Source organism: Tateyamaria algicola, from assembly GCF_047715485.1.
In the GTDB taxonomy this organism is placed as follows: Bacteria; Pseudomonadota; Alphaproteobacteria; order Rhodobacterales; family Rhodobacteraceae; genus Tateyamaria.
In genome coordinates this window covers 170724-228394 of record NZ_CP180420.1, presented here as the reverse complement: position 1 = coordinate 228394, position 57671 = coordinate 170724, and the positions used below count along the sequence as shown (strand labels likewise).

General features: G+C 52.7%; 48 protein-coding genes and 1 pseudogene (2 of these 49 cut by a window edge). 30 read left to right on the top strand and 19 right to left on the bottom strand.

The window, feature by feature from the left end:
* A protein-coding gene (locus ACMHLQ_RS01810; RefSeq protein ID WP_415400834.1) for a histidine kinase dimerization/phosphoacceptor domain -containing protein crosses the window boundary here: on the top strand, positions 1-1376 show its 3' portion. It extends 562 nt beyond the left edge of the window; the window shows 1376 of its 1938 coding nt (coding positions 563-1938); the start codon falls outside the window, past its left edge; its stop codon occupies positions 1374-1376.
* Between the two features lie 366 nt (positions 1377-1742).
* Positions 1743-2483: a helix-turn-helix domain-containing protein gene (locus tag ACMHLQ_RS01805; RefSeq protein WP_415400832.1), complete on the top strand. Its 741-nt coding sequence runs from the start codon at positions 1743-1745 to the stop codon at positions 2481-2483.
* Positions 2484-2576: 93 nt separating this feature from the next.
* On the opposite strand, the gene ACMHLQ_RS01800 is transcribed toward ACMHLQ_RS01805, so the two are convergent.
* Positions 2577-2999 (bottom strand): hypothetical protein, encoded by a 423-nt coding sequence (locus ACMHLQ_RS01800; RefSeq protein WP_415400831.1) that lies wholly within the window; start codon positions 2997-2999, stop codon positions 2577-2579.
* A 254-nt stretch (positions 3000-3253) separates the two neighbouring features.
* Between ACMHLQ_RS01800 and ACMHLQ_RS01795 the strand changes: the two genes are divergently transcribed.
* Positions 3254-4072, top strand: a complete 819-nt coding sequence (locus tag ACMHLQ_RS01795; RefSeq protein ID WP_415400829.1) for a winged helix-turn-helix domain-containing protein — start codon at positions 3254-3256, stop codon at positions 4070-4072.
* 252 nt (positions 4073-4324) lie between these two features.
* Here ACMHLQ_RS01795 and ACMHLQ_RS01790 read toward each other — a convergent pair whose 3' ends face one another.
* Positions 4325-5203: a LysR family transcriptional regulator gene (locus tag ACMHLQ_RS01790; RefSeq protein ID WP_415400827.1), complete on the bottom strand. Its 879-nt coding sequence runs from the start codon at positions 5201-5203 to the stop codon at positions 4325-4327.
* Positions 5204-5320: 117 nt separating this feature from the next.
* Between ACMHLQ_RS01790 and ACMHLQ_RS01785 the strand changes: the two genes are divergently transcribed.
* From ACMHLQ_RS01785 to ACMHLQ_RS01775, 3 genes are all read left to right on the top strand, one after another.
* Positions 5321-6106 (top strand): 2OG-Fe(II) oxygenase, encoded by a 786-nt coding sequence (locus tag ACMHLQ_RS01785; protein ID WP_415400825.1) that lies wholly within the window; start codon positions 5321-5323, stop codon positions 6104-6106.
* Positions 6103-7353, top strand: a complete 1251-nt coding sequence (locus ACMHLQ_RS01780; RefSeq protein WP_415400823.1) for a M24 family metallopeptidase — start codon at positions 6103-6105, stop codon at positions 7351-7353. Before ACMHLQ_RS01785 ends, ACMHLQ_RS01780 begins: the two co-directional genes overlap by 4 nt.
* Positions 7354-7652: 299 nt before the next feature.
* The gene (locus ACMHLQ_RS01775) at positions 7653-9929 is read left to right on the top strand and encodes a winged helix-turn-helix domain-containing protein (protein ID WP_415400821.1); all 2277 of its coding nucleotides are present in this window, start codon (positions 7653-7655) and stop codon (positions 9927-9929) included.
* A 1-nt stretch (position 9930) separates the two neighbouring features.
* Here ACMHLQ_RS01775 and ACMHLQ_RS01770 read toward each other — a convergent pair whose 3' ends face one another.
* Positions 9931-10788 carry a helix-turn-helix domain-containing protein gene (locus ACMHLQ_RS01770; RefSeq protein ID WP_415400819.1) on the bottom strand — a complete coding sequence of 286 codons (858 nt, stop codon included), beginning with the start codon at positions 10786-10788 and terminating at the stop codon, positions 9931-9933.
* Between the two features lie 403 nt (positions 10789-11191).
* On the opposite strand from ACMHLQ_RS01770, the gene ACMHLQ_RS01765 reads away from it, so the two are divergent.
* The 7 genes from ACMHLQ_RS01765 (at position 11192) to repC (ending at position 18002) form a co-directional block, all read left to right on the top strand.
* On the top strand, positions 11192-11725 hold the full coding sequence (locus ACMHLQ_RS01765; protein ID WP_415400817.1) for a TetR/AcrR family transcriptional regulator: 534 nt from the start codon (positions 11192-11194) through the stop codon (positions 11723-11725).
* A gap of 116 nt (positions 11726-11841) precedes the next feature.
* Entirely contained in the window at positions 11842-11985 is a 144-nt protein-coding gene (locus tag ACMHLQ_RS01760) for a hypothetical protein (RefSeq protein ID WP_415400816.1), read from the top strand.
* A gap of 372 nt (positions 11986-12357) precedes the next feature.
* Positions 12358-13242, top strand: a complete 885-nt coding sequence (locus ACMHLQ_RS01755) for a recombinase family protein (RefSeq protein WP_415400815.1) — start codon at positions 12358-12360, stop codon at positions 13240-13242.
* Positions 13243-13323: 81 nt separating this feature from the next.
* Positions 13324-13644 (top strand): DUF4143 domain-containing protein, encoded by a 321-nt coding sequence (locus ACMHLQ_RS01750; protein WP_415400813.1) that lies wholly within the window; start codon positions 13324-13326, stop codon positions 13642-13644.
* Between the two features lie 666 nt (positions 13645-14310).
* The gene (gene repA, locus ACMHLQ_RS01745) at positions 14311-15495 is read left to right on the top strand and encodes a plasmid partitioning protein RepA (protein ID WP_415400812.1); all 1185 of its coding nucleotides are present in this window, start codon (positions 14311-14313) and stop codon (positions 15493-15495) included.
* Positions 15495-16466, top strand: coding sequence for a plasmid partitioning protein RepB (repB, locus tag ACMHLQ_RS01740; RefSeq protein ID WP_415400811.1), 972 nt, complete (start codon positions 15495-15497; stop codon positions 16464-16466). The genes repA and repB overlap by 1 nt, the downstream gene beginning before the upstream one ends.
* A 240-nt stretch (positions 16467-16706) precedes the next feature.
* Positions 16707-18002, top strand: a complete 1296-nt coding sequence (gene repC / locus ACMHLQ_RS01735; protein WP_415400810.1) for a plasmid replication protein RepC — start codon at positions 16707-16709, stop codon at positions 18000-18002.
* 24 nt (positions 18003-18026) lie between these two features.
* Here the strand turns inward: repC and ACMHLQ_RS01730 are convergent.
* Positions 18027-19123: pseudogene (locus ACMHLQ_RS01730) on the bottom strand (tyrosine-type recombinase/integrase).
* A gap of 157 nt (positions 19124-19280) precedes the next feature.
* Here ACMHLQ_RS01730 and ACMHLQ_RS01725 point away from each other — a divergent pair.
* The 3 genes from ACMHLQ_RS01725 to ACMHLQ_RS01715 all read left to right on the top strand — a co-directional run bounded on the left by ACMHLQ_RS01725 (position 19281) and on the right by ACMHLQ_RS01715 (position 22163).
* Positions 19281-20243, top strand: a complete 963-nt coding sequence (locus ACMHLQ_RS01725; protein WP_415400809.1) for a DUF1403 family protein — start codon at positions 19281-19283, stop codon at positions 20241-20243.
* Positions 20240-20839, top strand: coding sequence for an SMC-Scp complex subunit ScpB (gene scpB, locus ACMHLQ_RS01720; protein WP_415400808.1), 600 nt, complete (start codon positions 20240-20242; stop codon positions 20837-20839). The genes ACMHLQ_RS01725 and scpB overlap by 4 nt, the downstream gene beginning before the upstream one ends.
* Positions 20840-21047: 208 nt before the next feature.
* A complete protein-coding gene (locus ACMHLQ_RS01715; RefSeq protein WP_415400807.1) occupies positions 21048-22163 on the top strand; it encodes a Fic family protein in 1116 nt (371 codons plus the stop codon).
* A 525-nt stretch (positions 22164-22688) separates the two neighbouring features.
* On the opposite strand, the gene ACMHLQ_RS01710 is transcribed toward ACMHLQ_RS01715, so the two are convergent.
* Positions 22689-23354 (bottom strand): phosphatase PAP2 family protein, encoded by a 666-nt coding sequence (locus ACMHLQ_RS01710; protein ID WP_415400806.1) that lies wholly within the window; start codon positions 23352-23354, stop codon positions 22689-22691.
* A 914-nt stretch (positions 23355-24268) separates the two neighbouring features.
* Positions 24269-25099 (bottom strand): LytTR family DNA-binding domain-containing protein, encoded by an 831-nt coding sequence (locus ACMHLQ_RS01705; RefSeq protein ID WP_415400804.1) that lies wholly within the window; start codon positions 25097-25099, stop codon positions 24269-24271.
* Between the two features lie 241 nt (positions 25100-25340).
* Between ACMHLQ_RS01705 and ACMHLQ_RS01700 the strand changes: the two genes are divergently transcribed.
* From ACMHLQ_RS01700 to ACMHLQ_RS01690, 3 genes are all read left to right on the top strand, one after another.
* Complete coding sequence (locus ACMHLQ_RS01700; protein WP_415400803.1) at positions 25341-26105, top strand: MipA/OmpV family protein; 765 nt, start codon at positions 25341-25343, stop codon at positions 26103-26105.
* A 223-nt stretch (positions 26106-26328) separates the two neighbouring features.
* On the top strand, positions 26329-26853 hold the full coding sequence (locus ACMHLQ_RS01695) for an acyloxyacyl hydrolase (RefSeq protein ID WP_415400802.1): 525 nt from the start codon (positions 26329-26331) through the stop codon (positions 26851-26853).
* A 279-nt stretch (positions 26854-27132) separates the two neighbouring features.
* The gene (locus ACMHLQ_RS01690) at positions 27133-28983 is read left to right on the top strand and encodes a CocE/NonD family hydrolase (protein ID WP_415400801.1); all 1851 of its coding nucleotides are present in this window, start codon (positions 27133-27135) and stop codon (positions 28981-28983) included.
* A gap of 1118 nt (positions 28984-30101) precedes the next feature.
* Here ACMHLQ_RS01690 and ACMHLQ_RS01685 read toward each other — a convergent pair.
* The 3 genes from ACMHLQ_RS01685 to ACMHLQ_RS01675 all read right to left on the bottom strand — a co-directional run bounded on the left by ACMHLQ_RS01685 (position 30102) and on the right by ACMHLQ_RS01675 (position 34000).
* Positions 30102-30770 (bottom strand): hypothetical protein, encoded by a 669-nt coding sequence (locus ACMHLQ_RS01685; protein ID WP_415400800.1) that lies wholly within the window; start codon positions 30768-30770, stop codon positions 30102-30104.
* Positions 30771-31505: 735 nt separating this feature from the next.
* Entirely contained in the window at positions 31506-32462 is a 957-nt protein-coding gene (locus ACMHLQ_RS01680) for an adenylate/guanylate cyclase domain-containing protein (RefSeq protein ID WP_415400799.1), read from the bottom strand.
* Between the two features lie 776 nt (positions 32463-33238).
* Positions 33239-34000 (bottom strand): tyrosine-type recombinase/integrase, encoded by a 762-nt coding sequence (locus tag ACMHLQ_RS01675; protein ID WP_415401012.1) that lies wholly within the window; start codon positions 33998-34000, stop codon positions 33239-33241.
* A 165-nt stretch (positions 34001-34165) separates the two neighbouring features.
* Here ACMHLQ_RS01675 and ACMHLQ_RS01670 point away from each other — a divergent pair, with 165 nt between their 5' ends.
* Positions 34166-34636, top strand: a complete 471-nt coding sequence (locus ACMHLQ_RS01670; RefSeq protein ID WP_415401013.1) for a hypothetical protein — start codon at positions 34166-34168, stop codon at positions 34634-34636.
* A 250-nt stretch (positions 34637-34886) separates the two neighbouring features.
* On the opposite strand, the gene ACMHLQ_RS01665 is transcribed toward ACMHLQ_RS01670, so the two are convergent.
* Both ACMHLQ_RS01665 and ACMHLQ_RS01660 read right to left on the bottom strand, forming a co-directional pair.
* Positions 34887-35615, bottom strand: a complete 729-nt coding sequence (locus ACMHLQ_RS01665; RefSeq protein WP_415400798.1) for a hypothetical protein — start codon at positions 35613-35615, stop codon at positions 34887-34889.
* Positions 35616-35650: 35 nt separating this feature from the next.
* A complete protein-coding gene (locus ACMHLQ_RS01660; protein WP_415401010.1) occupies positions 35651-36481 on the bottom strand; it encodes a LysR family transcriptional regulator in 831 nt (276 codons plus the stop codon).
* 380 nt (positions 36482-36861) lie between these two features.
* On the opposite strand from ACMHLQ_RS01660, the gene ACMHLQ_RS01655 reads away from it, so the two are divergent.
* Positions 36862-37482: a LysE family translocator gene (locus ACMHLQ_RS01655; RefSeq protein ID WP_415400797.1), complete on the top strand. Its 621-nt coding sequence runs from the start codon at positions 36862-36864 to the stop codon at positions 37480-37482.
* A 208-nt stretch (positions 37483-37690) separates the two neighbouring features.
* On the opposite strand, the gene ACMHLQ_RS01650 is transcribed toward ACMHLQ_RS01655, so the two are convergent.
* Positions 37691-38224: a hypothetical protein gene (locus ACMHLQ_RS01650; protein ID WP_415400795.1), complete on the bottom strand. Its 534-nt coding sequence runs from the start codon at positions 38222-38224 to the stop codon at positions 37691-37693.
* Between the two features lie 86 nt (positions 38225-38310).
* Between ACMHLQ_RS01650 and ACMHLQ_RS01645 the strand changes: the two genes are divergently transcribed.
* Positions 38311-38973: a TetR/AcrR family transcriptional regulator gene (locus ACMHLQ_RS01645; protein WP_415400794.1), complete on the top strand. Its 663-nt coding sequence runs from the start codon at positions 38311-38313 to the stop codon at positions 38971-38973.
* A 1106-nt stretch (positions 38974-40079) separates the two neighbouring features.
* Here ACMHLQ_RS01645 and ACMHLQ_RS01640 read toward each other — a convergent pair.
* Both ACMHLQ_RS01640 and ACMHLQ_RS01635 read right to left on the bottom strand, forming a co-directional pair.
* On the bottom strand, positions 40080-40499 hold the full coding sequence (locus ACMHLQ_RS01640; protein ID WP_415400793.1) for a hypothetical protein: 420 nt from the start codon (positions 40497-40499) through the stop codon (positions 40080-40082).
* A gap of 252 nt (positions 40500-40751) precedes the next feature.
* The gene (locus ACMHLQ_RS01635; protein ID WP_415400791.1) at positions 40752-41009 is read right to left on the bottom strand and encodes a hypothetical protein; all 258 of its coding nucleotides are present in this window, start codon (positions 41007-41009) and stop codon (positions 40752-40754) included.
* A 1250-nt stretch (positions 41010-42259) separates the two neighbouring features.
* On the opposite strand from ACMHLQ_RS01635, the gene ACMHLQ_RS01630 reads away from it, so the two are divergent.
* Positions 42260-42568: a hypothetical protein gene (locus tag ACMHLQ_RS01630; protein ID WP_415400790.1), complete on the top strand. Its 309-nt coding sequence runs from the start codon at positions 42260-42262 to the stop codon at positions 42566-42568.
* Between the two features lie 71 nt (positions 42569-42639).
* Here ACMHLQ_RS01630 and ACMHLQ_RS01625 read toward each other — a convergent pair whose 3' ends face one another.
* The 3 genes from ACMHLQ_RS01625 to ACMHLQ_RS01615 all read right to left on the bottom strand — a co-directional run bounded on the left by ACMHLQ_RS01625 (position 42640) and on the right by ACMHLQ_RS01615 (position 47347).
* On the bottom strand, positions 42640-42873 hold the full coding sequence (locus ACMHLQ_RS01625) for a hypothetical protein (protein WP_415400789.1): 234 nt from the start codon (positions 42871-42873) through the stop codon (positions 42640-42642).
* Between the two features lie 113 nt (positions 42874-42986).
* Entirely contained in the window at positions 42987-46004 is a 3018-nt protein-coding gene (locus ACMHLQ_RS01620) for a hypothetical protein (protein ID WP_415400788.1), read from the bottom strand.
* 1151 nt (positions 46005-47155) lie between these two features.
* Positions 47156-47347 carry a hypothetical protein gene (locus ACMHLQ_RS01615; RefSeq protein ID WP_415400787.1) on the bottom strand — a complete coding sequence of 64 codons (192 nt, stop codon included), beginning with the start codon at positions 47345-47347 and terminating at the stop codon, positions 47156-47158.
* A gap of 1634 nt (positions 47348-48981) precedes the next feature.
* Between ACMHLQ_RS01615 and ACMHLQ_RS01610 the strand changes: the two genes are divergently transcribed.
* From ACMHLQ_RS01610 to ACMHLQ_RS01585, 6 genes are all read left to right on the top strand, one after another.
* The gene (locus ACMHLQ_RS01610) at positions 48982-49239 is read left to right on the top strand and encodes a hypothetical protein (protein ID WP_415400786.1); all 258 of its coding nucleotides are present in this window, start codon (positions 48982-48984) and stop codon (positions 49237-49239) included.
* Entirely contained in the window at positions 49233-50351 is a 1119-nt protein-coding gene (locus ACMHLQ_RS01605) for a sensor histidine kinase (RefSeq protein ID WP_415401009.1), read from the top strand. Before ACMHLQ_RS01610 ends, ACMHLQ_RS01605 begins: the two co-directional genes overlap by 7 nt.
* Positions 50352-50368: 17 nt before the next feature.
* Positions 50369-51439 carry an isopenicillin N synthase family dioxygenase gene (locus ACMHLQ_RS01600; protein ID WP_415400785.1) on the top strand — a complete coding sequence of 357 codons (1071 nt, stop codon included), beginning with the start codon at positions 50369-50371 and terminating at the stop codon, positions 51437-51439.
* A gap of 3 nt (positions 51440-51442) precedes the next feature.
* Entirely contained in the window at positions 51443-52096 is a 654-nt protein-coding gene (locus ACMHLQ_RS01595) for a LysE family translocator (RefSeq protein WP_415400784.1), read from the top strand.
* Between the two features lie 164 nt (positions 52097-52260).
* Complete coding sequence (locus ACMHLQ_RS01590; RefSeq protein ID WP_415400783.1) at positions 52261-52500, top strand: hypothetical protein; 240 nt, start codon at positions 52261-52263, stop codon at positions 52498-52500.
* Between the two features lie 136 nt (positions 52501-52636).
* Positions 52637-52888 carry a hypothetical protein gene (locus ACMHLQ_RS01585; protein ID WP_415400782.1) on the top strand — a complete coding sequence of 84 codons (252 nt, stop codon included), beginning with the start codon at positions 52637-52639 and terminating at the stop codon, positions 52886-52888.
* Between the two features lie 689 nt (positions 52889-53577).
* On the opposite strand, the gene ACMHLQ_RS01580 is transcribed toward ACMHLQ_RS01585, so the two are convergent.
* The gene (locus tag ACMHLQ_RS01580) at positions 53578-53931 is read right to left on the bottom strand and encodes a hypothetical protein (RefSeq protein ID WP_415400781.1); all 354 of its coding nucleotides are present in this window, start codon (positions 53929-53931) and stop codon (positions 53578-53580) included.
* Between the two features lie 295 nt (positions 53932-54226).
* A complete protein-coding gene (locus ACMHLQ_RS01575) occupies positions 54227-55720 on the bottom strand; it encodes an ATP-binding protein (protein ID WP_415400780.1) in 1494 nt (497 codons plus the stop codon).
* A 717-nt stretch (positions 55721-56437) separates the two neighbouring features.
* Between ACMHLQ_RS01575 and ACMHLQ_RS01570 the strand changes: the two genes are divergently transcribed.
* Positions 56438-57671, top strand: partial view of a putative bifunctional diguanylate cyclase/phosphodiesterase gene (locus tag ACMHLQ_RS01570; RefSeq protein ID WP_415400779.1) — the 5' portion only. 536 nt of this gene lie beyond the right edge of the window; only the first 1234 of its 1770 coding nucleotides appear in the window; its start codon is at positions 56438-56440; the stop codon falls past the right edge of the window.

The window sequence follows — 57671 nt, the reverse complement described above, 5'->3', positions numbered from 1 at the left end:
AGGATCACTTGCGCTCTTCTATAGAAGTTGAGCAAAATCTGACCTTTCGAACCTATTCCCTTTTTGAGCTTGCCCGCGTACTGGCCCGGCAAGACAAATTTGATGAGGTTGACGGCCTAATCGAAAAGGGCCGCGACGAAATCTACGACGTCTCACCGGGGCAGTACAGCGAAGCAATCGAGCTCAGAAACACAAGCGAAATCGCCCTGGCACGCGGTCAGTTTGCTGAAGCTTTGTCCCTGTCTGTCGAAGCGCGCGAGCTCTTTGGTCAATTGAACACCCATGATCGGGAGGCGGAGGCCGCCTGCGTAGCCGCCCGTTCCGCATTGGAATTGCAGCAGTTTGAAGAGGCCATTGGTTATGGTGATGCCTGCCTCACGATATCTGAATCGGTCCAATATGAACGCCAGCGTGCGGATGGAGCGAATGTCCTGTCGCTTGCATATGAACGTCGTGGCGATCTCAAAGCAGCTTTGAGCTTCTCAAGAACAGCGTCTGAATCACGCTACCGTTTCCTTCAGGCACAAAGTCGCCAACAGACCGAAATCGCGATGGCGAGCGTGCAAGAGGTCTTTAACCAGCGGGCTGTTGAGTCTGCTCAGAAGAACGAAGCTGAGGCACGCGCTCTTGCCACTAGAACCCGTGCCTTTCTGGCTTTTGTCCTCGTAGGCACGTTAATTGCAGTCGGGCTTCTGGTTGCCTTGTTCCGCGTGTCCCGGCAGCGGCAGAAAATCAATGATCAGCTCACTGGTCTGGTCAAAGAGCGCGAAGTTCTGATGGCGGAATTGAACCATCGGGTCAAAAACAACCTTCAAGTTGTCGCAAGCCTGCTTGGTCTCGAACGCCGCCGTATTGATCCTGCCTCTGATACAGCGGCGAGCATGCAAGCCGTTCAAGCACGTGTTTTGAGCATGGCCTCGATACACGAAAACCTTCAAAACTCCGATTCAATGGAAGTAGTGCCGGTCAAGGAATACCTTGAGAAATTGGCAGAGCGCCTGACGGGCATCTACCAGACAGAATGTATTGTGAATGTGGAAGAAGGTAGTCAACAATCCATCAATATCGACGCGCTTGGACCGATAGGGCTCATCATTTGCGAGTTAGTTTCAAACGCATTTGAGCATGGCTATGAAGGGCAGGAACATGAGGAAATTGTGTTCTCTTTCAAGGCGGATGAGAGTGGCGGTTACCTTTTGAGTGTCATTGACAGCGGCGTTGGACTTCCTTCTGACTTTGATCTGGAGAAAACCAATTCACTTGGACTCGACCTCGTGAAAGATCTGGCCCAACAGATTGACGCTCATTTCGGTTTTTTGAAGCGAGCGCAGGGTACGGTCTGGGAGCTACGGATCCCACAGACCGCGTTCGTTTGATGTGGCATCGGCGTATTAACCTGCGGCGTTGGAGTGGCAAGGAAGGAAACAAACAAGGACGTCTGGACTGGAGGCTGTCAAAGATCGACAGGACTCCATTACCGCTTGGAGACGCCCGCTTAGCCCCGATGTGCCGAGATGGCTTTCGCTTTCTTTTGGTGTCTTGCGGATTCTTGTGGTGAACAGGTCATTGGTCTCCATGATTGGCAATTAAGGTCTTCCAGCATCAAAACGAACGTGTGTACACTAGCATTTGTTTTGGCGCTCTCCCGCTGAAATGCCTGGACGATCAGAAAGAGAAATGACGCAAGGTCTGGCTATTGGGCCATCATCTTGCGCGAAAGACCTAACGAGGTTTGAGTACCCATGCGCGCCCTTATCGTAGAAGACGAAGCCGTCACCGCCCGCGATCTGGGGGATATTCTTACGCATCTGGGGTACAAGGTCTGTGGTATTGCTGCAGACTATGATCGCGCGATCGCGATTGCCGATCAGGAAAATCCGGAAATTGCAATTCTGGATATCCGGCTGAAAGGCGAGTTGTCGGGCCTTGATGTGGCAGAGCGACTCCGCGAGACACATTCCCTGCCGATCGTGATCTTGTCATCCTCTTCCGATGCGAACACCGTCAAAGTGGCTCGAAACCTTCGGGTCAACGGTTATATTATCAAACCGTTCACGGAAGACATTATCTTTGCTGCCGTCGAAACGGCGTTCGGCAACTTCCTCGAAGAACAAACCCAACTGGATGATGCAGACATCCATTCAAAAGGAGGGTTGGCTGCGCATAAGACCAATTCTCTGCGGGACTTCATCGATGAAAACTATGCTGAACCCTTGACACTTGATGGACTTGCCGAACGAGCCGGCCTTAGCCGGTTTCACTTTGCCGCCATGTTCAAACAGTCATTTGGGGAACCGCCGCACAGGTACATCATTCTAAAGCGTGTGGATGCCGCGAAAGATCTGCTGGCCACAACGGACCACCCTATCACAGAGGTTGCTGCGGCTGTAGGTTACGAAAACCACGGACACTTCTCGACTATTTTCAAACGAGAAACCGGCAAGTCACCCTCGCGCTTTCGTTCTGAGTTAGCTGTACGCTAGGGCTCAGTCACCAAGAGACTTTCTCCAGGCCCAAGATTGCCTGTCAAAGGCGGCGATTTGCTAAATTTTTTCCTTTTCCGAACTGCAATCCACTCACCATACGAGATGGCACAACACCCCTGTTTTCTGCGCAAACTCAATGCGCGCCACACTGGTCACTTTGATATCGGCGCATCCTCCAAGACTGCCTGTTACGTAGCCGAACTGCTCCTTGATGGCTCCGACAGAGATTTCGAAACTTGCATCTCCCTTGTTGGATCGAAATTGGATGGTGGCGTGTTCGTTGGCTCCTATTGACCAAACGCGATCATAAACAGTGATGTCGACCACGTCTGTTCCTTGGTTTTGGACAGTTACAGTCTGCCAGGACAAGATATCGGGTGCGAACATCAATAGAAGACCCGCGCTTGCAATGGTCAGAACCAACCAAAGTGTGATGTGCGGTCTTTTCATCTCGAACGGATAAGCCGTCTTTTGACAGTTGATCAAGGCTTTACGTCTGTGAACATAGAGCAACAGCCATTTGTCATGTCGGACAAACACATTGTATCTTACGACACTGTCTACATGGAGGATCACGCGACAAGCTGAATTTCTTGCGGCTTAACCACAATATTTTTTTGGGAATTATGACCAAATTTTCGATTCTACGAGTCATTCCCACAAGAATCGAAAAACCTCCGAAATATCGTAAAAGCGCGACTGGGTGCCTCCATCTAACGTTCTGGGTAAGAAGACAAAGACTCAGGACCAAAAGGGGGTTTTGCACCATGGATGCACTAAGGTTCGATGACTTCGAATTTGACCGCACGTCGAACACACTGACCCAAGCTGGTCAAGTTGTTCCGATTGAGCCTCAAGTTGGTCAGGTACTCAACGCTCTTATGACAAACCACGGAAAGATAATTTCCCGAGAACAGCTCCTGTCGGACGTTTGGGGCGGACGGGCGGTTTCTCCGGCTGTTGTCGACAACCGCATCCGTGCCGCAAGGTTGGCACTGAATGATGACGGCCGCCACCAGAAATTCATCAAAACACATGTCAATAAGGGGTTCATGTTTGTAGAGGACGTTTTGACAACCAATGCATCCGAACACTCAGACACTGTCCGCTCCAAAACCGGTGCTGAAACCTCGTTTGGATGGCGTTTCATCAACTTGCTCACGCAATCGAAACGGATAACGCTCGCCCTGCCCTTCGTTGCTATGGTCGCCACTTCCTTTTCGGTTGCCGAAGTCTCATCTTCTGTGGCCTGGCATTCTATGTTTCAAAAGGCCCAAAACGCCCAAACGACGACCCCGTTGCTTGCGGCCAGTACAAAAATGGTCTCTCTACGACCCATCTCTGACTTAGATGAGACCGAAACCACCCTTGTTGGCACTTTCGATTTGGATGATTTGCCGCTGGATACCGACGGAAACCCGACTGAACTGCAAATTGCCTCAAGCCTGCCGTCCATTGAATGGATCCGTGATCTTGGCTCGAGGATGGACGGCAGACCGAGCGAGAACACCCGCTATCTCGTAACTGGCGAGGTCATCGCTGCGAACGGCAAAGCAAATCTTGTGATGAAGTTGCGGAAAGAATGAGTTCTCACGGCGCGATTGAACCTACTGGCCTTCAAATGTGGAGCGTTGCGCATCTCTGACGTAGTGTAGTGAAATTTTGGAATCCAATCATCGCTGCGCGTTACTCACCACCGACCCAAATGCCGGGCGTTTCCGGCCCAGACAGGATGTTCAAGCTAAACGGCATATCGTCCGCAGTAGCGGCAAAGCTGACTTCTGTCATCCGCTTAGGAACGCCAGCTTTAACATCCATTCGAACGTAAAGGCTCTCCCTCAATTCGATTGTCTTGGATAGTGTGATAAAGCATCCAGCACGCCAACTATGGTCGGATGGGAGTGCAGCCGCTTGGGAAATGCAATGCGGTAGCTTCGGGGCAATTGAATAGTTTCAGCATCCATTTGCACGATGCGCCGCTCGGAAAGGTCATCAGCCGCCATCTCGGTCGGAATTAAGGCCGCTCCAAACCCATTGCGAGCAAAGTTCAAGGCCGTACTGCTGTTATTGACCGACATGCCAAGATTACGATTGATGGTTTTGCCCACAGGCAGCACTGTTTCCCAGTTTGGCGATGAGGCAAACCCGCTGCCCCAATACGTGTGGATCAGGTAGCAATCCGACAAATCCTGCACACGGGAACCGAAACGGCGCGAAAAATCCGGACTGGCGACCGCGATCAAGCTATCAGTAAACAAATTTTCGGTCTGATAGTCGCCGTAAAGATCATGACCAAAGAAAATTCTCATGTCGATCTTGTCTCGCGCAAAATCGATAGGGTCGTCGTCAATGCGGACGTCAATCGGAGAATAGTCATAAGCGTGCATCAGCGGTCTAAGCTTCGCGGGCAGCCATGTTTCCACAACTGAGTGTGGCGCACTTAGCACCAGCCGAGTTTTCTTGATTTCGTCGCTCTGCATTCTGGCCGAGAGGTCGGCCAGAATGCTCATGGCCTGGGCCAGCTGCGGATAGGCGGTCTGGCCGGCATCTGTCAAAGACAGCCGATTGCCCTGACGAATAAAAAGAGCCTGCTGCCAAAAGGCCTCCAAGAGTTTCACTTGCTGGCTTACTGCGGGAGCACTGACGCCCAATTCGGCTGCGGCGGCCGTGAACGACCCGGTTCTGGCGGCCGCTTCAAAGGCTTTGAGAGCGTTCATAGGGGCATTGTAAATCACTGGCTCTCCAATAGATATTCTTATGCACCATAATTAGAAATGCTGTTTGTTAAAAGGGTGCACGGTTCTACCTTGCTCGCAAGTAGGAGGAGAGCTGACATGCGCGAGCTGATCAATCTGCACGATTATCCTTTAGATCGGCCCGGCAGTTCGGAATGGGTTGCCCTCGTCGATGATTGCAAGGCTAGACTTGCAAAGGATGGCCTATTCAACATTACAGGTTTCATAAACGCAAAGGCGCTACCCAAGGCCGTGGCAGAGCTGAAACCCGTTTTGGAGACCCAGTCTTTCACGCACGCTCGCAAGCATAACATCTACTTCCAGAAAGAGATCGATGGATTGCCTGCCGACCATCCCGCGCTAACCGAATTCGAAACCTCGAATCGCACGATCTGTGCGGATCAGATGGGTCAGGCTGCGGTGATCCAGCTTTATGAGTGGCCGCCTTTTGCACAGTTCCTCGCGGCGGTGATGGACAAATCAGAGCTGTTCACGATGAAAGACCCATTGGCGCGCGTCAATGTGATGAGCTATCACAAAGGACAGGCTTTGAACTGGCATTTTGACCGTTCCGAATTCACCACCACCCTCTTGTTGCAAGCGTCTGATGTTGGTGGCGAATTTGAGTATGATCAGAACCTGCGCAGTGCGGATGATCCGAACTACGCCGGCGTGGCTGACTTGCTGGAAGGACGCCGTAGCACTAGGCGCATTGTGTTGGAGCCGGGCACGCTCAACATCTTCCAGGGAAAGAACACGGCACATCGCGTGACCCCCGTGAAAGGCGATCAAGACAGGATCATTGCTGTCTTTTCCTATTTCGAGCATCCAGATGTAGAGTTTTCGGAACAGGAACGCATCGGTTTCTATGGACGTGCTGCATGAGCCTGGACACTGCCTTTAAGGACGGTCGCAAACTCACCTATCTAAACGCCAAAGGCGCTGACAAACCGCTCATAAGCTCGGTCAGCGATGATGTGTTGGCACGCGCACGTGCGTATCGGCTGGGCCGTTTGCGCGCGGCATTGGACCGCTCGGATTGCGCAGCACTATTGCTCTATGACCCCTGCAACATCCGCTATGCGTTTGATTGTTCAAACATGCAGGTCTGGACGCTGCACAACCCGATGCGCTACGCGCTCATTCTGGCGGATGGCCCGGCGCTCATGTTCGAATTCAAGGGCTGTTTACACCAATCTGAAGGTCTGCCGGGTATTGATGAAGTCCGGGTTGCCAAAACCTGGATGTTCATGGCCTCGGGCGACAAGGTCGGTGCCGCTATAGACGCTTGGGCTGATGAAATTGCCGAGCTGGTCCAGGATTTTGGTGGCGGTAACACGCGTATCGCCTGTGACAGTCTTGGTGGTAGCGGGATCCACGCGTTGGAGGCGCGCGGACTGAGCTATGTCGAGGGCACGCAAATGACCGAAATCGCGCGCTCAATTAAGTCGGCGGATGAAATTGAGTTGATGCGCTGGACAATCCGTGTTTGCGAGGCCGGGATGGCCAGGATTTTCGACCATTCCCAACCCGGCGTAACCGAACGCGAGCTATGGGCACATCTTCATTTCGAAAACGCCCGCTCGGGCGGTGACTGGCTGGAAACGAAGTTGCTGACATGTGGTCCACGGACTAACCCGTGGTATCAGGAATGTTCAGACCGAGTGTGCCAAGCGGGTGAGATGATTTCGTTCGATACCGACATGATTGGACCCTACGGCTATTGTGCCGATCTGTCGCGCTCCTGGACCTGTGGATACTCCAAAATGAACGATACGCAGCGCCGGCTTTACGACACTGCATTGGAGCAGATTCATCACAATCTGGACCTCGTCGGCCCGGGAATGAGCTTTGATGAATTCAATGACAAGAGCTGGCGCATCCCGGAGGCACATGTGCCTTTTCGCTATTCACTGGCAGTCCATGGTGTTGGCATGGCTGATGAATGGCCTGTGGTTCCGCTGCATGTGGACTGGGGCACAGGGGCCATGTCAGGGTGTTTTGAACCAGGTCAAGTTGTCTGCGTTGAAAGCCTGATTGCTGAGGAGGGCTCGGAAAGCATCAAGCTGGAAACCCAAGTCTTGGTGACCGAAACAGGGGCGGAACGGCTAGACAGCTTCCCATTTGAATAGCGCTGTTTCAAAGTAAGACTTCACGCGACCTCAACTCACAAGACCGGAAAATGGCTTGGTCTACTCCTTAGGTACTGCTCGTCAAGGGTTAGCTTGGTCGTCCTGATTGCGCCTCGGCCAGAGTATCAGCACCCGCGATCGCCGGCCTGTTCAACGCAGTGCAAGTTACAACGGTTGACGATCGCTAGTGCACTAGGTAGTTTACGCAGCGTAACGTCACCCATCTCGGCAGAAGCGTTTCCGCCGCTCAGCGGGGTCAACTCGTCAAGGATGCAAAGCAGACTTCAGGGGCTCAAATTATGAACAGTTTCGAATTTGAGAACTACAGGTTTGATGGGGACCGATGTGAGCTTTTTCGTGATGATGAGCTCGTACCGCTTGAGCCCCAAATCAGCCACGTCCTGCATATCCTTCTGAAGAATGCGGGAACAATCGTGACGAGAGATGCGCTCTTGGATGAAGTCTGGCGTGGCAAATCAGTCTCTTCGTCAGTGATCGACAATCGGATTAGGGCGGCCCGGCGCGCGGTGCGCGATGATGGCCGCACGCAACGGCTCATCAAAACGTTCATGAACGAGGGATACAAATTTGTCGGTGATGTGACGATGATCGCCGGCGAAGCGTTGCATCAGCCGAATGAAGTGACCCCTGCAATGGCTGAAGGAGCTAGGGCCAAGCGCTTTCCTTTTCTTAAGCCCGCACTCTACGGAATACTAGCACTGGTGGCGGCTGTACCGGCCTTTATGCTGCTATCGCCTTTTCAATTTGGCTCCCAGTCAGGGCTCAAAGGAGAGGAAATCCCCAATACCGCGCAGTTATTGGTGGATGAGGGCGAAACGGAGATGATTGTCGCTGTTCTCCCTTTCACGACGACCGATGGAAGTTTGCGTGCGATCGCCGCCGATCTGCATCTGGCACAGTCTCTCATAGACGTGTTGAGTACAATACCTGACATCAAGGTCGTATCCGCGCTGTCTTCCTTCAGATTCCAAAACACGGACGCGTCTCCAAATGAGATTTCCGAGGCTTTAGGCACCAATCATCTCGTATCAGGAAGTTTTTCGGAAGTTGGGGGTCAACTCAGTGTGACAATTCGGATGACAGAAGCGCAATCGGGTATCGTCAAATGGACCCATGCGCTGGAATTGCCCAGAGAGCTTGCGCAGGCAGAGCCGGAGCGTGCAAAGGCTATCCGAACAGCAGCTCTCAATTTTCTGAATTCATTGGGTGTGACGTCCAACTTGTCTTCTGAACAACTCGTCGCTCCAGAAGCACACAACGATTATGAGCAAGCAAGCCGGTTGTTGCAGTCTCGCGACGGACCTCTCATCATTGATGCTATCAACCGGCTGGAACGTGTCATTGCGACCGAGCCGGATTTTGTCCCGGCATATACGGCGATTATCTTGGCCTATCACCGTGCCAATACGTATTCAGGTTTGACAAATGTTGCCGTGGCACGAGCGATCGACAAGTACATTGATCCGGTTACCCGTATTGCGCCTGACAGCCCAGACGTGCTTGTCGCGCTTGGTCTGCAGGCCAGGTATCACGACAGGCTCCCCCTCGAATTGCAATACTACGACCGCGCACTCGCTTCCGATCCAAACAACGAACGCGCAATTGTACTTCGCGCAGATGTTCTCCGACGTTTGGGGAGGGTCCGTGCCTCCGAAGAGGCATTTGAGAAGGCGCTGTCCTTTGATCCGCTGTCACCGGAATTGTTGTCCCGCGTTGCAAGAGCTAAGTTTGAAAAACGGGCGATCAGAGAAGCTTTCATATTTGCCCGGCAGAACTTGCGATGGAACAGCCAGGACGTTGAGGCACTAACAGACTTAGCTTTGTTCTCACGAGAAACGGGCGAGTATGGGCAGGCTTTTCTCTTGCTGAGGGACGCGCTTTCGATCTCTCCTGAAAGCTACGATGCGCAGTTTCAGATGCTTCTGTTATTGCGCAGCATCGGCCAGATCCAACAGTTTGAGTGCTATATTGCGTCGCCCGCGCTAAGAGTGCTGGGGCATACGCTTGCCGGTGACGAGGCAAAGGCGCGCGCCAGTCTTCTGGAGGATCCGTTAGGGCAGTTCTCGGGATTTCTCTCCTATACGTTCGGTGATAGCACCCCACTATACGAGTTCTTGAACACGGCAGGGATATACAGCGAATTCAAGGGTCCTTCTGCGGAGATATCGACAACTTTCCTTTTTGACTCAGTTTTTTATGCTGATGTTAATCGAAAGAACGCTGATCCAGACACACAGATCATTTTTGAAAATATTCGTCGGTACTTCGAGACGCTCCCACTTGAGGGCCTGGTGCTCGAGGAGGAATACATAGCACTCGCTGGTCTTCACGCGCTGGAAGGCAACGACACAGCTCTCCTGGCAACGGTCAGAGCGGCCGTTGACAATGGCTTTGTGTTTATCGGGACCCTGGAACGGTCACCTGTGTTCGAAAACATCAGGCGGAATGCAGAACTCCAGCCGCTAATCGAAGAAATGCGTGTCAAAGCTGGCAAGGAATGGGGGTCGATATCTTCCCAAATGGACCGTGAAGAAGAACTCGATTCCGCGGAGTAAACTACGCAGCTACTAGCTGTGACATCCGTGTCTCTTCGGCACAGCGTACTTCGTTAGGTGTCATACCGATAAGTTGTTTGAACGTCGATGTCATGTGTGACTGAGATGAAAACCCGGTGCCATATGCCACGTCGCTGATCGTATCTTCGCTTTCCCGAAGTTGGGAGCAAGCGATGTCGACGCGTCTTTCCAGCACATACTTGTGTGGCGTGCGGCCGGTGCGCGCCTTGAACAGCCGAGAAAAATGTGCAGTGGAATAGTCGCAGAGAGCGGCCAGATCATTGATCTTAATCGAACGATCAAGATTCTCTTCAACATACGCGTCAATCGCCCTCAGCTGCCACTTCGGGAGCTCCGGTTCGTGTGCGGCGCGCGCGGACAATGCTTGTAGTTCTGCCAGCCCCAATACTGCAAAGGAGTGGGCATAGTTGTGAAATTGGCGGAGATCTTTGTTCGAATGCCGACGTGCAGCATCTGCCAACGCCGTGAAGCATGCAGACCGGCCCCGTAGTTCACAATCTGAGCCCAGTGCTTCGCCCATCTCTGGTTGGTTGCGCATGACCTTGTCGATCTCAACCATCACAAATTCACCAGACACGACATAAGGGCACTGCGTTGTCGAACCCGGTATCAAGACGCACTCGCCAACTCTTAGATCGGTCGACACACATGAAAGTGACGCAGTACCAAAGCAGACAAATATCCGATCAGTGTCGCTTGTATGCGCGACCGATATCGGCGTGTCTTCTGACTGGTGGACACTTAGGCGCGCGAACGCCTGGATCTGCGCCTCATTTGGAGTGGAGACCCGAACAGTGTCTGTGCGGGCAAGCAGGTCTCTGGTGTCGTGCGCTGTCATCTTACAATCCTCACATGCCAAAACTCTGGTATCGTCGAGAGCTGCACAAAGGATCGGTGACCAAAGCCGCGTTCAACAACACATTCAGGCACAATCAGATCTGAAGAGTTCTGAAGTAGACGATAAGGCACTGAAAAGTGTAAGGTTTGAGTGACAGTCAGCTCTGTCAACTTTGAAGGATGATCCGAAAAATGTAGAACTAAATTTGGAGCTGACTACGAGAAAAGCCTTTCTAACTGCTTGATTCGACGCGTACCTTTTGCAAAGAGCTTCCTACATTCATGGAGTTTGATGCTGTCAGATCTCAGTGTGTCTCCAAACAATCGTTGTTCACGATCATGCGACTTGCATTCGCGTAACGATAGTCTATCTAGTGGTAGATATAGTTACTTGGAATAGGCACATGAGCAGCGAACGAGAAACACAGATCTTAGACTATGCCGAGCGCGAGATGCGCAAAGGGGGTCTGGACTCCGTCAGCTTCCGCGACATCGCGGGCGCGATTGGCATCAAGAGCGCCTCAGTGCATTACCACTTTCCCACAAAGGCTGATCTGGCAGAACGCGTGACGCGCAGATATGCGGACCGTTTCATTGACGCACTCGGTGCGCCGAATACGCCAAGTGAGCCTCCCAGAGATAGATTGACCAGACTTATCGACGCATATGCATCGGCGTTCGCCTTTGAGGGATCAACCTGTCTGTGTACCGTCCTAGGATCAGTCGCAACCTACGTTCCAGTCGGTACATCGGAGGAAATCCGCAAATTCTATGAACGCCTAGGCGAATGGATTGAGATTGCATTGGAAGGCGATGAGAGACCCCTCACACCTCAAATTGTCATTTCAACGTTGCAAGGCGCTTTGGCTTTGGCCGTTGCTACCGAAAACGACAAACCTTTGAGAGATGCGAGAGATCACCTGCTGGGTACAACCTAAGGCATTTCTGGAACACGACGGGAAAAGTCAGCGAAGGTTCGAACGGATTGCAGCTAAGGCGAGCACTTTGGACGGCACGAAACCCGAAACAATTCACAGCAAAGGCACTCGGGGTCGTGAGCGACAGAAACCATGTAACCGGCAGTTTGAACGTCAAATTCATTGGCGATCTCAAGCTGGTCGACAGCTATCTGGCCGCCGCCCTTTCGGACGCGACAAGAGCACCGGCGATTTCATCGTCGACTGGCAATGTCGCGTAGCGCGGGTAATATGAAGTTAACGGGAACCAAACCCCGCCTAAAATTCCCTCGGCAACGCTTTGAAAACTCACAGCACTCTCTAAAAAGTACTGCGGCACTTTAGCACGGCTTAACTCGACCGTCTGTTGAACGCTCCCGAAAACGAACTCGGCATGATCAGGTGTGCAGTCTAGAACGTTAACATATGCGCGCTTATGCGCTCTTTAGCTTTCCACCGGTCCTGCTGCTGTCTGTGACTGACCCCTGCCCTACTCGCAACCTATGTCGCGAAACCATAGAGTCCGTCTTGTTCAGGATGATGCTTCTTGCCTAACTGCTTCCTCCAAACGGTCGTTTATTAGCGATACCTTAAATTGCAAACGGCCCGATTTCATGCCCTTGATAGGCTACGCGCGAGTTTCCGCGGAGGATCAGACCCCCCTGCCCCAGTCGCAGGCCCTTAAATCTGCAGGCTGTGCCAAGATCCATGAAGAACAGGCCTCTGGCGGCAATCGCGCCCGCCCGGTGCTGGCAAGGGTGCTGGAACGGATCGACAAGGGCGACACGCTGGTTGTCGTTCGGATCGACCGACTGGCGCGGTCGCTGTCGCATCTGCTGGAGGTGATCGAGCGGCTGGAGACCAAGGGCGCGTTCTTCAGGTCCCTGCAGGACCCTATCGACACGTCCTCACCGCAGGGCAAGTTCACGCTGCAAGTTCTGGGCGCTGCGGCCGAGTTCGAGCGCGCCCTGATCCGCGAGCGGACGAAGGCCGGTTTGGCTAGCGCAAGGACTAAAGGACGCGTGGGCGGCAATCCGGGCTTGCGCGCCCGCGACCCCGCCGCGGTGCGCAAAGTGCGACTGGCCCGGCAGGACGGCTACATGGAGCGCCTGAATGACTCCGCGCAGGAGTGGGTGCCCCATGTGCGCCGCTTGCGACCCGATATGGCCTGGGAAGACGTGCTGCGGATCATCAACGGCCCCCTGCCCCACGACCGTCACTGGACTCAGAGCCGCCTGCTACGCGCTGTGAAAGCCTACGTGCGCGACGGGTTTTTGCCCGCCGAGGTGCTGGCCCGCGCCGGACGCCGCGTAACTGACGACCGCCTGCCCGCGATCGTCGCTGGCATAAAGGGCGCGAACCCCGATATCACGCTTCAGGCGATCTGTGACCGGCTTGAGTCGATGCGTGAGCGCACCCCTCGGGGACGTACAAGCTGGCAGCCGTCCTCCGTCAAAATGTTGCTTGAACGAGCGGAAAGGCTGGGCTTGTTTGGGTGAATTTCGGCGCAGAGCCTGCTCGTCGACCTTATGCTAGTGCGGTAACTAAAGCCTTGGCATGAAAATGTCGGGAAGCTTCTTGTGAAATTGCCAAAGGTCTATGTCCGGGACAGCGGGATCGTGCACGCCCGATTGAATATTGGAACTGCGGAGGGCGTCCTTGGGCACCCGGTCGTTGGCGGCAATTGGGAGGGCTTCTGCATCGAAGTTCATCTTGCTGCAGTGCCTTCTGTTCCAGAACAATTCTTCTATCGTTCCTCTGCCGGGCCCAACTTGATTTGGTCCTTCGCCCGCCGGATGGCGACATCTGGACCATCGAAATCAAACGCCCGACGACACAAAAGGTCACGCGCGACTTCCATATGGGTGCGGAAGATATCAAGGCGTACCGCAAGCTACTGATCTACGCTGGCGGGCATGACGTCCTTGTAGCCGACGGCATTCGGGCAATGTCTCGCGAACACGGAGCTGGGTTGTTGAGAAGACTTTAGCGCAGCGCAGGTTCTCCCCGTAGGTGCTTGTCTATGCTGTACTAGCCTCAGCCCATGATTGGGCTTCCGCTACTCGGCAAGTTGGCCGAATGAATGGCAGTCGCTCGTGGACGGTGGCCTTCGTTCTCGGTGTGTCTTCCGATGTGGCTAGGTCACATTAGTTGCATGTCGCAGCAGTCGTCATTTCCTAGTCAATTGTCGTCGACTCCCTCCCCTGCCCCGCGGCGCTTCGTGTCCGGTGTGGCTCATGTTTAGTCAGCCACCTGGCTGCTCCACGTCGAGCTGGAACCAATGTACGACTAGGTCGATGACAGAGGGTGTAGAGATCGTTTTCACCACGTTTGGCGGCTGCATCTCGATGCTTATCTCTAGGAAGGGAGCATAGGATAAGGTACGAATGCTCGTTATCACCACGTTTACAGCTGTAAACTCGGCCTAGATTGCGTTCGTGGATATAGTCCCTCGCCGCGTGTTTAGACACTAAATAGAGGAAAAATCTTGACTTAGCCGGGTGAATCGCTGCTTTTATCCCCAAGTGGCGTGAAAAAGGCCACATTTTGGAAATTGAGGCAACCAGATGATTCCTGTGACACCATTGGCAAATGAGCGCCCATCGGCACTTGCGACCGAGATATCCGAACGGCTCAACGCTGCCATCAGAGAGCATCTGCTCTCTGCTTTTGCCCCAGACAATTCAAAAACGCTACGTTCTTTTTCGGCCCCAGAAACTGCTGAACTCTTGGGTGTGTCCGGGCAGTTCATGCGAAAGGTCCACTCTGAGGGAACACTTCCGGAGCCTAAAGATATCCGGGGTGGCAGACGCTACTACACAGCCCAAGAAATCTGGGACGCCCGCGAAATCCTAGAAAAAACCTCTCGGAAGAAGGGACGTTATTTGCCTCGCCGCTCCGGCGAGGAAAAGTTGCAGATTTGGCAGCTGATGAATTTTAAAGGCGGTTCAAGTAAGAGCACAACGAGCGTCCACCTCGCTCACTACTTTGCTCTTCGGGGGTATCGAGTCTTGGCCTTAGACCTGGATCCACAGGGGTCGCTCACATCAATGTGTGGGATTAGCCCCGAAATCGAGTTTGATGGACTGACTGTTTATGATGCGATACGCTACGACGATCCGGTCAGCATGGCAGAAGTTGTAGTTCCGACATACTTTCCGGGGCTCTCAATTGCGCCTTCTCGCTTGATGTTGTCGGAATTTGAGACAGAGTCGGCCGTTCATTCGAACCCGGAGCAACCATTCTTTACCCGCATCCGGAATGCCTTGGCACACGTCGAGGATGATTTTGATATTGTTCTGATGGATAGTCCGCCACAACTCGGTTTTTTGACCATTGCAGGAATGGCTGCCGCCAGCTCCTTGATCGTTCCTCTAACTCCATCGATGTTGGACGTCTCTTCAACGGCTCAGTTTCTCGAACTTGCTGGAGCTTATATGGGCGTGATCGAAGATGCTGGCGCAACTCTGCAGTATGATTTCTTTAAGTTCCTCATCACCCGAGACGAACCAACGGACGTTCCTTCGCAGCAGCTGACCTCTTTCATGCGGGCTCTGTTTCAAGACCGGATCATGTCGGCAACTGCTTTGAAGAGCACAGCAATCAGTGACGCCACCATGCTCAAGCAGTCGATTTATGAAGTGGTACGTTCGGAGATGACACGCGCCACGTATGATCGGGCCAAGGGCTCGATGGATGCGGTCGGGCTCGAAGTGGAAACGATGATCCAACAATCTTGGGGGCGTAAGTAATGGCTAGGAAATCTCTTCGCGATATGTCGGGAATTGCCAACACAATCGCTCGTTCCGGCGGATCACAGCCAGAGAAGCCGCCAAAAACCAGCGCTCCGGCTTTGGGCGCCCTTCAAGGTTCCCTGGCATCTATCCGAGAGATTGATCCCAATCTGATCGACGATTGGGGGCCAGTAGACCGGCTTGAAGAGTTTACAGCTGTAAACGTCGAAAACGACGACGAGAGCTTCGAACGACTAAAGAGCAGCATCCGCGAAGGCGGCCAGCAGGTGCCTATACTCGTTCGGCGGTCAAAAGTCGCTGCAGGGCGCTTTGAAGCAATCTACGGGAGGCGCCGCCTACAGGCCTGCCGCGAACTCGGCATAAAGGTACGTGCAAACGTCCAGGACATTGATGATGCGACGGCCTTGCTGGCGAAAGGATTGGAAAATGCAGCACGCCGCAACCTGTCTTTTTACGAGAAGGCAAGGTTCGCCGAGGCCATCCAAACCGCTGGCCACGATGGAGCAACTGTTCGGCAGGTTCTAAATCTGTCGGCGTCAGGTCAGTCACACCTTACGAAGGTGACGCAGAATGTCCCAGTCAAGATCGGTGACCTCATTGGCGCGGCACCAAAGTCCGGCCGCCCGAGGTGGACGGAGTTGGCCGAACTCTTTCTCTCTAAGAAGCTCACTGAACGTACGGCTCTCGATATCCTGGCTAAGATCAGGGCAACATCGAATTCAGACGAGCGCCTTGAATTGCTCATTAAGGAAGCGACTAAGCGCGGCGCGAAGAACTCGCGCGAAACTCTTGAGATCACGCCCGTAGAGGGAGTGACGATAAAAGCTGGTCGCGCAACGCTGTCACTTTCGGTGAGGAAGTCTGGCACAAACGCTGATTTTGCAACCTGGCTTGAGAGTAATCTCGCGGAAATAATCAAGCAATCCTATGCTGAATTTACAGATGTAAATTCAGTGGATGACAACTGAGGACGAGCAGAAAGGAGGAACGGCAAACAAAGAAAACCCCCGAAACCGGAGCTTCGAGGGCTGCTGCGCAGAGCGCAATTCTTAGATTAGACACCTAGAATCTAGCAGCCAACGAATCACCATACAAGAGAAAACGCTTCTGAGCGAACGGGATTTCTTTGCCGCTGACATAAAATGGCAAAATTGAATGATGCTCCGCTTGGAGTGACTGGGACAGGCATGCCTCAGAACGGTGAAGGTATGTCTAACATCAACCAACCTTCGGGATGGCGTAAAGCAACGGTCGGACTCGCCGTGGCTGAGCAGCATGCACAAGCCGGTGAACGGGTAGGAGTACCCAAAACGCGCGCATTCGTCGCGCTCAAGCGCGTCGGCGCTCATATCGGCCTCAAGGCCGGTGACATGTTGCTCCTCGATACGCTGGGTGCCTTTACACAGGCCCAGGACTGGGAGGAGGGGCGTCGCCCGATCGTTTGGGCGTCCAATGCCTATCTGATGGAGCAAACAGGCTTCTCGCTCTCGGCGCACAAGCGCCACGCACGGCGACTGGCCGAGATCGGTGTGATTTCCTTTAAGGACAGCCCCAATGGCAAACGCTGGGGCCGCAGGGACGCGGATGGCGTGATCATCGAGGCCTATGGCTTCGATCTGTCACCGCTTTCGGCCCGGGTCGAAGAGTTTGAGCGTCTGCAGGCCGAATTGCAGGCCGAGCGTGAGCTCTGCCAGCGCCTGAAACGCCAAGTCACGGTTGCACGGCGCATGATCCGTGCTCGGATCGAGGCGGCCGTCAGCGGCGCGCTGAGAGGCCCGTGGGCGCAGTTCACCAGCCTCTTCGAAGAGCTTCTGGACCGCCTGCCACGGCGCAATGTGGCCTCTGAGACGCTCGAACGGCTCCTGGCCTGGTTCAGGGACCTTCAGGAGCGTGTCGAGGCGGCTTACCTCAACGCAACTCGGACAGAAGACGTTGTGGAAAACACCGCTAAAACTTGCGAGCAAGTTTCTGAACAGACTCAAGAAATGAACCCCAGGGAGGCCATTTCCGACCCTCATATACTAATTACAAACCAACTTAATCCTGTAACGTGTAAGTCCTCTGAAAAAGAGAACGCGGTGGGTGTGGTGCCAAATGCGCCACTGGAAGAGCAGGTTGATAGGGAGTTGGAAGATTGGGTTGCAGAAACGCGCAAAAAGCGCGGTGCTGCGCTTGATCTGCCCACCGTGATGCAGGCTTGTCCTGAATTCGCGTCTTGGGCGCGCAATATGGGTGGGTTTTTGAAGGATTGGGGCGATCTGCACCGGATTGCAGGCCAACTCAGGCCGATGATCGGCATTTCCGAGCACGCCTGGAACCTCGCTCAGGACCGGCTTGGGCCGCAAATCGCGACAGCGGCGCTTGTTCTGGTGTTTGACAAGCACGCGGCTGGCGAAGTGGCATCTCCGGGCGGCTACCTGCGTGGCATGGTCGAGAAGGCCGGGGCAGGGGAGCTGCATCTCGAGCGCAGTTTCTATGGCCGGTTGAGCGGGCAGGCGGCGTGATGCCTATCTGTCGGATTGTCGAGGCTACAGGCCTGCGGCCTTGGTCAGGTTCACCGGAACCTGTCACGGCGACGTTGATACCGTCGTGTCATCTCGGCCGACGCGTGCCCGAGTTGCTTTTGAACGTAGCGCTCGTCGACCTCGGCAGAGCTGGCGAGACCGGCGCGCAGGCTGTGGCCTGAGAACAGGGCGAGGCGGTCTTTCTCAGGCAGGTCCGCGCGGATGCCGCTTTTCAGCACGGTGGTTTTGATGAGACGGGCGACATGCTTGTCGCTGAGCCGGGACTCCAGAGCATTTTTGCCATCGCGCGAGGTGCGCACGAAGACCGGCCCAAGGCCGATCTTTGCGAAGTGCAGCCACTGCTCAAGCGCATGCACGGGGCAGGTCTGTTCGGATGAGCCGCGGCCGATTTCGACTTCGCGCCAGCCGGTCTTGGCGTTCAGAGTCAGCACCGCGCCTTCTTCAAGGATCTCGATCCAACCGCCGGAGTCTGGCGTGTCGTCTTTGCCAAAATCGAGACTAACAATCTCGGAGCGCCTGAGCCCTCCGGCATATCCCAGGAGCAGGATCGCGCGATCCCTGAGTCCGCGCAGATCGAAGGTTAGTGTGGCAACCATGGCCAAGATGTCGTCGGGCAGGATTGCCTCTTTCTGCACCGGAGGGCGTCTGTGCTTGCGCTTGATCCCGGCCAGCACGGTCGCGATGTGGCGGTTCTTGCGATCAAGCGCGAACCCGCGTTGCGCATAGGTCCAGGCAAGGCCCGAGAGGCGCCGCTCAATGGTGCTGACGGAAAGGGCAGGCGCCCCATTTGTCGGTGCGGCCAGGTCGGTCAAATAGAGCCCAATCATTTCCGGAGAGGGGGGCAGGGGATCGGTGCCTTTCAGCCTGCACCAGCGGGTGAAGTGCTTCCAATCGGCGGCATAGGCCTTATTGGTGTTCTCGGCCGTCGCGGCCTTGGCGTAGTCGCGTGCGGTGTCGACAAGGCGGTCGAGCGTGCCGGATCCGGCGACATGGGAGGGCGGGGCAATGCTATCGTTTTTCATTTGATCTCTCTCGTCGACCTGAGCATCATGAGACGTATCAGAGTGTGATGAAGTCGATTTCTCGTCCTCTGTGGTCACTGTTCCCCCGCAAATCCACTATTTTTGAGACTGTGCTGCAGCATATCTTTCTATGTCCGATAAGGCAAACTTATTGGACATATCGAAGAGGCGCAAGGTAGGGCGGTTTGTACATCATATTGTGGACGAAAGCGCCGCGACAGGATAGTGTTGTGGTATGACTTACCAACCCACAGCTATCTCCGACGACCTCAAAAACCTACCGAAGCTACTGGCGTGGGTCACCACCGGGCGTGTCGAAACCCCTGAAACTGTGGCTTTTCGGTCGGGCGCGGTGCTGACGGTGCTGGATCAGCTGGCCTCCGATCCGCGGCACGGTGTGCCGATGAAACTCCTGGCCAATAAACTGGCGCTGTGTGCGGCAACCGCGACCTCGAAACTGGAAGGACGGTTGGCGCGAGAGGCGGATATCCGCGACGCCTATCACCTGACGCCCCCGGGCGAGGCTCGGGGTCCCGATGGCGATCTCCTGGCTTTCTGGCGCGAGGCCGCTCGGTTGAAACTGACCGGACGCGATTGGCAAGCGGCGCTCAAACGGCTCGTTGGGCCAGAGTTTGAAACGGAAATCGACGGTTGGCTGCAATCCGCGGCAATCCACAGCCAAACCCACGGGCCACTGGCCGGATGTGTTGCGGTGATGCGCTCCGTTTTGCGGGCGGATGACCGGGCCGAGCGGGTGGCGTGCCTGATGTCAGATGTCGTGCTGGCACGTTTCCTGAATTGGCCGTCTGTCTTACCCATCTCGACTCAGTATCTGACCAAAGCAATGCTGCGCGATTTACTCGGCGACGGGCAGGGGGTTGAATTGCCGGTTCAACAACTCCGCTTGCAGTCTATTGAAGAGACCATCCGACTGGCACGGAATTTGGCACAGCGTGGCGCGGCGCTGCGAACGGTGGCCCCAAAATTGCGTGCCAAGGGATCGGACGCGGCCGTCGCACTATTCCTGTCTGAGGATGCCGTGGCGCCCTCAACAATGCTGTCCCCAATGATCCAAGGTACGAGTTTCCTGATGACCGATCGGGCAGCGCGGCGGTTCTGTGATCGGCTAGTCGAGCTGGGCGTGGCGCGGGAACTGACGGGGCGACCAACATTCCGGCTCTATGGGGTCGCGCCATGACGGTCGCGACAAGGAAACGGAAACCCGCGGACGAAGGCAGGGCCGTCTTTGACCGGGAGCTGGAAGATCTGCCGCAGGAGCTGCGCTGGCGCGAATGGATGGGCCGGATCGAGGCGGTGCTCTTTGCCAGTGCGTCACCAGTCAGCCGCGAAGACCTGGCTCGCGTGGTGGGACAGGGGGCCTCGGTCGAGACGCTGATCGACGACATCCAGGCGGAAGTGGCCAGCCGCCCATACGAGCTTGCCCAAGTGGCTGGCGGCTGGATGTTTCGAACGAGAACCCAGTTCGCCGATGCCATCAAGGCCGCTGCAGATCTTGGCGACCAGTCGCTGAGCTTCACCGAAATGGAGATGGGCGTGCTCTGTGCTATCGCATATCACCAGCCGATTGACCGGGCGGGTCTCAAGGACATGTTCGGGAAAGAGGTAAGCCGCGATCTTTTGGCCCGACTTCGCTTCAAGGACCTCATCGCCAGTGGGCCACGCTCGCCGCGGCCTGGGGCACCGCATACTTTCGTGACGACGGAGACTTTTCTGGCAACCTTCGATTTGCAGAGCTTGCGGGACTTGCCGGAGCTGGGACTGTCAGACACTTGACGTTCGAAGTATGCGGTAAACTTCGGACACGTAACGTCGCCCGCTTTCAATCGGTCGGGCTCTGACTTTCAATCAGTCGGCGACTTTTTTGGAACTGAGGTCCTCCGGTGTCAGGGCCACACGGCGTCGTGCGCTATGAGGCATGGAATTGACTTCTATAACTCAAAAATGGTCTATCTGTGAGTTATAGAAAGGAGTTCTATAACTCATGGCATGGAATTGGCAGATATCTGGTTGGCCAGAATTCCGGTATGACGAAGCAGAGCTTGCGCCACTCGAGCAGCGGTTTCTGCTCTCGTCAGGCGAAGTCTTGGGTGCTGTTCAGCATGTCAATTCGGCAGAGCGTGATCAACTCCGCATCGACCTGCTGAGCGATGAGGCCATGAAAACCAGCGCCATTGAAGGCGAGATGCTGGACCGGCTCAGTGTGCAATCCTCGCTTCGCCAACACCTCGGATTGGAACCGGACAACTATCCGAACAAACCCCGAGAGCAAGGTGTGGCTGAGATGATGGTTGACGTATACTCGACCTATGCTGAGCCCCTCACGCACGAAACCCTGTTTCGGTGGCACGAGATGCTTTTGTCCTTTGACAAACGGTTGGAAGCCATCGGGTCCTATCGGCAGCACGCAGATGCCATGCAGATCGTCTCTGGTCGTGTTGATCGTCCAGTTGTGCATTTTGAGGCACCGCCATCTGCGCAGGTTCCGGCTGAGATGGACCGGTACGTCGACTGGTTCAATTGGACTGGGCCGGGTGCCGAAGAGCCTCTGCCTGCGTTGACGCGCGCCGGTCTCAGTCATCTTTACTTCGAAAGCATCCACCCGTTTGAGGACGGGAATGGTCGCCTGGGTCGGGCCCTGGCCGAAAAGTCCCTGGCTCAGAACATTGGGCAGCCGAGCCTGACCGCGCTCGCCTTCACCATCGAGCGAAAGCGGAAAGACTACTACGACCAGCTTGAGCGGCACCAGAAGACGCTGGATGTCACGCCTTGGCTGGAATGGTTTGCTGAGGCCGTTCTGGAAGCGCAGCGGGTCACCCTGGACCGCGTGAGTTTCTTCATTGCCAAGGCGCATTTCTACGACCGGCATCGCGACGCGTTGAATGAAAGGCAAGCCAAGGTGATCGAGCGAATGTTCCGGGAGGGTCCGAACGGGTTCAAAGGTGGCCTGAGTGCCGAGAATTACATTTCCATCTCCGGGACATCACGTGCAACGGCAACCAGGGATCTTCAGGAACTCGTCGAAATTGATGCCTTCACGCGTACTGGCGAACGCCGATACACTCGGTACTGGCTAAAGCTTGAAGGACCGGGTGTGTAGCGCGTCGCTGGCGTGGACGGCGGGAACCTCAGACAATTGTGACTTTGGTCCGAGGTTTTCTAACACAGCATAGTTGCTGTTGTCAGGACTGCAGAACGTCGGTCAAACAGCCACCTTTCTGCGGGAACGGCGGGAAGCTGACCTTCGCTGCAAACACAAGAATTATGCTTACAACAAGGAAGCAGACGTCTGCTGTTCAAAAGCGACGAGCACACGACCACTACGCCAACAAGAGTCGCGGTTCACTTATCCTCGACAGTTTTGTACTCGATAGTCGCGCAGCTGCTGATGCTTCGCAGCTATCAAGCTGGATCAACAAAGTGAGTTCATCACTTGATCTGTGTAACAAAGCCCTGCCGCACCACTAGCCTTATTTAAATCGTCGGTTAGAGCCAAATCGTGAGCAAATTGAAGAGTGGCCGTGCGGAGTAAGCCGAAGCCTTCTGCGAAACGTCAGATTTCGTGAAAACAAGCGGAGGATGCGACGGTAGCGTGGCAAAGACAGAACACAAAAGAAAACCAACGTCACAAACAGAACGGCAAAGAGGGTGTCGGAGAGAAAATGGCGACCCATCGCGATCCGCAAAAAATTCCGGTCAGCGAGATCGAACCACAAACAACAATAACACCTCCTTGCCAGGACCAAAGCGCCCATTGGCGCTTAGAAACGACACCGGTCAGCAAGACAACTGAAAGGAACATGGCCGTCGCCCCTGAACCTTCACCAGAAACGAAAGAGCAATTGGTTAAGCATTGATCTGTAATCTGGAATGGGGGCGTGAAATTGGCGATGCCTCCGAATTCAGTGATGTATGCTGGGCGTGCGCGCCCCCACAGCCCTTTCAGAACGACATTTGCCAACAATCCGGGTCCCAACAGATATCCCAGAACAATGATTTCCGACGTCAAACGCAGACGTCTCAGTGGGCCGTGGCGGGCTAACAGCGTCACGGCCAAGCAGGTCAAGCCGGCCGTAAAAACGAGGTACATCAGCGTTTTGATCGCCTCACGAGCTGATTGGACCGGGCTGAGGTTATTCAGCCAAAACTCCTGGTTGGTATCCAGAAACAGTCCCGAAAACCAGATGTCGATGTCCGGTAGGATGGCGAAAGTCAATTGCACGCCACCGATTACGTATAGTGTGGCGACAATCGCCGGTGAAGCATCAAGTTTGAATCCAGTGTTTCGCATTCTGAGCACTCACGCTCACCACATACCAAGGCTGCTGCTGGCCGAATCTTCGACGGCGGCTCAACGGCGTGGACCTGGCACCTAAGGTGGACGTCCCTTTGAAGTTGTAGAAACAAACGCTTTGGGCGCGCAGACCTTGCGATCAAAGATCAGGGGCAAAGCTATAAGTCGGCCGAACACTTACGTCGGTCGCATTGTCAACGGTGCCGCCATGCTGCATCGGCAGCGCCGATGGCGTGTTGTTAGGAAATCGTGGCCATGCAGCTCATATTGACTAGTCTGGGCCAACACGCATTGGGCGATACCTGCTTGGAATTCCACTGCAGTTCTGTATGGATGGGAAAAACCATGCTTCTGCATACTGATTGCTTGGCTGCTATGTCGCTGGCGGTCCCAGTTTTGCCCTTGGTTATGTACGCAAGTGTCCACTGACGGGACTTGCACGCTATGGTCGCGTCAAAGTGGCCATAGCGTCTGTGCATGTTTGCATCGGCGTCACTCCTTAACGAGTCTGCAGTCAGGTTTGCGCCCGTGTCTTGATAAATCTCGCGCGCTTCTCCTAACCCCGGCGTCTCGTTCAGTATTGCACTGGCGACCAAGAAAGCTGCAAACCGGCTAGTGTATCCGATCACTTTGAAATTGCCATTTACCACTTCGATGTCTCCTGTTTTTAGTAATTCAAACCGTCTTGTGCTGCCTTTGCGGGCTATGGCGTCGGATCGACCGAAGGCGCCGTGCCCTGCGTAAGACCACGCCGTTGAATTAGGAGATGAGGTACGTATGATTGGACTAAGTTCGTGAAATTGTGCTGGTTCTACGTGAACGGCGATCGGTGCGTCGCCAATGGTCTTGTTTGATCCACCGGCGCAAACGCTGACTCGGCGGCTTCAGAATTTGATCTAAAGCCACCTACGCTATTTTTGGTTTTTGAGTTCGCTGTAGCGACGGCGACTGATCGGAACGACGTCTCCATTTGACAGCTCGCAGACATATGCACTGCCGGTTCGGACTATTTTCTTTACGTGACGTAACCGGACCCAGTGAGAACGATGGCATTGCAAACCGCGCATCGGTTTCAACCGCTCTTGCACGTCCGAAAACTTGACTTTCACAGTTGCGGTGCCGTCGGCACAAACAAAATAGACGTAGTGATCCTGCGCTTCGGCCCTAATAATGTCGGAGCCTAGACGGTCAGGAATTTCCGGAAACAGTTCGTGCAGTTTGGGCTCAGGCCTTAACTTGTCCAGAACTTGATACCGGTATCCTTTGGCAAGCTCTCCAGTACGATAGGCCAACCACGCTAACAATGTTCCAATCGCAATGGATGGAGGAGCGACTTCCATCACCTCATTCACAAAGAGACGCAAATACTGATGATCCCGAAAGGCCTCAGCACTGTCTGCGTCCGCGACGTATTCGACAACTAGCGAAAACGGCGCGATCAAAATGGGCAACGCGACGATGGCTATGACGACGGATGTGAACGGTTTTACTGACAACAAGGTCATCAAGGTTGTACTGCCTATCAGGATCACTGCGCCAAGCGAAAAGTAAGTGATCCAAACAAGAATTGATGTGCCAAAGCTCAATGAAGCGGTGGGTTCCGGCTCAAAACACGCGACGATGAATCCGAACCAACATACAGCGATCAACGCGCCTTTCAGCAGACCGCGAAACGACGGTGGCTTTACACCAAGAATTTCGTTACCGGCGTCCGTGAGCGCCGCCTCTATTCGTAACAGCATCACCTGTCCTCTCAACCCGTGTCGTTGTGCGCAACATGATGGGGTCTAGGGAGCGGCACTATCGCTTTTTCGCCAGCGGTCGAAACACTACCGCTCACGATGCAGTTCACTCGCCTTGCGTTCTTCGCTGCACCATTCACGAACTTCGAATGTCTCTTCCCCAGTTGGTCACTTAGTCCTTCGCGCAATTCCCGCCCCAACGAAATTGGAACGAACGATGAAGTGTAACAAGCTAGACCGAATGAAAATCTTGCTTTTGGCCCTGTCCTCCGGGATTGCGGTAGCTCTGCCAAGTGCTGGTAAAACCCAAGACTGGACTGGGACCGTTGGAATCGGTGTTGTATCTGGTCCCACATTCTCAGGCTCAGACGAGACTGAAACCGGCTTTGGCCTCGATATAGATATCGAGTGGCGCAACAGATTCTTTTTGAACGAACGTGGTGTCGGCGCATATGTGTACCAACCCAACGGAGCAGACGGCTTCCGATTTGGCCTTGCCTTGGGATATGACTTCTCCGGTCGTTCGGTGGATGATGATGCACGTCTTGCAGGTCTAAGCGAAGTCGATGGCAGCGCGGCGTTCACAGCCTTCATCGAGTATGACTTGGGGTTTGCCGACTTGGAGTTTGAATTGTCCAAGGCGCTAGGTAGCAGCGGGCACGAAGGGTTAACCGCTGAGGCCGGTCTTGAATTCAGCACACCTGTGGGCGAACGCACCTTGCTCAGCGTGACCCCTTACCTGCGCTGGGGCGATGACAGCTACACCAGCGCACTGTACGGCGTTTCCTCTGCCGACTCTGCAGCGTCAAGCTTTTCTCAGTTCGATGCTGGATCCGGCGTCGAAAGCTACGGTCTCTCGCTTAGCGTCGCGCATCAGTTCACGGAAACCGTCGGTGTATTCGGTGCAATTGATTACAGCATGCTGAGCGGTGATGCAGCCGATAGCCCCATCGTCTTTGACGACTCGCAAACCAGCGTGACTCTCGGGGTGTTCTACTCGTTTTAGTGATCGGCGCGACCAGCATATGTGGGTCGGGTCACAAATCAGAAATAGTCGGCCGTGCCACCGCCAAGCCCAAGGCTTCTCAAGTGCACGACATGGATTGCAGGGAGGCGGGCGTCGGAGCCCGCCTTTTTTTGCATAAGGGCCAATGGAAGATTTCCGCTTGGGGAACCCTGCTCCCAGTGCCCCACACTGGGCCCCCGCGGCTTGAAACAAAGGAAAAGGTATGGACGGACAGCTAGCAGCACTTTTCTTTATGATCAGCCTCTCTGATATGACGCGCAACCACTGTGAAACCGGCTGTTTGGCCCGATCTACGGCGCAGGAGGCGATTTCCTTCTCATATGGTGATGTCATCTTTCAGGAGAACACGATCGGACGCGAAGCGTATCTGCGCTACGATCTCGGATCGGTCTTGGGCCCGTTTCAGCCTGCGATTGGCCTCTCCGCAACTGATAGCGACGATGTTTGGGTTGGGATTGGCGCGACCCACACGACCAGACTCTGGAATAACCAGTCTGGCGCAGGCGGCTACGCCCAGCTGCACTTTATGCCGGGTCTGCATGTGCAAGGCGACGGTCCTGACCTGGGAACTGCTATTGAATTCCGCTCGGGTGTCGAAGTCGGGTGGCAGAGTAACAAGGGTCTGCGCTTTGGAGTGTCTTACGATCACCGCTCAAACGGCGATCTGTCCTCTGTCAATCCTGGCCTTGAGACATTGCAATTGCGTGTCAGCATCCCATTCAGGTGAGGCGTTCCTTCCATAGCATCAACAGCACAACACCGCGCGGGTGCTGTGCGGGAAGATCGAAGACGTCAGCGACCGGATTGCACCGTCAAAAGCGAAAGGCGGCGACAACTCGTTTGGATGTGGTCATGAAAAACAGCGAACGGTCGCTCTTGACCGTTCAATGTGGCCGCGCTGCCGCTAGCGGAACGGTGCTCATAGTTCACGAACTATTGGTATTGTCGGCGCCTGCCTCCCGATAGCTGAGCGTTACTATGACTGTTTGGCCGAAGGATCGAAGAAATGAAAAGAGCTATCATAGGGACCGCAATTGGTCTGAGTTCCGCCATTGCCGTAGCCGTGATTGGAGGCTTTGCCTATCTGCCCGCAGCGTTCGAAGCAAAGTACGATGGTCCGACACTAGCAACTTCGGACGGAACAAAGCTTGTTACCTTCGTGCGGCTGCCCCAAGGCGACGGGCCGTTTCCGACCTTGATTGTGCGTTCACCCTACGAATTGCCGCACACTCCGCTGTCCGGACTGCACGGCATGGACTTAACAAGTATCCCTGATGAGGACCTTGGCGAGCATGGCTGGCCTGAAATCACTGAGGCTGGATATGCCTTGGTTATTCAACACACGCGCGGTCGAATAGGATCAGAAGGATTGGCACTTGGGCAATACGACCGAAGCGATGCCATTGAATTAGCACAATGGGTCCGGCAACAACCCTGGAGCAACGGAAAGATCGGGACTACTGGGGACTCGATCGAAGCTATCAATGCCATGCTGACAAATGCCGAAGCAGATGCCGGCATCGACGCATCCTTCGTACAAATCGGGACACCCGATTTGATAAACGGCGCCCTAAAAGGGCCGGGTGGCGCGCTCAAACTCGAAACCTTCCTTCCTTGGAGCGCTGAGCAAATCCTGACGGCCGACGCCCATCACTACGATCAACTGGGCTATGGGCCGATTACGCGCAGAACATCGATAGTCGGGATGGGCGTTCAAGTAGGTAAGCTTCTCTCAAATCTAGAAGACGCACATACCGTGGAGGCCTGGTGGAAATTGCCTCTTGCGGAGTATCCGCACTTTTCTAAAGCGGCTTCTGGGTGGAAGAACATTCTGGAGAGTCGGCCGGACAGCCCTGTGTCAACCTACTACGATGCCCAGGTCACAAACGTTCCGACTTTTTACGTCGCCGCTTGGTTTGATGTTTTTGCCCCCTCGCAATTGACCGCCTTCGAACTTGGCGAACAGGCGGGTGCAGACCAGCGCCTGTTGGTTCTCAACGGAACGCATTTCACCCCCGAAGAACCCGGTGTTTGGCCGATTCAGCCCATCCTGCCTTGGTTCGACTACCACCTGAAAGGCGAAAGGAATGCACTAGTGGATCTGCCTCGTGTGATCTTTCCAATCGCGAATGCAAAGGATGAATGGTATGGCTCAGACACTTGGCCGCCCATCCAAACCTCTGCAGACACTTGGCACCTGACCAAAACGGGCCGAGTTTCACGCACAATGCCCAGCCGAGAGCAGTCCGGGACCCGGGTTTATACCTACGATCCGGAAAACCCTGTACCCACCGTTGGCGGGCGCAACTTAATGATTTCGCACGGGCCGTTGAACCAATCGTCGGTCCGGGAGGGGCAACGGAGCGACGTTCTTTCCTACGACAGCGATACGTTGGATGCAGAGTTGGTTGTGGCTGGACACGTCTACGGCACACTTACTGTCAGTTCGGATGCCCCAGATACTGACTTCACCATCAAGGTGATGGACGTCGCTCCTGATGGTTCTGCAACCTTGGTCACGGAAGGCATTCAACGCGCCCGTTTTCGAAACGGACTTGGCTCCGAAACTTTCATGGAACCGGGTCAGTCTTACCAGCTTCGGATCGATCTTGGCCACATCGCATGGAGATTTGCACAGGGCCATCGTGTGGCTGTCGATATCTCGTCAAGCAACTTTCCGCAGTGGGATAGGAACCTCAACACAAATGATCCCCTTTACTCCAGCACAAGGATTCAGGTTGCCCGCAATTTTGTCCATCACGAAAGCCAAGAAGGATCCTACATCCAGTTGCCGGTTTTGTCCGACATGTCAGAGTTGCAGAGGTTAGATGACTTTCAAACCAGTACTCAAAGATAGTTTCAATACTGGCGTTGGCACTTCGTACTTTCTTTAAAGTGCCTGTCTATCGTTCTGTATCTGGGTCACTGATCGAGGGGTTGTCTAAATGGTTTTCCGGAATTGGCGGGCGCCTTTCGCAGATGTCATCGCGTGCGGGTGTGGCTGTAACATCGAAGCCGAGCCTGCATTCTTTCAGCAGCGAACTCCGGCCCGTTATCTGATCGGATGTATTTTGGAGAACCGTGCCTAAAGAGCAGCGGATAAAGTGCGTCGAAAACATCGTCAGCGCCCATTTTTGGCGCGAACTACAACAGCCGAGGCCTGCCGACTGTACTAATCCAGCACCGTGAGCATTTTGTAGCTGCGTCCATTGCTGAGCTCGTCGTGCAGGAAGTCTATCGCGCAGCAGTGGTTTGGATGGGTTGGTCTCAACCGGATGATGGTACTGTCTTTTTAGTAAAGCCGTCGTCCCTTCTTATGTCGCTGTCGAAGCTGTATTCCTTCCTCACGCCCGAGCCGCTCGACCTTCTTGTGATTGACCATTGTCCGGCAAGCGATTTGGCAAAGTTAAATCTGCCAAGAGAGGTGCCAGCTCTTGACATGAAGCAGCTTCGTGACCTTGCGATGGCCATATCGACCGTACTGTTTTGCTAGACAGTTGATCGCCAGCCGCAGTGCATTGTCGTCGTTAGGTGAGGGACGATATTGCAGGAAGCTCTGCGCCAGGCCAATCACCCAACACTTCGGCCGCTTGGACGTTACGAGCTTTGGCGAGCATGAATGACGACGCGACGGTGCTCCTTTCTGGTCAGGCCCTGGGCTTTAGATGGTTCGGGCTTTCCTTCAGGATCAGCTCGTTCTGCTCCAGCTCGGGAACGATCCTCTTCAGCCGCGCGTTCTCCCGCTCGATGCTTTTCATATCAGAGAACCGTGAACGACCTCAATCCACGCTTCGTTGCCAAACAAACGCCGTAGCGTATTAGCTGAGAAAAGATGAAACCTAACTTGGTCAGTAGATACCCAAGCAGGGTTGCAACCTGCACCACCGGCCTGGAGTGGCTCATATTTCGATGGGTTCTAACGCTTGGAGACACATTGTCAGGCACGGTGTCTTTGCAGAATCCATGCCGAACTATTTACTGTAGTGCCTTTTCGAAGTTAAAAGTTTCCGGGTTCTTCGGCCCTAGAAAAACCGTACAGATAAGAATGGCAAAGACGCATTCATAGATTTCCCAATTTCTGGGCAAATCAATCCAGACCACGAATCCCGACCAGACTACTGCTACTGGGGCTACCCATCTTTCTGCGACGGGCACCGCTAAAAAATCTAGTGCTCCGCGGACAAACGGCGAAATTGGGTATAGAAGCGGAATGACTACAAGATATGCCAGTATGGTAGCTGACAACAGAGTGCCAAACCAGAATTCCACAAGTTGTTCTCCTCCAACAACAAGGTTGTGAATGTTAGTCTCTCCCTGGAAATTGTTTTTCAAGAAAAATTCGTTACTCTTGATGCCGAAAATTCTTTGGCCCCATGAAACTTCTTCCCCGGCTGCAATCATGAACGCAAGCGCGTAAAAGACCAACAACCAACTCTTGTACCCTACAACACGGCGCGACAGTGCTGCTAGGCTGACACTAGCCAACGCGAGGAGGATCGCGGTCGAATATTCCACCAAGTGATCTTCAGCGGCAAAATACCGGGAAAATGCTAACGGCCGGAGAACTGCAAAATACCATGTACTGATGGTCAAAATAAAAAGAAGCAAAAGGAAAATCAATCGTAAGTTATGACTGTAAAACATGCTAGCTCCTCAGCGTACCTGCTCTAGTCTTGAGTGACAAAGTGGTATGTTGCTTATGTTTTGCTTGCGGAACTTCGCGAACTTGATGCTAGCTTACGCGAGCGGGCCTGCAATTTGCGTCGGCGGTCGTTTCCTTACCGCGAACGGTTTCACCAAATACAGGAGGTGTTTGAGGCCGGAACGAGGCTGACTCACAATAATCTTGTTTCTAGCCCTTTGTCTCTGGGCGGCTAGTGGGGTCGGCATGCGGTTCAGCGCAGAATTTCAAAGGCGGATTGGTGATAGTAATTTGCTGGAGATCGAACTACTTGTCGGCGATGCAAGCGGTAAAACGCTATCAGATGGGTTCAAGTCGGATACGTCCGTCTTGGTGTGATGGTCTCGCCTCATTTGAGTTTCGTAGCTTGGTGAGTTCTTTACAGTTCATCTGAGCTTTCAAAAGCACGTTTTGGACAATCATCCGTAGGATATGGTGATGTATGCCAGTTTTCAATGATAGCAGTTAAGGGAGTACAGGTTGGTAGATGCTTTTGCACTTGCAGCCAATGTCCGGAAAGTAGGATGCGACCGCAGCATCGACGGCTACTGCTGGATTCCGGTTATGGGCTGGGCATTAGCCTTTTCCCCACGCATCGGCGGATATGCACAAAGAGTGCAAGTGACTATAATCCGCTTCGCTCACTTCTGTTGCCCACGGCCGACCTTCATCCCGCGAGGCAGTATCAGCGCCTCGGCTCACTCGGAAATGGTCCAAAGCGCCAGTTGATCGGTTTTTCCGCGCGCATGGTAGTTGGGAAGTTGGGATAGTATCTTGCTAACGTCTTTGGGCAATTGTTCCCTGACAGCATCCGAGATCACTACTTCCACTTCGAAGTCTCTGGCAGCGCTTTCGATCCGGGCGGCGGTGTTCATTGTATAGCCTAGCAAAGCTATCTCCTTCTTCCATGTCCCAATCTCACCTGCGGCAACTGGCCCACAATGCAAAGCGACCCTGATTTTTGCCTCTTGCCCATATCGAGCGACGTATTCTTCGGTTTTGGTCTCTAGTGTGCGGGGCATTTGATTTGCGCACGCAACACTCTGTTCATAACTCTTCGGGTTCGCAGTCGGCCATGTCACGATGACTGCATCTCCTACGTATCGGTGCACTTCGCCGCCATTGCTCTCGATGGGTTGAGACAGATCGTATGAAACATCAGAAAGGAACTCGTGGAACCTCAGTTCGCCAAGCCTCTCTGCGAGCGAGGTCGATCCCACGAGGTCTGCAAAAAGAACAATTCGGTTTTCTAACCGGGGGTGTCGATATCGTCCGGTGAAGATCGCCAAAGTTGCTTCCCGGCCAAGAAGCCTAAGCAGTTCAACCGACGTGGAAATGGCGGACGCAATCGCTGCGGATATCGCAAAGTTCAAAGCAAATTCAGGTTCCTGCCACAGTTTCTGATCAAGCAACGCGCGCGCGGGAACTATGATCCCGACAACGATAATGAGACTGTACGTAATGGTTCTAAAACCAATGATGGCGATCAGCGGAGTCTGCCGCAGCCATCGGATCGATTGATTAGAGAGAAAGGTAAGTTCTGTCGTTAGGCACCCTGCTCCAATGAGTAACCCAGTCATACCGCCGACAACCGCGTCGACCGGACTATCGTATCCATCTGCGAAGATGAGCGGTGTGAGCGCGCCAATACACATGGAGAGTACAATGACCTTCAAAGCAAAGGTCGCAGTTGGTTTGTCGATTAAGGCTGCCCCCAGGAACAGAAATTCACTGTTCTGCTATCAGACTCTAGAACTGGCGGGAACGACAACTCAAAGGGGCGGAGCATTCACACTGGCAGGCGAAAAGGTCCTAGGTATCTCTTGTGAAAGCAGTCACTGGAGCAAACACAGCGGATGGTGGTTTTCGAGTGCAAAGCCAACAGCACGCTTCAAAAAACCAAAGTCCGCCTTGGGCTGCCATCTGTCAGACGACCAAGTCAGTCAGATGACGGCATCCGCGGCTAACTCCCGAGAAACGCTGCCCCCGATCGACGGAAAGCACCTTTGATTTGGGTCAAAGACCTCTAGAAAACTCTGCTGCTAGGCTGTTGTTATCGCTTGGAATAGGAGTCTCTCAAATGAGGAATTCTTCAGATGATCTGGCCCTCAAATCTGCTCTCGAACGGGGTCGCAAGTCGGTTCGAGATGGCACAGTTGGTAATCCCTACCCACCCGATTCGGCAGCGTACAACCAGTTTGAGCGCGGCGTCGAAGTTGAAACACAGTTGCGAAACGGCGAAGGCAAGCTCCAAGAATTATTCATTCGAACCGTAGGATAGAACGCATAATTGCGAGTCAAAGGCTGACGGAATCAAATGGGTTCTTATTAGCCCACGCTTCATTGGCGACAAGAACACCGCGCCTGTGTCCGCTGTCCGTTCGATCAGTTCGTTCCGCGCAAGGTCTGCTTCGGGGCTGGGATCGCAAGCTTATCTCAACTGCTCCTCTCGCCCACGCAGCATGCCCACTATCTCGCCCGATGCCCTACTTCTGTTCTTTCGCGGCCAAGACCAATTGGGCTCCGCTTTGTTCTGCAGAGTGTTCCGCAAACGCTGCAGCCTAATGTCCTTTCTGGATTTCTGGAGTGGTGCAAATCGACGGGAAATCTCGTTCTCCAGACCGTCGCAACACAGATGGCCGTAAGTTCGACTGACAGTGTCGGTGTTTGAGTGGCCGAGCTGTTTCGCAATCATTGCGAGCGGCGTACCTGCTTGTACCAGTTGGCTTGCATATGTGTGCCGAAGCCCGTGAAACACGAAACTCTCCGGCAATCCTGCCCGTCTCACGGCTTCCTTGAACAAGTGCTTATGGCAGCCAGACCAAGACCGTCCTGACGCCATTCTAAAAACCAGATCCTCATCATCCAATGTTTCGACTTGGTCCAAAAAGAACGTCATGCCTTCGTTTGGCAGTATGACGTAGCGTCCCCGATAGCTTTTCATGGGAGCCACGTAGATGCCAAATACATGGCCTCCAACGTCTCGCACTTTCAGGCGGGCGAGCTCAGATACTCGACAGCCGGAGTAAAGCGCGCCTTGAACCAATAGTGCTAGATCTGGCCTACAGCAGGCGATCAAGTGCTTTGCTTGGCCTCTGGTCAGAAAGACCTGTCGCGGCGTATCGGCATGAGGCACACGCCGAAGGCGCCTCCAATACAATTCACTCTCGACATCACCGTTTTCCCACGACATCTCAATTGCCATTCGGAGAAGTCCGATGACGGTGTTTAGAGTTTTTTTCCTCTTTCGAAGTCGCTCATGATCCAGGTCTTGCAGGCGCACGTGCACACCCGCATCGCCTCTACCTCGTTTGGGTGGGGTCTCGAGCACGTCTATACAGAACTCTGTAAACACTGATTGGCTGAGTTCTTCTACGGGCAGATGGCCAAGGCGAGGAATGATGTGGTGGTTGATCAGAGACAACATTGTCTCAAAGTATGTCCTTGCGGCTGCGACACGCTTCCATTCTACGAAGGAGTGCATCGCATCGCCCACGGTAAAGCGCCCCTCAGTTTTTGTGTAGTTGAGCTCAGCGTTGACCCCTACAGAGTACGGCTCGGAAGAAACTGCCAAAACGCATGGTTGATTAAACCACTTGATAGCCTGTGCCAACGCTTGCTCATAATTTATGCCGTCTCCCTCGATCCTTCTATTTGGCCCAAGCCGTGTTTGTTTGTACCCGCCGTCCAATCGACGAACTCGGGCCATCCAGTACTGTTTGCCGGACGGGAGCTTCTGCAAACCAATGTGGCGGCAAAACTGCAAGATGTTCCAATAAGGGCTGGTTCTGGGCCGAAGCCCATTGATGTTTTTCTCACAAGACAATGATGGTGCGTGCACTGTTCGTTGCATGTTTCTAAAACTCCGTCAGGCTGGACGAAGTGAGTGTTGCCGACATATTCGACAGAGCAATGATTGATTGGACAGGCTTTCAACAAGACGAGTGTTTTCTTTGGAGAAGCGGCGGCACCTGACTGGTTGTCAGGATAAATGGCAGGTTTGGGCTGGGGTGTGACCTTCGAGCCAAGCGCGGCGGAGATCACGGAGCCTAGCTCGCCAAATACCATGCACCTCAAAATCAGATTTTGAGCTTCCAACTGAGCATCTTCTCTTCGACGAGATTACAGCGCTTGGCCAGATAGACAACATCATCTCTACTCAAGTAAGCCATCAGAGCATTGAAGTGTTTCCCATCATTCAAACTTCTCCAAAGTAGAGCGTCCGGATCATGGTGGAGCCAATTGGCTCTTACACTCAGACCCTTGTCAGCAACAGTTCTTAGGATGAAGGCAAACCAGAAAGATGGACTCCAGACCAAGTAAGACATCCAGAAACCGATAAATGCCATGTGACCCGCTAAGCCCTCCCCTCTCAAACCATGGTTAGGCGACATCCAAAACTCACCGTGATAAACGGCCGTACCAGTGATCCTAGATGCACCAGGTCCAGACACATAACTGGACAGTGCTTTGTCCATCTGCGGAGATGGAGGCCGGAACCCAAGGAAGTTTGATCCTAAGTATTCGCTGAGGGTCATATTATCCAAGTCTATGAGACGAAGCGCTTGCGTGTGCACAACTTCGCCGCACTTGTTCTCACCTATTATGAACAAACAATCGCTGTGTTCTATTGGATGCTCTTTGTCATCGAATGCCGATGTGACTGGGTATCCACGAGAGGAAACATCGATACTATTGCGGTAGTCATTTAGGGATGTGCCGATAGTAATGTTGACTCCAACATCTTTAAGTCGACTGCTCTGCAAACCCTCTTTTGCTATATCAATAAACAACTCTGATGAAGTCATCGATGGGATCCTCCGTTGACCTGAAGAGCGCGGCTCTAATCCAAATCTTCAACACGAACCACATCGGCGGGATCGACTGGTAGATAACCCGTGGCTTCAATGTCCGTTGTTTCGGCACCATCAACAACTATCATAATTCCACGACTTTTGTCAGGGAACCTAACCCCAAGAAGTAGGCGGTCAAAATGCATCGGTTGTGAACCATCGTAGCCAGTACGGGGAGCTAGAGTGGCAACCTGATCCAGCACAAATCCCATTCCAGAGACCACCTCGCTGTAACTGCGTTCGAGGATCTCGCCGACGCTTGTACCCAACGGAAAGGCATTGATGTTGCACCCAACACTGCTTCGGGCCTTAACCCAGCCCCACCAAGTGCTGTAGAAGGATAAATCGCCAACTTCGGTACAGATCCAAGATCCTGAGTTCATACGACAGACCAACGATCTTTCTCGCACGGGCTTCATGGATGGGTGTTCAACATCTCCGGAAGCGGAAGACCAACGTTGTAGAGAATGCTTAAATAGCCCTGATGTCTTATCCCAAATGCGTTCAGTTGATTGACGTTCTTGAATGTAATAGAAACCGTTGGGGCCAGTGCAGGCCCGCTTTGGTAAAAATGGACTGCCCAGACTGCTTCCATATAAGAAGCCGTCAAAATCCCTTAAAATTTGCTTGGCAATCGGCAAGACTGCCGCACCCTCTTCCGTCAAAACGTAAGCTCGGTTTTGCAAAACAAGTAAGCTTTTGCCCCTGATACTTTCCAATTGGCCCAGATGGCGGCGAACGGTCTGCCTAGTTGTTGCAAGCTCACGCGCGGCGACGGTTAAGTTACAACTTTCTGCAAGAGCGCAAAATGCATGCAACATCTCATACAAGAGTTTGGGTGACTGCCTCTTCAATTGACGGTCAGTGTTCTCGTGTCGGCTGCCATCCATTGATTGCTGACCTCTTCTCAAGTTTTTTGATCATTTGCCACAAGTATAAGAGTAAACTCAGGAACCGCCACTAGTAGCAAGTAGCCTTTGGCGCAACCGCAACCAAAGGCAGTTGCGACCCGCACCCCGCTACTTCATCAATGAAAACGAATGCCTCTCTCGGGCTGCGGGGCGACCTTGGAACTGGATGCAACGAAGATCAGCAGCGAGCCCATTCTGCCAAATGCTGCGGTTGCACCAGTGTCCGATTTACCGTTGCGCCGTCTGACGCGGCCACGCACAGTAGAGCGCAGCCGCAGGAGGCAACTGCGATGAGTATTGAAGTTTGGTTGGCATACGTCGCGGCATTCACGCTGCTTTCGGTGATCCCAGGGCCGAGCGTCTTTATGGTGATCGGTCAGTCGCTGTCCCGAGGTATTAGAACAGCGTTATTTTGCATCGTCGGTGATTTGCTGGGAGGCATCGTTATGATGACGATTGCCTGTATCGGACTTGGGACGCTCTTGGCAGCATCCAGCGGCGTCTATCTTCTCGTGAAATGGGCTGGAGTGGCCTACATGGCCTGGTTGGGCATAACTCAAATCCTAACAGCGCGTGGGATGGTCGAAGCCGATCTAACCACGCCAGCAACGTCTGCGATCCGGGCGGCAAGCCTCAGAGCTGGATTTCTGACAGGCATTCTGAACCCAAAGGCTATCCTGTTCCACGTGGCAATTCTCGCTCAGTTCATAAACCCTGCGTTCCCTCTGACGCCACAATTCCTCATACTGATGGCGACCTCGACAACGATTGTTTTGATCGTCTTAGGCGCCTACGCAATTTTAGCAGCGCAAGCCCGCAAAACGTTTCAGAGTCTTCGAGCGCGAAAGCGTATGGGTTACGCAGGAGGATCATTTCTTTTGGGTGGCTCGGCCCTGATGGCGTCAAACTGAAAGCCGACATTCGTTTTGGCAATCTGAACGGCTGCAAAGTCCGCACGCAGCGGTCGCCGGAGCGCCCAAAATGAATGTCCGCATTCGGCTGGGCGCTGACACAAGAGCCGCGCGCGGCGGATGTCAGCAGCGAGCCCAACCCTACCGGATGCTGCACAGGCTTCGAAGGTCAGCTTAGAAGTCTTTTGTGTCAAGTTCCACTATGTACTCACGAAACGGCAGAGGTGAACCCCAACCAATTCAGAGCAGTGGCAACAGCCCAGAAAGGCGTGAACACAAATCCGACATGCCTGCCGTTGGTTGATATCTTGGGATGGTGACCGAACATAGGAAGCCCCGCCTGATTGGCGTTCACCAGCGTCATTAGGACCGCAATAACAACAAAGACAAGGTGCAAGGCATCGCGATCCGCAATGCCAAGGGTCAGGCCATAAAGGGCGCCTAGGGCGGCGGCGGCAAAGCCGATTGCCCCCTGACGTTGTTCAAACATCAGCAGAAAGACATAATCCTGTCCGGCGCGCTTCTTGTCCGCTGGGGCGGCCTCGATCGCCGCATCCATCATCGCCATTTGTTCATCAAGTTGCAGTGTTGATGATCGGTTGGGCAGCATGGGTGCGAAGAACGGAAGAACCCAGTTCACGACCCAGCGCGCCTGGGTGGGATAAAGCACCTCGATGCCATGAACGACTACCGGCACGATCAACAGGATAAGGCCAAGGCTGGAGATCGTCAGTTCGGTCATTTTGGTTCTCGCTTGATGTTAATTACCGGATGGTAGTAAATTCAGGGGAATGCCAAGTCAATAATAAAAAACCATGCGGTAATTAAATGAGCGAAACGGAACAGAAAGCACCAAGAGGACGCCCGAAGACCTTTGATCGTGACGCCGTTACGGCGATAGCGATGCAGGCCTATTGGCAGGAGGGGCAGTCAGAGGTCTCGCTGAACGAAGTTTGCCGTCGCGCCAAGGTGTCCAAGCCCACGCTTTATAAAGAGTTTGGCAGCGAGGACGGGCTGAAACAGGCTGTGCTTTCCGAATACCATAGCATGACGCTGGCACCCCTGTTCGAGTTGCTTGAGCAAGATCAGCCCTTTGACAAAGCTCTAGATGCTTTGGCGGAGTACATCCTGCGTGACCACCATGAGCACGGCATGCCGAATGGCTGCCTTTTTGTGGATATGTGCCAATGCCGCGACCAGCTTGGGGAATTGGCGGGACGGCAGGTCGATGCATTCAAGGTGCTTTCCCTGACTGCCTATGCGGCGTGGATCGACAGAGCGAAAGCAAAGGGCCAGTTCACACATGCAGTCGCGTCGCGCACAGCGGCAATCTACATCGAAGCCCAGATCGCAAGCGCGATGAACCTGCAAAGGCAGGGTGCGACGGCGGATGAAGTAAGCGCGATGTTTCGACTTGCCCTTTCGGTATTCCGACCAGAAGCCGCCATTCACAAGATAAATTCAATGGTCTGCTTCGTCCGCGATCTGTGAGTTCGGCCAGCATTGAGTTTTGCACTTGCAGCGAATGTCTCCTCTAACGGGCTGCACCGCAGCGCTCCGGGTCCCGAGTGAACGGCAGGTATGGGCCGTCCCAGTTGTCGACCCCGTTTATTGACGACCAAATGCCGCAACTCGTCTACGGGCGGAAAGACAGCCCAGACTGATCAACGTCGCGTGGATGGAATAATTGCCGCTATCAAACGAGTGTTTGACGACAGCGCCAATCAGTGCACGCCCGCCCTCGCGTTCCTCCTCGCCCTGAACGACGGGGCATCCCGCAAGGGAAAGGGTAAAAAGGGGCCAGCATTGCAGGGCTCCAGGGAAAGTCCATAGCGTGTAGTTGGAATACCAAAATCTGATACCCTGTCGGTCTGACACAGACTTCAAATTTGCGCAGGAAACCGGTTCATTCTAACTTAGATTTTTTACTTTGTATGCTCGCTGTTCCGTCACTTGTCGGATGACTTCAAACGCAGGCGGTGCGACCCACCACGTCTTGCCTATGTTCACCGCAACAGTCTCTGTTACAATTAGATCGTTTCCAACGTCGTCTCGACCAACAAGCGTTCCAGCTTCCACGCAGAATACCCGAACTTCTGTGTCATCCTCGGCGGGGCAATGCAAAGCGTTGCTTTCCACAATAGTGTCACCTTGTACTGGACTAACTCAGGCCTTGGCTATCAAAGAGTGGTTAAGCCTCTTTAAACACTGAAATCACGGCTCAAGTCGAAGGAGATCGCCACATCAACTTTCTTGAGCCAGGTTCAAGGGTATAAAAAACATCCATCCTTGTTCGGTTTTGTCATCGACAACCTGTCATTTTAGTCCGCTTTTCTCCGATCAGGACTTGATAGCTCACCGCAACTCAATTGCCGGGACGAACAACGCATTACAGACCAAGAAAAGATTGCACGGTTAGAAAGCCTGCTGGCGGACTATGTAGTTCGATATGGAGCGCTGCCTGACACGAAGCATTACTTTTCCGAGGGGTCGCGCAACGTTGGGGTCAGGGTATTGGAGCAGCGCGAGTACGATCCAATCCAGACCCAACGGGAGCTTTTCATACCCTCATTCCCGAGCGCAAAGCGAAACACCATTTAAAACAGTGGCGGTTCGCCGAATGTTTGAGTGACGCCAGGCTTTGGCGAAAACGTCCACCGCGCGGCAAGCAGTTGGAATTCGTGCGTTTGCCATCCTTGGTCATCTACTTGATAGTACGGTCGCCAGGAACCAACGACTCGTGCACTTAATCGAACTTGTTCTGCATCAGGCGGTTCAACGTGTGACGATAATCCACGATTGGCATTGCTCCAAAGCGTTTGCAGAGAGGATAAAAGTGGCCTAGCCTGTTCTTTCCTGCGACCAGCAATAACTACATCGACTACGGCGTTAGCCGACACATATCCCTTGATAACAATATCGCCACGGCCATTTTTGCCGATCCTTGGCACAAGTTCGACCTCAATTTCGATTGGTGGTCTTGCAAATAGTCCGCCGTCCTCAATGAGAGGTGTCACGTCTGCTTTGTTGCGCCGCCTCGAATTTCCGTTTGTCATGTTTGGTCGCTCACGAAATTCAAAGTAGCTTCATGCGGTTTCAAAGTGGGTGTTCTGGTCAGCAAATTTTGACTTGTCGCTTCCTGTTGATCATGCGCCATTCTTCAAAAAATGTAGCTCGAGGCCACGCAAAGCTCGAAAATCACAAGCGTGGTGCCAAGTGCAAGAACGGTGCATGCGCCGAGCCGTCGACGCCAGCTGGGGCGTCGGTTGTCATTGGCAGCGATCGGAGACACGTTCTCGAAATTCACGTCGGGTTCTTCCTTGGTGGTTGCAGATGCCGATGGTTTTGCCAAGCAAGGCACAGTCTCTCGCAGCGTCATGGATCGCATCCACATGAGCGAGCGGAATTTCATGCTTTGCCACAGTCAAGGCTGTGTCCATTTGGTCTTTGAGGTGGCCCAAGTTGTGGTCCTTGGCGTATCGCCTTAGATCCTCACACACCTCAATAATCCAGTCGTGATTTTTCATCTCCGAATCCTTGGCTTGTTGATGGCACAACCAAAGATTGTTTTGGTTAATGGTTGGTTAACCGTCACTTATGCAATCGGAGTTGTATTCAGTACTTGTACGAACGGCTGCGGCTGATGCTGGCGTCTTGAGGCTACCAACCATGCGCTCATTGCTACATCTCGCGGCACGAAGCACGTCCAACAACGCTAAGTGTGTTTCATTGAAGCCTGCTCGGCGAGCTTTTTCAGCCGCTATCATAACCTGAACTTCGAAGGACCCTCTTGTATGCAAAACATTTATCTCCCTTTTAACTTTTTAAACTCCACACAACACTTCTTAACGAGAGATTGATCTGCACGGCTGACAGAAACTCGCAGGCGAATTCTCGCCAATTTGTTACTAGACGAGAACGATAAACATGTTGTTGACAGCCGTTTGCGTCAGGCTTGTTGGAATGGAAACTTGCACCGCATCGCTCACGTTAACTGATGATTTGCTCTTACTACTTACCACTTCCGGAGTGGTGAATGAGTGAGGTTCGTCAACTGATGAATGACTACGTGCAACGTTCTGAGATGCAACTACGTCGCAAGCTGCTTTTCCGATTGCTGCGAGACTTCGACTTTGACAGGCCGATTTACCGTTCCGAATGTATTTCAGAGTTGGTCCAAGTACAGTATCCAAGTGCGGAAGCGGATGTATTTGAGTTCAAAACTTGAACAGGCGGTTACGCCCATGGTGTGAAAACTGTTCCGCGTTCTAAAACGCATGTGACTATGCGGTGATCCGGGGCGCTTCAGGCGCTGGTAGCGCTCTTTAGTTCCTCACGGAAGACTTCGTCGACCTTCGTGAGGATTCCGACATTGTCCGCGGTCTGCAAAAACTCTCCAGGTGCAAGGATGCCGCGTGCTGAATGCGCCGACGCGGCTGTTGAAAGCCTGGATGTAGGCATTGTCTGTTGGTTCTCCAGGCTGTGGGAAGTCCAGATCGACTTTGCTTACGTCCGTTGACAACTGCACCCGATCACTTGCCTTGACCTTTCTGTGGTTGTCGACATCTAGAGCAAGCCCTGAAGGTTGTTTGCTGCATCAGGCGGACGACGCGATGCGGACCAAAGGAATGACGTTCTTCAAGAAGACTGTGCCATACATGTCATTCACCGTGGCTTCGGTCCAAACGCGGATGGTAAGTAGGGTCGCTTTCGAGTGGGAGATTGCTTGGAGGAGCACTTGAAGTGGTATCAAAGCGGGACAAGCCCGACGTGCACTATGGAAATGAAGGCCGCCCATTTCCAGATTAACCAGCCATTAACCGACTCAGCCTTTGGTTGTTTGGTTACAGACCTAAGGGAATCGGAAATGCAAAGACACAACTGGCTCATTGAAGTATGTCAAGACCTCAAGGACTATGCTATGCACAATGACTTGGAACATCTGGAAGATCAGCTGCAGAGAGCGATCGGAGCCGCGAAACACGATCTGCTACTGGCGGCCCTTGATATCTCGCAAGAGCGCACGAGCAATGTGATTGTGCTTGAGCCCAGTATTGCAGTTTATCATGAGCAAGAGAGAGTTTGACCGAACTATGTTCAACACTGTCAGTGAAGATGGCGATCACTAGCTTTGGTTGGGTATGAATTTAACCTAGTCTACGCAGCTTCTGCTTTTGTAGGTTGGCTCTGTTCGGGTTTCGGTCCACTCTTGACCGTTGGCGATGCTCCCGAGAGGTGAGGCCGCCGGGACTCGAGTGGGGGGCGGCGATGAATGTGATCTTGGCGCCATGCCGCAATCCAATGGTATGCACCAAAAAAGGTCGGGAAGAAGAGCTCGTTCAGACAATCGTCCTGGAGCCGACCATTGAAACTCGCAACGAGAGCGTTCACTGTCGGCTTGCCCGGCGCGTTTGTCCAAAACAAAGATTGTGAAAATCAAACCCGCAGACTCTCGTTATGAATGAGGGATCAACGGGGGTAGGTCGTTTGACGACGGGGCATACTCAGAAGAAGTCAACGAAGTCCACAGCGCTTAGACCATGTATGCCATTTAATAAAATTGAACCAGCACCATCAAAGGACAGCATTGTTCCGTTGGCATTTTCTTGGAGTGTCATCAAGTTCTGTAGATCTTGCGAGATGTGCAGCTCGTCAATACCGGACTGAAATCCATGAATAGTGTCATGCCCGTCACCACTTTGATAGTAGATCGAAGCGCTGCCTGAGTTCGCCAGAATAAATTGATCATGACCGGCTCCACCGTAAAAACTGTTCGCCCCATCGAATACGTAGAACGTGTCATCCGCTGCTCCACCGTAAACGTCATTATTCAGACCACCATACACAAAGGCGATGTCCCGCCCACTTCCTCCATAAACTGTGTTGTTTGTTCCGGACCAAATCTCAAAAGTGTCACTGCCGCCCAAACCAAACACGTCCAAATTATCGACTTCAAGGACAAATCGATCGTTGAACGAAGTCGCTGAGATGATCTCAATGTCCGTGAACCAAACTTGAGCAGAGCCGGTTTCTGCAATTCCCTCGCGAGACCAAACGCTCACACTTTCAACGGCTTCTTCGAAGGACAACGTATCCCGGCCATTCCCGCCGTTCACCGAATCCTGGCCGCGACCTGAAACGATAGAATCGTTTCCATTGTCTCCCATTAACAAGTCTGAGCCTTCACCGCCTTGCAATGTATCATGCCAATCCCCACCCGATAGAGTGTCATTTCCAGATCCGCCCAAAAGAGAATCTCGGCCAAACGAGCCTTGAAGATCATCGTCTCCCTCGTTGCCAAAAAGAGTGTCGTCACCTCCCCAGCCACGCAAAGAGTCATTTCCTTGCCCCGCATCAACCGAGTCATGACCGTTACCTGAGTTTATGTAGTCGTCGCCGCCGCCTCCATGAACTGTATCGTCACCGTTGCCCGCCGAAATACTGTCATTTCCTTGATACATATGAACCAGGTCGTCCTCTCCTGTCCCGGCCAGTACATCTTCATTTTCAGTGCCACGTATCAATTGATAGTCGGGAATAGTATACACCAACTGCACAACTTCATATGGCAACAGTTCGAAGAGAAAGTTGTCCGGCCCGAACGTTTCACCATGATCAAGAACTTCAATGCTTGCTCTCACATCATGCTCGTTTATGACGTAGCTTTGTCCACGAACCATGATCTCCGTGCTCTGATCCCAAGATCGCGTTTTGTAGTTAAAGTGTCGTCCATCTGAGGACGCCGGGTCGTACCCTACTCTGATCGCAGAAACGAGCATAGCATTTGTAAAGTATGCGCCGAGGCTATAACCGACTGTCTCGACGTCTTCTGTCCGGGAGGAGACGTAGACAACAACCTTGTCATCGCTCGCGTACACAATGGGGAGGATATCCCCATTTGCACTGGTATGACCGGATGGCAAGTACTCGGTTCCAGGCAGGTTGGATGACATCATGCTGAAGATCGCGCCCCCGACACTGTTCACCACGATACCGGTCACAGGATCAAGTAACACATCGCCGGATCCAGCAAGGTCACTTGAGGTGTTCAAATGCGGGGGCCAAAGATACGCCTCGTCGGCGCCAAGATCAACAATATGACTGAAGTGAGCAACGATGCTTGAAGCCGCCCTAATACCCAATTGATCCAGATTGGTCGATCTCACATTCCATTCGGTAATGTTCAATGTCGGGTTGTTACCGAGGACAGTGCTCCAAATTGCAAAATCGAGACTGATCATTTGATCATTTGCGTCTGCAACTTCAATCTTGACATCACCTCCACGCAAGTAGAAATGCTCTACAACGCCATCAATCTCAGCCCGTGCTTCTGCGGATAACTGCTTTAGTATCGTTTCGTTTGCTTCAACTGTTCTTGTGATCCATCCTCGATCATCGTTCCGCGCATGAAATTCACTTTCCCAACCACCTGCATCACCCATTTGAACCCAAATAGGTTTGTCGTTTCCTGTTTCCTTAAGGGCTGCAGCGATTTCCAGCACTGAATCATTTGCCACGATCCCATAAGAAGTTTCAGTTTGATGATTCCAATACTCATTTCCGACTTCAAAAGCGTGAACTACATCAGAGTAGTCTCGAGTTAATAGGTAAGCAAATTGCCCAATATCGGCTGCAGTCGTGTAAGCATCATGCGTGGGAGTTACAATCAATACTTGGAAATTATTCGCACGCGCACTTTCGAGGTAGCTGATCAAGTGGTCCGGAAGGTATCCATCAACAATCACGCCGTCGGCGTAGGCAACATCAGGTTGTCCAGCCGGATATCTATGATAGTTAATATTGAGGTTCTCTGTCGCTTCGAGAAGATTTGGATCAGGGACACCGTTCTCCGTGTTACGTGTGTAAAGGACGTTTCCGCCGAAGTGCCGTTCTGTAACATGGCGGTCCGCATCGTCCACATAGCCTGCAAGTTCAACAAATCGCACATTTGGCGCGTCCGTCGCAATTGTTTGGGTTGAAGCAGGCAGCGTATCTGTAACTTTTACGCCACGCGACAAACTCGCAAATTCTACCTTGTCATGATCAGAGCTCTTCACAGCCTGTTCTGCACTCTCAGTCGCAGAAAGGCTCATGACTGCTGTTGTTTTAGATACTTCTACGCGCGTAAGGACACTTTCGTTTTCGACGTTGTAATTGCTCAAGTCGCCCCAATTGACGTCAAGGTCAAAATCGGATGTGGAAACTAACTCTCCAGAAACGCCCCCTATCGAAACCTCGTCCAAACTTGAAATATGAAAAGAAACAGATGCACTGGATAGCAGCACCGCCATATTGCAACAGTTGTAGTCGGCTTGCTCAATGATATCTTCCCAATTGCCGAGGTGAAAGTAAGGCAAATAGCCGCTTGGCTTCTCACTCACTGCGGGATCATGATCCATTGAGTCTTTCGCAGCAATTGTTGAACCACCATAATTTTGCATCCCAAATGATACATTTTCAATGTTTAGTGAACTGCTGACAAACTCATAGCTCACGCCGTTCTGAACATTTGGTTGTTTCATTCCAAGCACCTCTTTTCGATAGGGGTACAAGGTGTGAGCAAAATTTGCTATCAACGACTACGTAAAGGGAATGAAGTATTTTTTGTAACATCATTCGGGTGTAGAAATATTACCGCTTGGCCGCCACACTCTTGCCATATTGCGTTTGAACTGTGCAATTTGGCCATTCGACTCTTTACTTTAGTTTAGCACCTCGCCCAATTTTGAGACCAAACCTTAAAGTTTGTTTGTATTTGTACTGGTATTTACCCTTCAGATTGAAGCGAGCCGAGAACGGGCCTGCGTACAGCACTCGAGATCTTCCACCGCCTAGAAGCGTGTGACCCACATACGGTTAGGGGACGTCTGCGTCGGCTAGCTGTACAACAAAATTGACGTGCGTCGTTGGCGGGGGGGGGGGTGGTCTTGTAGGCAATTCCTACGTGACCGATGCCGACCACCCATATTGGTGGCGGCCAGCGTCTGTACTCATGGCAGTGGTGATTTTGAGTTGATAAGTTTAGTGACTGCTCTGTAGCTTCCTATCCGGTCTGAATTGAAACTTGGTTAACAAGGACGTTCGAAAGATATCAACGTTGCTGAACGGATGAGACACTCTGTTCCAGCTCGAAGGCAACTCTACTTGCCGCTTAAGAAAGCGCTGGATTTGGTTGGAACAGCGTTGACTCGGTTCTTCTCAAGGGCGGGAGACGAGGATGTGTTCTGAGCCACTACGCTGGCATCAAACGGCTGTGCGGTAAGTGAAGTGTTCGGCAGTCTGACTGTGCAAGTACATTGCTACTCAAACATCTTTTTGCACGAATCTTCTCATTCGGTATGAAGTATGACCATAATAGTACATAAATGGTACAAACAAATACATTACCGCCGATGCACTCGCATCTTGGGAATGCTCGGTTGGCTGAGGCAATAAGAAGTGCTGGCCGTGAACAGTTCTGTCAGAGTCGCCACTTTGAGTTTCCTTGGAGTTTGGTCGATGACTGTCTTCACCATGAGAACATTAGAACATAAACCCAAACAATGGATAGGGTCGATCATATCATTGCCTGATAGGTTAATAAAAGTGCGATAGAAAGGCGGGTGCGTGGCGCTAAAATTAAACTCTTTTGGACAATTGAGAGTCGCACAACGCGACTTTCAGTTTGCGATGCTCAACCTGAGTCTGCCGTAGCATGGTTGCAGTTAGGAAAATCGACTTCAAAATCACCTGATGCGCCTTGGCTTTTTTCTTTTGCTAAGCCAGCAACCTTCAACAGGGCAAAATATGTCTGAGTGAAGCCCTCCCTGCGGGCAGCCTCTGCAGCTACAAGCACATTTGTCTGGAAATCCAATTCATCATACATAACAAAGCTCCCAACTAAACATACGACTTGCGCGTCAATGGTTAACACGGGCTTAACGTAGATTGAGATTGCGTAAACATCGGCGAATACCCGCATAGAACCATGCCGCTTTGAGCGGATTGCTGCCTCCCACTGGGCGTGAAAGGCGCTTGGAATCGGCCTCGATTTAGACCGTGAATAAATTATGCAGCAGTTTTCGGTACGTGGGCGATGATCACTTGACCTCGTCGCTTGAGAGGCCGCTTTTGTAAGTTGGCGCTTTTGTCGGTGACCAACATGCAGGAAAAGACTTGCATCTCAACGGTCCGGTCCAACCGGCGAGTGAAGCAGATACCCGAGATTGATTTGTCCAGGACCGCCGACAGACATTCCAAGCGGAAGTCATTGATGAAACAGAGGACGCGGAGCCGGCGGCCATAGCTGAGTGCATCCGACACGAAGTCAAGGGAGCACCGTTGAAGAGGGGCTAGGCAGGGTGTTCGGGTACCGATCGTACGCTTACTCCCCCCGGGTTACGAACGGTTAACCTTTCTCCGCGATGGAACCGGCACAGTTTCTCGCAGTTCACTTCTCAGCCCTTGCGCTTCAGCTGGATGTGTAGTCGGCTTCAGACGAAGCGGCGAAGTACTGATGCCAGTTCCCTCATCTTGGCGCACAGCTCGGTGCGTGCCGGGCGTTTCTGCTATTGCCGATAGACCCGTGGATGGATCCCAGCACGCGCGAACGCATGACGTTGCGAGTAACTCTTCTCTCTCTGTCACGGCCGGTCCATCGTGTTTCTCCTCGAAACTGGCCTCAGAAGTTTCTTCTGTGCACCTCTCTCAGCGTGGCCACATCCATCATCTACTCGGCCGGCATCTTCTTGAGTTTCTCGGTCTCGGCCTCGGGCGCGTCCAATCGCTTCGCATAGGCCGTTGCCCTGTTTCCGCACTTTATTTGCGTCTTCAGATGTAAAAAGTTGTATAGGTGATCCCATGCTTACAGCCCAGATTGGGGGCGCGCAGGGTGGCGTGATACCCATTCAGAGTGCCATTTGTTTGCGCTACACTGAAACGGTTTCTCTAGATCGTCCTTCTCCTCGTTCGAACAACAGGCCAACCTCCAAAGGAGGAAGTTGTATTGGGTGAGTCAAATGTGCTCCAGTGATATCAAACGAAATCCGGCTTGCTTCAGTTTGCATCGCAAACAAAATTTTTCTGTCTCTTTTTTCTTCAGAAATATGCTAAGGTCATCCTCAATTGGTAGCTCAGACAGTACGGCAATCACATGCGCCTGCCATTTTCAGAAGTCTTGCTAGAAAAACGCCAAATTAGTGGCACACACAATGGGCTAGACACGCTCGTCCCAGAGACCTTGTCGGAGAAACGCCAGTTTATTGGTCCAATAACTTTGTTCTCAACACGCATTCCGGTAATCAGGTTGGACTCTTTGGAGCCACTTCCGGGACGTACTTGAAATCATTCGGCAACGGCAGCCCGTAAATTCAACCGAACATGGACTCCTTCCTGAAGTTCCTCCGTGTATGATTTCGTTCCAAACGCAGCCACAAACGTTCTGACAAGGCTGTTTTTAACCTGTTACTTGATAATGAAACAACTTAAAGTGGTGCGATGAGCAAGTGAGGGACGTCAAACATGCTGCAGCCAGTGCTTGCGGTGCCAAGCCAGAGAAATCGAGCCAGCGAAGCGCAGATGCTTCGGACGCTTAACACTTTTGCAGTTGATCTAATGTCGATCCCAAGCGTTGACGATCTGTACTGGTACGTCGCACAGAATGTGGTCGGTAAACTGGGTTTCATTGACTGCGTTATCTACCGGGCGGATGTTCAGCAAACTGAACTAACCCAGGCCGCGGCCTGGGGTGAAAAAATCCTTACGGTCGGAACATCATAAATCCACTGGTCATCCCATTCGGCCGCGGCATCACTGGGCAAGTAGCGCAAAGCCGCGATCCGATTGTCATTGACGATCTCCTAGAAGATAAAAACTACATTGCTGACACAGAACCGGCACGATCTGAAATTTGCGTACCATTGGTCTGTGGGGGCTGTATTGCAGGCGTGATTGACAGCGAACATCCGGAAATTGCGGCATTCGGCGACGAAGAGTTGGAGATATTAAGCACGGTTGCCGCAATGACCAGCGCAAAGCTGGAACTGCTGGCTGAAACAGACCGTTCCATGAGGCGCTACGAGAATCTTGTCATTGCCCACACACAGCTGACACAGGAAACTGGCAATCGAAAGGTACTTGAAGCCAAACTTTTTGAGGCCCGACAGATGGAAGCGATCGGACGGCTAACGGGCCGGTTCGCCCACGAATTCAACAATCTGCTGACAGTGATTTCCGGAAGTATCGAGCTGCTGGAACTTGAAGTTCTCCACGCAGGTTCGAAGGATAATTTACAGTTGGCAAAGACAGCCTCAACAAGGGGGGCTAAGTTAATTCGTGACATGATGGCATTCGCTCAGCGGACGCGGCTGGTGCCTGAAACTTTAGACCTCAACGTATTGGTTTCCAACTTTTGCCAGAATTGCGAACGGTCTCTTGCTCATCCGCCTGAGCGGTCGTTGGGCGTAGATCTCTGGCCAGTATCGGTAGATCCAGCGGCAGTGGATGACGTGCTGCAGGCCCTTGCCTTGAATGGGATCGAGGCGATGCCCGATGGGGGCCCGATTAAGATCGCGACAGAAAACTTCTTCCACACGCTTCCCGAGGCGCAGCTTTTCCCCTCAGAGCTGGTGCCTGGGCGCTATGTACGTCTTACCGTTTCTGACAGTGGAACAGGTATTGCTGCGGATTGTAAGGCACAGATATTCGATCCCTTCTTTACGACAAAGGCAGTTGGCAAAGGTACAGGCCTTGGTCTCTCCATGGTTCTGGGGGTGATGCGTCAATCGGGTGGAGCTGTCGCCGTTCAGAGCGAAGCGGGCAAAGGAACGACATTCCAGCTCTATTTTCCAGCCGCGCCCAACAGGACGGAATTGCAGTCCGAAAAACACTAGCCCGGGGACTGCCGTTTATGGAGGCTTTGAGAGCAGATCAGACGGAAGATTGTCGCGGCGCGTTGGAGCAACTACCGCTGATTAGCGTGGCTGGCGTGCGAACCGGGTCAAGACACAGGCTCGGTGAAATTGCGGACGCAATCGGGCAGGCATCGCGTGATATCGGTTTTTTCAGGGTTGTCGAGCATGGTATCGACTTGGCTCTGGTTGAAAGAACCTATCAAATGGCAGAGCGATTTTTTGCCCTGCAGGACAGTGTCAAACGGCGTTACTACATCGCTCTCAGCACCAATCACAGGGGTTATGTGCCGTTCACGGAAAAGGGCGATTACCCTGATGAGGTCAATCGCAGCTACGAAGCCTTCGATATTGGGTTAGATCTTCCAAGTGACGATCCAGATTACCTCGCGGGCAATCGGTTGCTGGGCCCCAATGTCTGGCCCGATGTCGTCGGATTCAAACAAACAGTATTGGACTATTACGGGCAGATCGCAGCACTTGGCCGGTTGATCACTTCTGCGCTTGAGATGCATCTGGGGCTTGCACCTGGCGCAATGACTGATCAGATGACCAAACCCATCTCGCAGTTGCGCATGCTCCACTATGTGCGCCAGAATTCTGGTATCGACGCCCAATCAGTGAACATGGGTGCGCATACCGATTACGAATGCCTGACGTTGCTGCATACCCGCAACCCGGGCCTTCAGGTCATGACAGCCGAAGATCGCTGGATCAACGTGCCGGCGGACCCCCACGTTTATGTGGTCAACATTGGCGACATGCTGGAAGCTTGGACCAACGGGCAGCTGCGCTCGACCCCACATCGGGTATTGAACCTCAGCCCTGAACGATTCTCAATGCCATATTTCATTGCTACGAACTATCATACGATGATCCAGCCTTTCCCCGAATTTCTCGGCGAAAGCGGGCAGACAAAATACGAGCCATTTTTGGCTGGCGCGCATTTGGAGCGAATGCTGGTGAGAGATTTTCCCTATTTGCAATCTCAACGGCCCACCAAACTAGCCAAGAACGGCGAGAGCGTGGAGAACCCTTTCGAGAAACGAATTTTCCGGAGTTCGAGTTGAGCCATGCCAAGTTTGGATGCGATGATTGCCGTGACTCTTGCGGGGCTGGCGCTAAGCGTGACGCCTGGCCCGTCAATGCTTTATGTATTGTCGAGAACTGTTGGGCAAAGCCGTGCTGCCGGTCTGGCCTCAGCTCTAGGCCTTTGTCTAGGCGGGGTTGTTCTGGCCGTCGCAACAGCGCTTGGTCTTGCGGCTGTATTTGAAGAATTTAGCTGGATGGTAACAGCACTGCGCTATGTCGGTTCGGCCTATCTGATCTGGCTTGGCTTCGACATGATCCGCAGCGCAAAGGCAGAGGTAGAGGTTATGCTTGACGTCGGAGTGGTACGGCATCAATCGTTTACGTCGATCATCTGGCAGGGCGTGATTGTCGAAGTTTTAAACCCAAAAACGGTTCTTTTCTTTGCGCTGTTTCTGCCACCCTTCATTAGCGCAAACGATCCACAAACCGTCGAAGTCGGTGTGACGATGCAACTCCTAGTTTTGGGGGCGTTGGTTCCGCTGACCGCAATTCCGTCCGATCTCGTTGTGGCCTATATGGGCGGCGCGATGACGAAAGCGATCAACCGTGAACGGCTAATGCGCGAGCGGATGGCCCTGGCAGGCGGTCTAGTTCTGATCGGGATCGCCTTAAATCTGCATCTGCGTGTTCTGTAGCGCGGATAGTCAGGTTGGAGCACACAAAGTGGCTATGCGCGGACGGTGCCGTGTCAAGCAATCGTTCGATCTTTGCGATCACTTGACCAACAACATGCCGGTTTACGCAGCGAACAACCGTTAGAGCTTTTGTTTTGAACGCTTGCAAGCCGGTCACGACCGAGATGATTTTCTATCATACACATGGTTGGCAGGAATCTGCTAGCACCACGGTCGTTGAAGTACGGCTTTGCAAGCTGAGGAAGAAGTCTTGCGATACTGGAGTTCAGAGTGAGTGCATACAAACGCGGCAGGGTGAACGTTACTCGATCACTGTTTTTTCCCAAACAAGCCGCTTAACTTCAAAGACCTTTTCGAAGGCAGTCGTGAACGTACGCAATGGGGACTTCAGGTGCTATTCTTGAATCAGATGCCGGGTATCGCATCTGAGCTCGCGACTGCAGAAACTCAAAAGCTGGCTGCATGTCCGCTAGTGGGATGTACCGGAGGCTTCACTCAGCAGGCTAGGCCTTTTCCTTTTCGGCGAGCCAAAGAAGTAGCATGAATAAGAAAGACTCTGATGAGCTGATTTTGATCGGCATCGAAAGTGGCAAATCCACATTCTATCTGGTGGGTTTCGATCTGTCTGGACAGCTCGTCTCGGGCAAACAGATCAAGCGACTGGCCTTGAGCAATGCCACTAAAACCAAGTGGCTGGCAGCTTTCGATTTGAAGGGAAGATTACCACTTCTCCAGTTTTGTGCTGACTTGATTCTTCTCGGTAAGAAGTCTTGCGCTTGCGTTCGGTGTTAAGTTCAGTACGCGCTACGCAGAAGACGTTGTCCAATGCGTCCGCAACCCGTTCCATTGCATGCTGGTTCGCCAACTCCTGCAAGTCTTGAATTGCAAGTAGAATCCATTCCCGATCACTCATTCCATCCCCCAGAGCTTCTTTGCTTAACATCCAAAATAGACCTAGCGCAGTCTTGCGAACGATTGTGTTGAGATCGGGTTAGACTGAATTCTGCAACCAATACAAACGGTTCGTTCGCTTCACGAATGTCGCCGTTCCTGGCGATTTTGTAGGCGGTTGTCTCTAGCTCTCTAATCAATAAGGATGTAGGCCAGTCTTCAACGTTTTTGAAGTATCTCTCGATCGTCAGCTTTCCTCGAGTTTGCAGGTCGAATTGATCCTTCATTGGCATCTCCACAACGACAGATGTAACGCAGCCTCGCTTAGACGAGGCACAGCACCCTTATAAGGGGAAAAATTCCACCTAAGCGCCAACAATCGTTGCGCTCGAACGTAGAAGTGACGCAGTCGCCTCTAAAGATCTATGGTGTGCGAAGTTGGATTGGCGCTTGTCTCGCAAAGGATGCCGGCTTTGAACAGCTGCCTGAACCGGACCTCACAGACACCCCGGCAATCTACGCTTTCCGCTGACCACCGCTTGACAGTTAAATCTAGTTTTCAGTTCCGACCGGTAACCGCCAATTTTACCTTACATTGATCCGCGGACGATGAAGAAGGTGTCTTTGAGGTCCTCCCAGTAGGTCAGCAAATCCGAACATTGCAACCCTTTTGACGAAGTCAATCCCATGACCGCAATATCAGCGGAAAGCGCTACCATCGTGCGGTACACCTCCAGGAGTTGATCTTGCTGAAACAATGATCCGTGCAACCATTCTTCCTCAAGTGCGGCTGACATCGAACTCAGCGCGAGTAAGAGATACTGCACCGAAAAAGTTGGATAAACTTGGCATGACTGCACAATGGCCATTCGCGCTGGCATCTGTTTTGCCAGAACGCTTTCTGCGAGGCTAACCTCGAGAAGTTCCCAATGCTCATAGTTCATACAAAAACGTTCGAAACGCCCCAACAGTTCTATGCCGTAGGGTATGTTTGAGTTCAAAGCAAATTGGGCAGTTAAAAAACTAGTCTAAGTTGTAAATGGCTATTGAGAATGCCCGCACTGTGCGCGTTTTGGCTTATCCGGGAGGGTTGATCGAACCAACGAGCGCAAGCAAGCTCAGGATACAGTTTTCGGGCAGCAGTTATCGATCCAAGAAGTGGGTAAGATTCCAAACATTGTCTGTGGCAAAAGGTACAACATGTTGTGAATTCCAGCCGGCCGTACTCTTAGTTCCGAGTCAAGACGCATAAAGCAGCCCTTCAACTTGGACCTGGAGGTCGGCAAGCTTGAGAGGCTTAGACAAAAATAGATCCGCTTGCGATAGCGCGGCTGTATCTGCGAATTTCTCGTTGGGCGCAAATCCGGACATGAGGATAAATCTCATATTCCTATGCTCGGTCTTGACCAATGCCAGGATATCATCGCCTTGCAGTTCGCCTGGGAGGTCAAAGTCACACAGCACAAGGTGAACAGTAGGATCGCTTGATAGGTAAGACGCAGCCTCATCTCCGCTCTCAAATGCTACGACATCGTAACCAAGCCTTTCCAGCATTAGACGCAAAATCCTTCGCATCTCACAGTTGTCTTCAACGAGTAAGATGCGGACGAAGCTGTCTCTAGGGGCGGCAGCAGAAGCTGGTTTCTTGGTCGGCGTGGAGCGATGAGACTGTTTGGTCGCGACGGGCAGGTACAACGTGGCCGTTGTGCCCTTACCTTCGACGCTCTCCAGATCGATACGTCCGTTCGATTGTTCTATGAAACCCTTTACCATGGGTAGTCCAAGACCCGATCCGCCTTCAGCGGACCTCGTGGAAAAAAACGGTTCAAAACACTGTATGACTGCTTCTTCGCTCATGCCCATCCCCGTATCATTTATTGAGATGAACGCATTCTTGGGCGGCTCCTGTCCCCTTCGCTTTAAACGGGTTTTTTCAAACCCGTATCTGATTGTCAGCGTGCCGCTATCTTCCATGGCTGCTCTTGCGTTAAGCGCAACATTTAGCAATGCGGATTGAAGAAGGTTTGGGTCAGCGTAAACTATAGGGCTTTCCCCGCTGTGGCGGGCATCCACTGCAACTGATGCTGGAAACACATTTCGACAAAATACTATGAATGTGTCGATCACCGCGTTCAGCGGCACCGCCTTCGGTATCAGCGCCTGTTGCTTACCCATCGTCAGCAGTTGTCGACTTAGCGACGCGCCGCCTTCCACTGCCTCATTTGCTGACTTGATTAGGGCCGCTCTTTCCCTCGGATCAAGCTCAAATTCCAGAAGATGTAAGTTGCCTGCGATGACACCAAGAACGTTATTGAAGTCGTGTGACACGCCACTTGCCACCCGCCCGATGGCGTCCAGTCTGTGGGCTTGTTCCAGCGCGCTCTTCGTTGAACTCAATTCTTGCCACTGGTTTTGTGCAGCAGAAAGCGCCAACCCGAAGTATGGACTAATACAGACAACGACAGCTGCAGCGCCGATAGAAACTGTAGACCAGCCTTCTTCAAGGACGATGAACACAGCGATAGCTGCAAAGGCCCATGCAATGGGCGCAACAACACAAGCCATGACCGGTCGAAAGGTCGCATGAAACACCATTATGTTGATCGTCGCTGAAACCAGCAGAGCAAGCGCAGCCATTTTGAAGACGTCACCTTCTAGACGCCAAACCAGCAAGACGATGATGTTGAACGCGACCGCTCTTAGAAAGAGGAGCGAGAGGACAACAAAATACAAGGAAGTGTTGCCAGCATCAGCGGCGCTGCGTGCAATTTTTTTTCGACTGTGAGTAGGATAGCGTACGCAGAGTATGCTGCGACGAACTCCAAGCGGCCAAACAAAAAATACGCGCCAAAGGTCGCGAACAGAAGCAGTCCAAGGTGAGTGTAAAACAGCAGACTTCCGATTGGCTCAGCATTGGCAATCGATGCAATTTGAGCATGTCTGGTAGTTTGCTTGTCCAATCTGAGTTACACGAACCTTGCGACAGTCGAAATTTTTCATAAACTAATCAGACAGTTGCATCTGTCGTCCAGAAAAAACCGAAGAGTATCTTTAAATTCAACCATCGCGATAGGATTGCTCTTAATGGCTCCAGTTCGGAACGGCCCAAACCAGACATTTCGCAAGGTTTGAAAGTACCGTGTAGAGTCACCCAATGCAGACCGCAATCAAAGGGTCAGATGATACCCATTCCTATTAAACTAGTAACAAAATCTCTATAAGTAACGCTGTATTAATAGGTTTTGTAGTCACCAACGGCGTTTCAATTTTTAGCGAAAGAGGCCTCTGAAAACCACGCCGGTTAACTGTTTCGAGTTTGGCTTTCAGTAAGATATCCAGACACAACAACAAGTGTGTTCGATGGTACCCACAGAAATACTCAACCAGATCAGCGATAGATGTACAGAAGGTCTCGCTCTGGCACTGGCATCGCCGGACGATGGAGCGATTATGGAACTCAAATGGTGCAACAAAGCGTTCACCAAGGTCACCGGCTATGATTCAATTGAAGCATTGGGGCAGCGTGGTACGATTCTTATCGGGTCCGACCTCGAACACGGCGTTCACCTTTTCATCATAGAGAAACTGATGAACTGGGAGAACTTTCAGACCGAAGCGATCAACAATCGCAAATGCGGGGAATCTTATTTTCAACGTATGAGTTGGACCCACTTGTCAGACCCTTCCACTGGTGATCGCTGGTGGCTGTGTTCGATAATTGATCTTGGGGACAGAAGGGAGGGCTCATCACGCGAACAACACCACATCGAACCAGTGCTACAGGTGCAGGAAGATACCAGTATCCTGTCGAAAGTTCATTCCCTGGAACTGGAAAATGCGCGTTTGCACAAACTGGCACAATCGGTTGCAAAGGATGCAAACGAAGACGCATTGACAGGGCTGTCCAATCGGCGGCACTTCGAGGTAGAGGTCAAAACTTGGATCAACAGGCTCAAGGAAGAAGATAGGGAGTTCGCTGTCCTTTATATTGACCTGGATCGGTTCAAATTCGTCAACGACACGCTTGGCCATGAGGCGGGTGACAACCTGCTTGTGACCGTCGCAGAAATTCTACGAGAGCTCACCGATGACGCAGATCTAGTGGCTCGGCTGGGTGGGGACGAGTTCGCGATTCTGCGGCCGTTGAGCTCAAGTGCTTTGGCAATCAGCAGCCTTGCTGATAGCATTGTTCAAAGAATGCAGGCTCCGTTTTTCTGCGAAGGCAAATCCACGTCTTGCAGTACCAGCATCGGCGTGGCCATTGCCAATGCAAGTGCAAAGGATCCCGAACGCATTGTCGCGTATGCCGATGAAGCGCTTTATCACGCAAAAGCACAGGGCAAGGGGCGGTGGTCATTCTTCACCGAGCAGATGCACGCACAGTCGATCGCAACCAAACAGCTGGCTTCGGATCTATTCGTAGCTTGTGACAAGCAAGAGTTTGTTCCTTACTTTCAGCCGCTTGTTGATGCGCGAACGGGTAAGGTGGCCTCCGCAGAGACGTTGGTTAGATGGGCGCATCCCACACGAGGTATCCTCCCACCCATAGAGTTTCTGGAGACCGCAGAAAATGTCGGGATTCTCAAAAAGGTCGATGAGATCGTCTTTGAAAGGTTAAAGTCGACTATGGCAAATTTTGACAAAGCGGACATCAATTTGCCACGAGTTGCCATAAATGTCTCCG

Bases quoted from the DNA above. Each gene is read 5' to 3' on its own strand.
- ACMHLQ_RS01805 (WP_415400832.1), top strand. From the start codon at position 1,743: ATGCGCGCCCTTATCGTAGAAGACGAAGCCGTCACCGCCCGCGATCTG.
- ACMHLQ_RS01795 (WP_415400829.1), top strand. From the start codon at position 3,254: ATGGATGCACTAAGGTTCGATGACTTCGAATTTGACCGCACGTCGAAC.
- ACMHLQ_RS01790 (WP_415400827.1), bottom strand. From the start codon at position 5,203: ATGAACGCTCTCAAAGCCTTTGAAGCGGCCGCCAGAACCGGGTCGTTC.
- ACMHLQ_RS01785 (WP_415400825.1), top strand. From the start codon at position 5,321: ATGCGCGAGCTGATCAATCTGCACGATTATCCTTTAGATCGGCCCGGC.
- ACMHLQ_RS01780 (WP_415400823.1), top strand. From the start codon at position 6,103: ATGAGCCTGGACACTGCCTTTAAGGACGGTCGCAAACTCACCTATCTA.
- ACMHLQ_RS01775 (WP_415400821.1), top strand. From the start codon at position 7,653: ATGAACAGTTTCGAATTTGAGAACTACAGGTTTGATGGGGACCGATGT.
- ACMHLQ_RS01770 (WP_415400819.1), bottom strand. From the start codon at position 10,788: ATGACAGCGCACGACACCAGAGACCTGCTTGCCCGCACAGACACTGTT.
- ACMHLQ_RS01765 (WP_415400817.1), top strand. From the start codon at position 11,192: ATGAGCAGCGAACGAGAAACACAGATCTTAGACTATGCCGAGCGCGAG.
- ACMHLQ_RS01755 (WP_415400815.1), top strand. From the start codon at position 12,358: ATGCCCTTGATAGGCTACGCGCGAGTTTCCGCGGAGGATCAGACCCCC.
- repA (WP_415400812.1), top strand. From the start codon at position 14,311: ATGATTCCTGTGACACCATTGGCAAATGAGCGCCCATCGGCACTTGCG.
- repB (WP_415400811.1), top strand. From the start codon at position 15,495: ATGGCTAGGAAATCTCTTCGCGATATGTCGGGAATTGCCAACACAATC.
- repC (WP_415400810.1), top strand. From the start codon at position 16,707: ATGTCTAACATCAACCAACCTTCGGGATGGCGTAAAGCAACGGTCGGA.
- ACMHLQ_RS01725 (WP_415400809.1), top strand. From the start codon at position 19,281: ATGACTTACCAACCCACAGCTATCTCCGACGACCTCAAAAACCTACCG.
- scpB (WP_415400808.1), top strand. From the start codon at position 20,240: ATGACGGTCGCGACAAGGAAACGGAAACCCGCGGACGAAGGCAGGGCC.
- ACMHLQ_RS01715 (WP_415400807.1), top strand. From the start codon at position 21,048: ATGGCATGGAATTGGCAGATATCTGGTTGGCCAGAATTCCGGTATGAC.
- ACMHLQ_RS01710 (WP_415400806.1), bottom strand. From the start codon at position 23,354: ATGCGAAACACTGGATTCAAACTTGATGCTTCACCGGCGATTGTCGCC.
- ACMHLQ_RS01705 (WP_415400804.1), bottom strand. From the start codon at position 25,099: ATGCTGTTACGAATAGAGGCGGCGCTCACGGACGCCGGTAACGAAATT.
- ACMHLQ_RS01700 (WP_415400803.1), top strand. From the start codon at position 25,341: ATGAAAATCTTGCTTTTGGCCCTGTCCTCCGGGATTGCGGTAGCTCTG.
- ACMHLQ_RS01695 (WP_415400802.1), top strand. From the start codon at position 26,329: ATGGACGGACAGCTAGCAGCACTTTTCTTTATGATCAGCCTCTCTGAT.
- ACMHLQ_RS01690 (WP_415400801.1), top strand. From the start codon at position 27,133: ATGAAAAGAGCTATCATAGGGACCGCAATTGGTCTGAGTTCCGCCATT.
- ACMHLQ_RS01685 (WP_415400800.1), bottom strand. From the start codon at position 30,770: ATGTTTTACAGTCATAACTTACGATTGATTTTCCTTTTGCTTCTTTTT.
- ACMHLQ_RS01680 (WP_415400799.1), bottom strand. From the start codon at position 32,462: ATGTGTATTGGCGCGCTCACACCGCTCATCTTCGCAGATGGATACGAT.
- ACMHLQ_RS01675 (WP_415401012.1), bottom strand. From the start codon at position 34,000: ATGTCGTGGGAAAACGGTGATGTCGAGAGTGAATTGTATTGGAGGCGC.
- ACMHLQ_RS01665 (WP_415400798.1), bottom strand. From the start codon at position 35,615: ATGACTTCATCAGAGTTGTTTATTGATATAGCAAAAGAGGGTTTGCAG.
- ACMHLQ_RS01660 (WP_415401010.1), bottom strand. From the start codon at position 36,481: ATGTTGCATGCATTTTGCGCTCTTGCAGAAAGTTGTAACTTAACCGTC.
- ACMHLQ_RS01655 (WP_415400797.1), top strand. From the start codon at position 36,862: ATGAGTATTGAAGTTTGGTTGGCATACGTCGCGGCATTCACGCTGCTT.
- ACMHLQ_RS01650 (WP_415400795.1), bottom strand. From the start codon at position 38,224: ATGACCGAACTGACGATCTCCAGCCTTGGCCTTATCCTGTTGATCGTG.
- ACMHLQ_RS01645 (WP_415400794.1), top strand. From the start codon at position 38,311: ATGAGCGAAACGGAACAGAAAGCACCAAGAGGACGCCCGAAGACCTTT.
- ACMHLQ_RS01635 (WP_415400791.1), bottom strand. From the start codon at position 41,009: ATGAAAAATCACGACTGGATTATTGAGGTGTGTGAGGATCTAAGGCGA.
- ACMHLQ_RS01630 (WP_415400790.1), top strand. From the start codon at position 42,260: ATGGAAATGAAGGCCGCCCATTTCCAGATTAACCAGCCATTAACCGAC.
- ACMHLQ_RS01620 (WP_415400788.1), bottom strand. From the start codon at position 46,004: ATGAAACAACCAAATGTTCAGAACGGCGTGAGCTATGAGTTTGTCAGC.
- ACMHLQ_RS01615 (WP_415400787.1), bottom strand. From the start codon at position 47,347: ATGTATGATGAATTGGATTTCCAGACAAATGTGCTTGTAGCTGCAGAG.
- ACMHLQ_RS01610 (WP_415400786.1), top strand. From the start codon at position 48,982: ATGCTGCAGCCAGTGCTTGCGGTGCCAAGCCAGAGAAATCGAGCCAGC.
- ACMHLQ_RS01600 (WP_415400785.1), top strand. From the start codon at position 50,369: ATGGAGGCTTTGAGAGCAGATCAGACGGAAGATTGTCGCGGCGCGTTG.
- ACMHLQ_RS01595 (WP_415400784.1), top strand. From the start codon at position 51,443: ATGCCAAGTTTGGATGCGATGATTGCCGTGACTCTTGCGGGGCTGGCG.
- ACMHLQ_RS01590 (WP_415400783.1), top strand. From the start codon at position 52,261: ATGATTTTCTATCATACACATGGTTGGCAGGAATCTGCTAGCACCACG.
- ACMHLQ_RS01585 (WP_415400782.1), top strand. From the start codon at position 52,637: ATGAATAAGAAAGACTCTGATGAGCTGATTTTGATCGGCATCGAAAGT.
- ACMHLQ_RS01580 (WP_415400781.1), bottom strand. From the start codon at position 53,931: ATGAACTATGAGCATTGGGAACTTCTCGAGGTTAGCCTCGCAGAAAGC.